Genomic DNA, 56213 nt, shown 5'->3' with positions numbered 1-56213 from the left:
CCTGCCGCCTTGTACAGCGAGTACAGCAGGGGAGAGGCGTGCCCCTTGGACAGGATCACGTGGTCGTTGGCCGGGTTGTCCGGCTGGTCGAAGTCGTAGCGGAGGTGTCTCGCGAACAGCACGGCCATCAGGTCGGCCGCGGACATGGATGACGTGGGATGTCCCGAGCCGGCCGCGGCGGCGGCGCGGACGGAGTCGACGCGCAGCTGTGCCGCCAGCTCCGCCAGGAACTGCAGATCGTGTTCGACCATCATGACCTCCTGGAGAGTTTCGGCCCGCCCTACCCCCGCCGCCTCGCTCGACGCGGGCGGCCCCCGTCGTCTGTGGTGCTGTCGTGGACGGTCAGCGCCGCAGGCGCCGGCCGAGGGTGGCGAGGGCGCCGGCGGCCGTGCCCGCGGCCAGCGTGAGCAGGACCGGCCGGCGGTGCCGGGAGAGCCAGACCTGGGGACTGCGCGCGTGGGAGCGCTGGTCGAAGATGCCGTGGGCGCCGTAGTCCGTCGTCTCGTCGGCCGGGTCCCAGAGGTTGGACACGCCGCTGGGGGGCTTCTCGTCGGTCTGCTGCGAGCTCACTCCCGTCCGTGCCAGATAGCGGTCCACCAGGGCCGGGGCCACGCGCTGGGCCAGGAGGGTGGCCGCGGTGCTCATTCCCACCCAGTACTCCTTGCGCTCCGGGTGCTCGGCGGCGTACACGATCGCCCGCGCCGCGACCTCGGGCTGGTAGATCGGGGGGACCGGCTGGGGGTGGCGGCGGAGTTTGGACAGCACCCACTCGAACTGGGGGGTGTTGACTGCGGGCAGCTGGACGAGCGTGACCTGGATGTCGCTCCCGTCCGCCAGCAGCTCCGTGCGGACCGATTCCGAGAAGCCCTTGATCGCGTGTTTGGCGCCGCAGTAGGCCGACTGCAGCGGGATGCCGCGCTGGGACAGCGCCGAGCAGGTCTGGACGACGGCGCCGGTGCCGCGCGGCCGCATCAGGTCGAGGGCCACCTTGGTGCCCCAGACGTAGCCGAGGTAGGTGACGGCCGTCGTACGGCTGAACTCCTCAGGGGAGATGTCCTGAAATTTCGCGAAGACGGAGGAGAAAGCGGTGTTGATCCACACCGAGATGGGGCCCATCTCCGCCTCGATCTTCTCAGCGGCCTTGCGTACCTCGTCATAGTCCGCCACGTCCGCCTCGTAGACCTGCCCGCTGCCTCCCTCGACCCCCACGTCCACCGCTGCCGCGCCCAGCCCGGCCGTGCCTCTGGCGATCAGGGCCACCCTGGCCCTCCGCCGCCCGAGCTCGCGGACGACCGCACGCCCGACCCCGCCACTCGCGCCCGTCACCACCACTACGCGCCCGCTCAACTGCGCCATGTCGGGATCAGCCCGCCTCTCCGTCGCTCCGCTGCTTCTGGCGGCGTACGGCCAGCGTGATGTCGATCACCGTGAGCACCGCCAGCACGGCTGCGATGCCCGTCATGACCGGGGCGCCCGCGATGAGCCCGAGCACCGCGACCGCGAACAGGAACACCAGCAGGAACGAGCCCACCCTGATGTGCATCACGTCGCGAGGGGTGGCGGGCACCATGGCGTGACCTCTGCTGGACTTCTCCTCGTGCCACTCTCCGTGTTCAGACATGCCGCTCACCTGCCCGTCCCGTTTGCGAGGTAACGTCCTGGGTAGCCGTGCCCGGTGCCCGAGCCTGACCAGAACGTGGACCCGCGACCCCGCGCCGGCGGTCCCGACCTGCGGCCCAGCGACCAGAACGAGCCGGGGATCGTACGACGGCGGTGCGGCCGGGGATTCTCCTACGTGGCCCCGGACGGCGGGCCGGTGCGCGACCGCGCCACGGTGGAGCGGATCAAGGCGCTGGCGATCCCGCCGGCCTGGAAAGACGTGTGGATCTGCGCCTCGCCCGACGGGCACCTGCAGGCGGTCGGCACGGACGCGGCAGGGCGCAGGCAGTACCGCTACCACGACGTCTGGCGGGAGCAGCAGGACCGGGAGAAGTTCGACCGGGTGCTGGAGGTGGCCGAGCGGCTGCCCGCGTTCAGGAAGGCCGTGGACGACCAGCTCCAGGGCCGCGGCCTGACCCGGCGGCGGGTGCTGGCCGCCGCCGCCCGCCTGCTCGACATCGGCTTCTTCCGCATCGGCGGCGAGAGCTACGACACCTACGGGCTGGCCACGCTGAGGATGGAGCACGTCACCTGCGCCCGCGGCGTGGTCGTCTGCTCCTACCAGGCCAAGGGCGACGTCGCCCGCGAGGTCGAGCTGGCCGATCCCGGGGCGTGCCGGGTGCTCAGGTCGCTCAAGGCGCTCGGGGAGGACGGTGAGTTGCTGCGCTACCGGCACGCGGGCGGCTGGAGCGACATCAGGAGCGAGGACATCAACGACTACCTGCGCCAGATCATCGGGTACGAGGTCACGGCCAAGGACTTCCGCACCTGGCACGCCACGGTGCTGGCCGCCGTGGGGCTGGCGGTGTCCGGGCCGGCCGGCGCGGAGGGGCGGACGAAGAAGCAGAAGGCGATCGTGCGCGTCATGCGCGAGGTCGCCGAGTACCTGGGCAACACCCCCACCGTGGCGCGCGCCTCGTACGTGGATCCGCGCGTGGTCGAGGCGTACGAGCGGGACAGGACCATCGCGGCGGTGCTGACCGAGCTCGGGGCGGACGCCGACTTCGGGCAGCTGGCCACGGCGGGCACGGTGGAACGGGCGGTCATAGACCTAATTCGTGCCGTTTGACCGGTTTATACCCGGGAATGCGGCGACAGGGAAGGAGACAGCGATGGAGGCTCCGCAGTACGTCGCGGCCCGCGTTCAGCAGGCGCTGGCCGAGGACGGGCGCACCAACGAGCTGGGCATCCGCGTGGACATCAGAGGCGACCAGCTGTTCCTGCGCGGTCAGGTGAGCGAGGCCGAGCAGCGCACGCGGCTCGGCCAGGTGGCGCACGAGACCGCGCCCGAGCTCCGCGTGCACAACGAGATCAACATCGTGGACGCCACCGAGCCAGGAGAGGATGAGCATCTTGACTGACCTGCGCATCGCCGCAGTGGGCGACATTCACCTGGGCGAGGACGGCAGGGGCCACTACCGGCGCAGGCTGGAGGGCATCGAGGAGCGCGCCGACGTGTTCATGCTCGCGGGCGACCTCACCAGGCACGGCACGCTGCAGGAGGGAAAGGTGGTGGCCGACGAGCTGCGCGACCTGCCGATTCCGGCCGTAGCCGTGCTCGGCAACCACGACTACCACTCCGACCTGCAGGACGAGATCGCAGATGAGCTCCGCGACGCCGGGGTGATCGTGCTCGACGACGACGGCGTCGTGCTCCAGTGCGGTGACACGAAGCTGGGGGTCGTCGGCGGGAAGGGCTTCGGCGGCGGGTTCGCCGGCAAGTGCGCCAGCGAGTTCGGCGAGCGCGAGATCAAGAACTTCGTCGCCCACACCCGCTCCATCGCCGAGGCGTGGAAGGTCGCGCTGAAGGAGATCGTGGCCGACGAGCGCGTGGTGCTGTCGCACTACTCGCCCGTCAAGGAGACGCTGGAGGGCGAGCCTCCGGAGATCTACCCCTTCCTCGGCAGCTATCTCCTGGCGGAGGCCGTCGACACGGCCGGCGCGGACCTGATCCTCCACGGGCACGCGCACAAGGGCAGCCCGAAGGGCATGACGCCGGGCGGCATCCGGGTGCGCAACGTGGCCCTGCCGGTGCTCGGCCGGGCGTACGGCGTTTACTGCCTCGAATGCGAGAACGGGTTCTGACCCGCAGGGTGGACAGATGCGATGGAGCCATCGCGCTCGACAGGCCGAGTCCTCCGGTGGCCGAAATCCGGTGTCGCGGCGATGCCCCCACCTGCTAGAACGCTGGAATGACAGATCGCAGCATCGTCGTGGTCGGCGCCGGCATCGTCGGGGCGTCACTGGCGTACCACCTGGCCGGGCACGGACGACCCGTCACGTTGATCGATGCGGGCCTGCCTGGTTCGGGCGCCACCCGCGCTTCGTTCGCCTGGATCGGACGACCGGCCGTCAGCGACCTGCCCTCGGCGCCGCTGCGCTATCTCGCACTGGACGAGTACCGGCGGCTGGAGACGGAGCTTCCCGGACTGTCGATCCGCTGGTCGGGCTCGATCAGCTGGGACGGCTTCGACGAGGGCCCGGGGGCGCGCACCGACGACGTCGGAGCGCTGGAACCGCATCTGCTCCATCCGCCGGCCGAGGCCGTCCATAGTCCGGAAGATGCGGCGTTCGACCCGGTCGCGGCGACCGAACTCCTGGTCGCCGCCGCACGAAACCGAGGCGCGCGGTTGCTGACGGGCGTGCTGGCGACTGCCCTCGACCACCAGGCGGGCACGGTGAGCGGCGTCCGGACGACCGCCGGAACCGTTCCCGCTGAGACCGTCGTCCTGGCCGCCGGTACCGGCACGGTGGCCCTGTGCTCGGGGATCGGCATCGACCTGCCCGTCGAGCCGTCGCCCGCTGTCCTTGTCCGGTTGCGCGCGACGCCGGGCCTGGTCCGGACGATCGTCGCGACGCCGTCACTGGAGGTCCGGCAGCTCGACGACGGCACGGTCCTCGCCCCCGTGGCGTACGGCGGGGAGACGGACCAGGCCGCGCTGCTCGGGACCGCCCGGCGTGCCCGCGACCGGTTCGCTGCTTCCTTCGCCGGCGCCGCCGACACGAAGATCGTCTCCGGCGAGATCGGCTGGCGCCCCATGCCTGCCGATGGCGAACCGGTCATCGGCCGCCCCGCCGGCACCCGGGGTCTGTACATCACCGTGATGCACTCGGCGATCACCCTGGCCGCCGCAGCCGGCCGCCTTGCCGCTTCCGAGATCCTCGCCGGCTTGCCGGCCCCCGAGCTCGCCGGTTGCCGGCCGGACCGGTTCCGCTGAGTTCCCCAGCGACGACCTGACCGTGCGATGCGTTCCTGCCCGAGGGCGCCGCGGCTTGGCGCAACGCTCTATTGACGGCCCTGTTCAACTTCTCTAGGCTGTCGGAAATCGATTTCCCCGTCCGCTCCCGAAGGGACTCCCTCCATGGAGGAAACCACCGGCGGGCCGGCCGTCGGACCGCCCGGCGGCCGGGGAGGCGACCCGACCAGGCGCGGCGTGCTCAAGGCCGCGGCAGCCGCGGCGGCGCTCCCCATACTGACCACCGCGTGCGGCGGGACCGGCGAGGGCACGCTGACCTTCGTCTACATGGGGGACGCCAACCAGCAGGCGCAGTTCCGTGCGCTGTTCACCGAGTTCAACAAGGTCAACCCGAACATTCGACTGGTCGCGCAGGCCATCCCCGCCGGCAACTGGGCCGTGTTCGCCAACACCGTGGCGACGCGGATCGCGGGCGGATACGTTCCCGACATCATCCAGGTCGCCACCGAGGGGCAGCGCATCTTCGCCTCGAAGGGACTGCTCGAACCGCTCGACCCCTACATCAAGGCGGACCAGAAGATCGTCGACGACTACTTCGCCGACATCGATCCCAACCTGATCGACTGGAACACCCGCTATGCCTCCCACGACGGCCGTACGTACTACATGCCCGGCGGGTACAACACCGTGGTCCTCTACGCCAACACCGAGGTGTTCGCCCGTGCCGGCGTCGAACTGCCCGAGGACGGCAAGTGGACCTGGGACGAGTTCCGGGCCGCCGGCGAGCGCGTCAAGGCCGCGACGGGCGCCTTCCTCGTCCCCACCGACCTGAGCTATTTCGGCGGCATCATGCCGTGGCTGGCCACGAACGGCGCCAGCACATTCGACGCCACCTGGCGGCGGCCGACGTTCGACAGCCCCGAGGCGATCGAGGCGGTGACCTTCGTCAAGGGCCTCATCGACGCGGGTCTCGCGCCCAAGCCGGGAGGTCAGTTCGACGCGGCGACCGCGCTGGCCCAGGGCAAGCTGGCGACGCTCAACGGCGGCCGGTGGCCCGTCATCGACCTGCGCCGGCTCGGCATCGTCGGCAAGACACTGGTGGTCTCGTTTCCGACCAGGCGGACCGACGGCTCCCCGGTGGGCTGGGACGGCTGGCCCATCACTCGAGATTCGAAGAACAAGCAGGAGGCGTGGACCTTCATCAAGTTCCTGATCTCCAAGCAGGCGGCCACGTTCTTCGCGTCGATCGGCGGCACCATCGTCCCCGCACGCAGGTCCGTCGCCGAGGGCCCCGCGTTCACCGGCAACGCCTCCGAGCGCAGCGAGCGTCTGGCGGAGGCGATCTCGTACGCGACGCCGATCCCCTCCCCCGACCGCGGCCCGGAGGCGCAGAAGATCATCGAGGAGGCGTGGCTGAAGGTGTTGAGCGGCAACGGAGAGCCGGCTGCGACGCTCGCCGAGGCCAACCGGCAGTTGGGCGGGCTGCTGTGACCGCGCCGACTCTCGCCTCCGGCCGGATCTCCTCCGGCGGAGCGCGGCGGGCCGCCCGGCCACGACGGTCACTCGCCGGATACGTCTTCATCAGCCCGGCCCTGCTGCTCTTCCTGATCTTCGTGGCCGGCCCGCTGGTCTTCGCGTTCGCCCTCAGCCTGTACTCCTGGGACCTGCTGACCCCCGCACGGTTCGTGGGATTCGCGAACTTCGCCAACCTGTTCGCGGACCCGCTGCTGATCAAGGCGCTCGGCACGACCTTCGCCTTCGCCTTCGCGTCCGTGGTCACGCACATTGTCGGCGGCCTGCTGCTGGCCGTGGCGGTGAACCGGATGAAGAACCGGGTGCTGTCCTACTTCGTGCGAACCGCGATCTTCTTTCCGTTCGTCATCTCCTGGGCGGCGGTTTCGCTGCTCTGGAAGTACGTCCTGGACCCGAACTTCGGGCTGGTGACCCACTATCTCGGGGTGCTCGGCATCACCGCGCCGTCGTGGTTCGCCGACCCCGCCTGGTCACTGCCGGCGATCATCGGCATCGACTTCTGGCACACCATCGGGTTCACCTTCATCATCATGCTGGCCGGACTCCAGGCCGTGCCGGAGCGGCTGGTGGAGGCGGCCCGGGTGGACGGGGCGAGCAGCTGGCACGTGTTCTGGCACATCACCGTGCCGATGATGTCGCCGACGCTGTTCTTCGCCACGGTGATCACGTTCATCGGCGCATTCCAGATCTTCGACCCGATGCAGATCATCACGCAGGGCGGACCGGACAACTCGACGATGAGCATCGTCATGTACCTCTACCAGACCGGGTTCGAGAGCTTCAGCGTCGGTTATGCCTCGACGGTCGCCGTGGTGGTCTTCATCGTGATCATGAGCGTCACGGCTTTCCAGTTCTGGATGTCGAAACGATGGGTGCACGAGCAGTGACAGCGACGACATCGACGACGGTGGGCACGCCACGGCGGAGGCGGTGGCGGACCGGCTCCGTGGTGATCGACGCGGCGCTGCTGGTCGTGGGGATCGTCATGGTGGCACCGCTGGTCTGGCTGGTCAGCAGCAGCCTGACCGCGGCCGGCCAGGCGTTCACCCTGCCGCCCAAGTGGATTCCGAGCCCTTTCACGCTCGACAACTTCGCCGAGGTGCCGGAGCTGCTGCCGTTCGGCCGGATGGCGATGAACTCGCTGGTGGTCGCCGTGACGGCCACCGCCGGGTCACTGTTCACCAGCGTGCTCGCGGCCTACGCGTTCTCCCGGCTGGAGTTCCGCGGCAGCCGCGTGATGTTCATCGCCATGCTCAGCGCGCTGATGGTCCCGCCGCAGCTCACGATCATCCCGGTGTTCCTGATGATGCGGAACCTGGGGCTGGTGGACACCCTGCCCGCGCTCTGGCTGCCCGCCCTGATCAACGTGTTCGCGATCTTCTTCCTGCGGCAGTACTTCAACACGATCCCGAGGGAACTGGACGACGCGGCGAAGATCGACGGAGCCGGTCACCTGTGGATCCTGTTCCGCATGCTGGTGCCGCTGTCGGGCCCGGCCCTGTCGGCGCTGGCCATCCTCGCGTTCGAGGCGTCGTGGAACAACTACTTCGCCCCGCTCATCCTGGTCTACAGCCCGGACAACATGACGCTCCCGCTGGGCCTGGTCACGCTGCAGAGCAGCTTCGGCACCAGCCCCACCGTGGTGGTCTTCGCGGCCATCACCATGGTGGTGCTGCCGGTGCTGATCCTCTTCCTGGCGTTCCAGCGCAGCTTCGCGGCCAGCATCGCGATCTCCGGGATCCGCGGATGAGCGGTGCGTCCCTGCCCCGGCTGTTCCGGGCCGCCTGGCCGTCCTTACCGGCGCTGCTCGCGGGCAGCGTCGCGGTCTGCGCCGGAGCGGCGGCCACCGCGCTGACCGGCCCCGGCCTGACACCGATCTCCGTGGCCGCCGCCGCCGTACTCATCGGCGCGCCCCTGGCCGCCCTCGTCCACCTCGCCGTGCGGATGTGGCACGGCGAGGAGCCCACCGTACGCGACTGGCTCGGCTGCCTGCGCTCCGCGCCCGCGCGCGGCGTCGCGGTGACGGCCGTTCCGGCGGGGATCGCCGCGCTGACGCTGGTCAGCCTGGAGGTCTGGGCGCAGTCCCGGCAGGCGTGGGTGCTGGTGCCGCTCGCGCTCGGCGGCGCCCTGACCGTGGTGACCGGGCTGGGCGCCTGCGTCGCACTCCCGCTGGCGCTGCACCGGCCGGAGCTGCGCGGCGCGCCTCTGTGGGCGGGTGCACTGCACCTGGTGGCCCGCAACCCGGTGAGGGTGCTGGCCGTACCGGCGGTGGCGGTGCTGGCGGCGCAGGCGGCCACCGGCCTGACCGCCTCGCTGCTGCTGCTCTTCCCTGCCCCCCTCGCCCTGGTGATGGTCGCGGCCGCCTTCACCTCGACCACGTCCGCACAACCGACCATGGGGAGGACCACCCGATGACCCCGTGCAACGCCGCCCGGCCGGATGCCGCCGCACCGCGACGCATCGAGCACGCCGACGGTCGCCACATCGCCATGCCGCTGGGCGGCATCGGGACGGGCAACGTCGCGCTCTGCGCCGACGGGGCGCTGCGCCAGTGGCAGCTCCACAACATCGGCAACCACAAAGGCGACCTGCCAGGGTCGTTCTTCGCGCTGCGCGCCACGCGGATCGAGCCGCCGCTGGACGAGGTGCGCGTACTCGCCGCTCCGCCAGTGGACGGGCCGGGCACGCCATTGGTCACGGACGACCACGTGCCCGGCTGGCAGCGAGACCTGCTGGCCCGCGAGCGCGGCGTGGAGGGGACGACCTTTGAGTCGACCTACCCGTTCGCGCGGATCGACTACCGCGACGCCTCGCTGCCGGTGCGGGTCTCCCTGGAGGCGTTCACCCCGCTGGTGCCGCTGGATGTGGCGCGTAGCTCGCTCCCCGCGGCCCTGTTCACCTTCACCCTGACCAACATCGACGACCTGCCGATCCACGGCCAGCTCGGCGCGACCCTGCAGAACGCCGTCGGCCACGACGGGGTCAGCCCCATCACCGGCACGGCCGGCCCCGGCTACGGCGGCAACACCAACCGGGTGCGCCGACACGGCGGGTGGACCGCCGTGGTGATGGAGAACGCCGGGCTGCCCGCCGCCCACCCGGGGGCCGGGCAGATGGTGCTCTGCGCCGACTCCGCCGCCGCGGGCGCGCTGCCGCAGTGGAGCGAGCCGGAGGAGTTCTTCGCGTACCTGCGGGGACGCGCGCCCGCGGTGGACGCCGCCCGGAGCCGGCACGTGCCATACCTGGCGGACACCATGGTCAGCGGACCCAACCCGGCGGAGGGTCCGAGCCCGGCCGGGCGCACCTGGAACGCGGGCCTGGCGGTGCCGTTCCGGCTGGCTCCGGGCGAGCGCGTCCAGATCCGGTACGTCATGACCTGGTGGTTCCCCAACCGCTACGTCAACTTCACCCAGTTCGGGCCGCAGCACACCGAATGGGGACCGACCCGGTTCTGGCTGGGCAACGCCTACGCCACCGCGTTCCCCGACGCGGTGGCGGTGGCGGAGCACCTCGGCGCGAACTGGGCGGACCTGGAGGCCGACTCGCGGGCCTGGACCGACACGCTGACCAGCGGCTCGCTGACCGCGGACACCGCCGAGCGGATGGCCGCGCAGGCCGCGATCATCCGCAGCCCGAGCTGCTTCCAGACCGCCGACGGCGCGTTCTTCGGGTTCGAGGGCGTGCAGGGGGCGTCGACCGTGATGTGGGCGGGCGACGTCGGCGGATCGTGCCCGCTCAACTGCACCCACGTGTGGAACTACGAGCAGGCGCTGGCCCGGCTGTTCCCCTCTCTGGAGCGGAGCATGCGGGAGACCGAGTTCGACGTGATGCAGGCCCCGGAAGGCTACATCCCGCACCGGGTGATCTCCCCGACGTACCTGCCCCAGCTCTGGGACGTCCTCATCGGCGGCCCGGAGGAGCCCGCGCTGGACGGCATGCTCGGCACGGTCCTGAAGACCTACCGCGAGGTACGGCAGGGCGCGGGCGAGGACTGGCTCCAGCGGTACTGGCCGAACGTGCGCAGGCTGCTCGACCACATCCGCGCGAAGTGGGACCCGGACGGCACCGGTGTGCTGCGCGGCATCCAGCCGAGCACCCACGACATCGACCTGTGCGGCGTGAACAGCTTCATGGGCACCCTGTGGCTGGCGGCGCTGCGGGCGGCCGAGGAGATGGCGCGGCTGACCGGCGAGCCGGACTTCGCGGCCGAGCTGCGAGGGTTGTTCGAGCGGGGCAGCGCCGCGTACGACGAGTTGCTGTGGAACGGCGAGTACTACACGCAGGTCCTGGAGCCGGGCGAGTCGCGGGAGTTCCAGTGGGAGTCGGGCTGCCTGGCCGACCAGGTGATCGGCCAGTGGTGGGCGCACCAGCTCGACCTGGGCTACCTGCTGCCGCGCGAGCACGTGCTCTCCGCGCTGCGCGCGGTGGTCCGGCACAACCTCCGCACCGGGTTCAAGGACTTCGACCACGTCTTCCGGGTGTTCGCCGACGAGGACGACACCGGCCTGCTGATGTGCACCTGGCCGGAGGGGGGACGGCCCGCGGTGCCGACCCGCTACGCCGACGAGGTGTGGACCGGGATCGAGTACCAGGTCGCCGCGCACTGCCTGTACGAAGGGCTGCAGGAGGAGGGCGACGCGATCCTCTCCGGCCTGTGGGCGCGCTACGACGGCAGCCGCCGCAACCCGTACAACAAGATCGAGTGCGGCGACCACTACGTGCGCGCGCTGGCCGGCTGGAGCGTCCTCGACGTGATCACCGGGCAGAGCTGGGACGCCACCACCGGCACGCTGCGCGTGGCGCTGCCGCCGGACGGGGGGTCGTGGCCGGTGGTGACCGGCACGGGCTGGGGCACGCTCCGCCGCAGCGGCGTGGCGGTGACGTTGGAGTGCGCGTCGGGCCGGTTCGACCTGAACCGCCTCGCCCTGGTCGGCCCGGACGGTGAAAGCGCCGGCGAGCACGCGCAGCCCGTCGTCGTGGCGCGTGGTGAGGAGCTGACCGTAGAAGTCTGAAAGCGGGACTGCTGCGGTTCCTGGCGATCGCGTACGGCGATGCCCAGCTGGCCCACATCCCCGAGCAGACCATCGGGGACGGCGTCATCCCCGACCCGCGACGGCACCCCGAGCACCGCCTGACCTGGTCCATCTGGCGGCGACGACACCAACACCGCGCTTCTCCGCAGAACGCACAGGGAAACGTATGCGTACTCCGGTTATTTGTTGCGTTATTCCGGCAAGAAGGAGAACCGCTGGACCGTTCTCGGGGAATCGGCCCAGCGGTCGGGTCGGGCGGGGAGCCATTCGGGTGGCGCCCCTAGACATTGAAGATGCTGACCCCGCCGGGCCCGACCAGGAAACCGAGCACGATGAGCACGATCCCCCAGAGGAGGTCGCGGCGGGCGAGGATCACGTAGATCCCGGAGATGACGAGAATTACCGCGATGATCCAGAGCAAAGTAGCCATGACTCCGCCTCTGCCCTGAGGGGGTGGCCGCTTAACATGTTTTTCCGCTCGGAGGCGAGAACGAGAAACATCGGGCCGCGCCTTTATCGCCGCGTCATTCATGAGGCCGACTTCATCAATTTCGCGTAGGCGAGCTGCAGCCAGTCGGAGATCGCCACCGCGGTCATCGTCGCCCCCACGAGCCGGGTGACCTTGGGCGCCAGCACCAGCCCGGCGGCGTACGCGGTGGCCACCCACTGCGACAGGCAGAACGGGCAGGTGAGCTGAGCAGCTCGCCCACCGGGCCGCGGGGCTTCTCCTGCACCTCGGCGGGCCCGCCGCCGCCCTTGTAGCGGGTGAACGGCGCCCGGAGCGGGCTGGTGACGGGGTCCTTCGCCAGCCGCCGAGCGGCCGGTCGTGGTCGCCGCCATAGGCCTGTTCGGCCTTTTCCAGGATTTCGGTCATAGCTCCTCGCTCTGCCCCCAGGCCCAGGGCGTACTCGCGCGAGAGCCCTTATAACACAACGCCTAGTGGGGGATCGTGTGGGTAGCCCGAAACCATGAGCAGCCACGGTCACGCGGTCACGGACGCGATCCTCGACACCCTCAAGCGCGCCAGCTCCGGGTTGAAGGACGCCGGAGTGAAATTCGCGCTGGCCGGCGGCTGCGCCGCCTACGCCAGAGGGGCCGCGCCGTCGCTGCACGACGTGGACTTCGTGGTCACCGAGCACGACGTTCCCGCCGCCCTGGAGGCGCTGCGCGGACTGGGCTTCCAGACGGCCAAGCCGCCGGAGGACTGGCTGGTCAAGGCGTACGACGAGGGCCGCCTGGTGGATCTGATCTTCCGGGTGTCGGACCTGGCGATCACCGACGAGCTGCTCGACAGGGCCGAGCCGCTGAAGGCGTCGGCCGTGATCGTTCCCGTGCTGGAGGCCACCGACTTGGTGATCTCGTGGCTGCTGCCGCTGTCGGAGCACGCCTGCGACTACGGTGCGCTGCTGTCGCAGGTGCGCGCGCTGCGCGAGCAGGTCGACTGGCCGCGGGTCGCGGCCGTGATAGAGGACTCGCCGTACGCGATGACGTTCCTCACCCTGCTGGAGCGGCTGGGCGTGCTGGAAGGGCCGGTCGTGCCGTCGGGCGACCCCAAGTGGCCCTGACGGTCTCCTGCGACGCGCTCAGCCGCGCCGGGTGGCGGCGGTGACGCGCTTGAGGATGCGGTCCCACTCCGTGCCGAAGGGGTTGTCCTGCACGAGGTAGGTCCACGTCGCCGTGGGCCGCCGCAGATCCGGCTCGGGCGCCTCGAACGACTCCAGCGAGCGCCGCTCCACCTCGGCCAGCAGCGATTTGTACTCGGCCACGGCCTCCCTGTGGAACTCGTCGACCGGGCTCATCCGGCCGAGCGCCCGCAGGTGGATGCCCTCGCGCAGGTCGGTCAGGAACGCCAGGTGCTCGGTCCAGCAGCGGTCGATCGCGTGCAGGACGATCTGGCGGGCCGTCTCGTCACGGGCGTCCTCGGGCAGCGACTCCCAGCGCTCGGAGTCGGCCTTCGCCAGCGCCTCGGAGGCGGCGTCGCCGTGCAGGACCTTGTCGCGCCACTCCAGGATGAGCTCGCGCTGGTGCTCGAGCAGGCGGGTGTAGCGCCACGTATTGCGGTGGATCTCCAGGTTGACGCCCTCGGCGACGCGCTGGGCGTGGCCGACGAGGTAGGCCCCGCGCCGGTGGCGGACGATGCCGTCGGGGTCGGCCGCGGGCGGCCGCTCGTCGGGGACGAACTGGGTGATCAGATCGTCCTGCATGCTGACGAAGAAGACCGAGCCGCCCGGGTCGCCCTGGCGGCCCGCCCGGCCGCGCAGCTGGTCGTCGAGCCGGCTGCTGGCGTGGCGGCCTGACCCGATCACGTAGAGGCCGCCCAGCTCGGCCACACCGTCGCCGAGGCGGATGTCGGTGCCGCGGCCGGCCATCTGGGTGGAGACCGTGATGGCGTCGCGCTCGCCGGCCTTGGCGATGATCGCGGCCTCTTCCGCGTCGTTCTTGGCGTTGAGCACCACAGGCTCCAGGCCGCGCCGCTGGAGGAGCTTGGCCAGGTTTTCCGACTCGGCCACGTCGAGCGTGCCGATGAGGATGGGCCGGCCGGTGGCGTGCACCTCCTGGATCTCCTCGACCAGGGCGGCGTCCTTGTCGGGCACGGTCGGGTAGATGCGGTCGGGCTCGTCGGTCCTGACACACGGCCGGTTGGGCGGGATCACCGCGACCTTGAGGCCGTAGAACTCGCCGAGCTGCTCGCTGACGGCCACGGCCGTGCCCGTCATGCCGCAGATCTGTGGATAGCGGCGGATGAGGCCCTGCACGGTGATCGAGTCGAGGATCTCGCCCTTCTCGCTCGGCGGCAGCGCCTCCTTGGCCTCCACGGCCGCCTGCAGGCCGTCGGGCCAGCGCTGGAGCAACGCCACCCGGCCGCGCGAGGGGTTGATGAGCTGCACCTTGCCGTCGCGCACGATGTAGTCGACGTCGCGCGCGAGCAGGGCGTGGGCGTGCAGGGCCAGGTTGAGCTCGATGAGGGTGCCGGGCTCGTGCTCGTCGTAGAGCTCGACGCCCAGCAGGTTTTCCACGCTGTCGGCGCCCTTGGGCGTCAGGTAGACGTTGCGCGCCTGCTCGTCGATCTCGTAGTGGTAGCCGCGGACGAGCTGCCTGACCAGCGCCGCCATCTCCGGCACCGCGTTGCCGGGGTCGGCCGCGCCGGCCATGACCAGCGGCACGCGGGCCTCGTCGACGAGCACGGAGTCGGCCTCGTCGACCAGCGCCACCTCGGGCGCGGGCACGATCAGCTCGGCGGCGTCGGTGCGCAGCCGGTCGCGCAGGACGTCGAACCCGATCTCGCTGACCGGGCCATAGGTGACGTCCTTCGCGTACGCCTCGCGCCGCTCCTCAGGCGTGGAGTTCTGGCCGATCCAGCCCACGCTGACGCCGAGCGCGGCGTAGAACGGCCCCATCCACTCGGCGTCGCGCCGGGCGAGATAGTCGTTGACGGAGATCACGTGGACGCGCTTGCCCTGCAACGCGTAGCCGGCCGCGGCCATGGCGCCGGAAAGCGTCTTGCCCTCACCGGTCGCCATCTCCGCGACCTTGCCGTCGAGCAGGGCCAGCGTGCCCAGCAGTTGCACGTCGTAAGGGCGCAGCCCCAGCTCGCGGTCCGCGGCCTCGCGCACGATGGCACAGAACCCGGCCAGATCGTCCATCTCCGGCTTGGGCAGCTCGTCGAGCTCACCAATCTTGGCGGCTCGCGCTCCGGCGGCCTTGACGGTCTTCTGGTAGGGGGCCAGAGGCACTCCGCCCGGGCGATCCAGCAGGTTCCTCAGCATTCCCGAGATTGACGCCACAGTTCCTCCAACGCACGCTTCGCCGAGACCGTTCCCTCGGCCAAGGGGTGGGAGCGGAGCGACGATACGGCAAGCGCCGCCGTACCGGACCTTAACTCATCCGGCGGCCTGTACCGTCACAACGCACCCGCCCGAGTCACCCCTCTTCGGCCCGGAGCGCGAGCACTGTCACCGCGGCCAGCAGCAGAGCGCAGCCGGTCCAGGCGAGTGGCGTGAGCCGCTCCCCGAACAGCGCCACGCCGAGCAGCGCCGCGCCCACGGCCTCGCCGAGCGAGATGACGGCGACCGTGGTGGCCCGCAGCGCGGTCAGCGCCACGAAGTACAGCCCGTACGCGAGCGCCGTCGGCACCGCGCCGAGATAGATCAGCAGTGCCATGGACGGCCAGCTGATGTCCGGCACCACGCCTTCCGCCAGGGCGAACGGAGCCAGGCACACCGCGGCCACGGCGAACCCGCCGATGGCCGTGGTCCGCGGGTCGCGGTCGTTGTGCCGCCGTGACAACAACGTCACCCCGGCGTACCCGGTGGCCGAGGCCAGCGCGAAGGCGACCCCGGCGACGGGGGAGCCCGCCGAGGGAGTCGCGGCGTGGTACGCGGGCTCCACCGTGAGCAGGACGAGGCCGGCCAGCGCGGCGGCCAGCGCGAGGAGCGCTCCGCGGCCGAGCCGCTCGCGCAGGAAGATCCGGCTGCCCACGGCCGTGAGGACGGGCGTCGCGCCCATCGTCACCACGGTCGCGACGGCCACGCCGGAGTGGGCGATCGCGGCGAAGTAGGCGGTCTGGTAGACGGCCATGCCGGCCCCGACCGGCAGGACCCGCCAGTCGAGGTGGTCGGCCAGGACGAAGCGGCGGACGATCACGAGGAGGAAGAAGGCGCCGAGAAGGTGACGCCACAGGGACACGCCGACGGGGCCGAGCTGGCCGGCCTGGAAGAGCAGGGAGCCGGCGGCGCCGCCGGTGCCCCAGGCGGTCGCGGCCATGGTCACGTAGAAGGCGCCCCGCCGCGCGGAGACATGGGTCATGACAGATTGCTCCGGATGGAGTGGTTGGGATGGGCCCGGCGTGCGGGCAGCAACCACTCACGGATCTGTCAGACCCGTGAAATGCCAGGAAAGCCGCCCGCTAGCGGGCGGGCGGGGGAGAGCAGATGAGCATGCGTCGCGGCATGGGGTTCACCTTACCGTCAGCGACGGTCACCCGGATCGCGGGGACTCACGGCTTGCGGGCGACGCCGCCCAGGAGCAGTTCCTCCCACGGCGCGAGCGGGCCGGGGACGCGCTCGTCGGGGTGCCACTCGGGGAAGTGCACGACTCCCGGCTCCACCAGCACGAGGCCGTCGAAGAACGCGGTGATGGCGGCGCGGTCGCGGAAGAAGCCGGCGCCCATGGTGGCCTGCAACATCACCTCGAGCGCCTTGGCCTTGGGGCTGGGGGAGGCGAGCATGTTGGCGGCGGCGAGGTAGCTGCCCGGCGGCAGCGCCGACATGTATCTCCTGACCAGGGCGTGGGGGTCCTCCTGGTCGGGGAAGAGGTGCAGCAGCCCGATCGCCATGATCGCCGTCGGCTGGGACAGGTCGATGAGGCCGCGCAGCACCGGGTGGCCGAGCACGGCGTCGAGGTCGCGGGCGTCCGCGGTGATGGCGCCCGCGTGGGGGTTGGCGCCCAGCAGGGCCCGCGCGTGCGGCTCCACCGTGGGGTCGACGTCGACGTAGACGACCTTGCACGCGCGGTCGGCGAACTGGGCGACCTCGTGGGTGTTCTCGATCGTGGGCAGCCCGGCGCCCAGGTCGACGATCTGCCTGATGCCGGCCTCGCGGACCAGGAAGTCGACCACCCTGCCGACGAAGGCGCGGTGGCACCAGAGGAGGTCGACCACCTCGGGCACCGTGCCCTTCAGCTTGCGTGCCACCGAGCGGTCGGCGGCGAAGTTCTCCGTGCCGCCGAGCAGCGCGTCGTGCACGCGCGCCACGTTCGGCCGCTGGGGATCCACACCGGGCGGAGCCCACGCCGGCTCGTCCGTCTCACTCATCCGGCCCCCTTCACTCTCCGTGACGCGGATCGTATCCGCACCTGGAGCCCGGATGCCCGGCGTGCCGGCCGGTTGTCAGAAGAGTCAGCCCACCCTGTCCGACGTCGGGCGGGGCGTCTCGCGCTGGGCGTGCCTGGGGACGTGGGCGGACGCGCCACCTGCCAACATGGCCTTCAGCCTGGGCGCGAGCGGCCGCTCGACGAACCTGTACACCAGGTACGCGGCGCCGAGCATGACCACGATCAGCCCGCACAGCAGCACGTACTTGTTGACCGAGTCGCCCAGCCTGGTGAAGAGCACGAAGCCGACGTGCGCGTGCAGCAGGTAGAGCGGGTACGTCAGCGCGCCGGCCGTCACCAGCCACGGCCTGCCCAGCCCTCGGGTGGCGCGCAGCGCGATGAGCGTCATGACGAGGAAGAGCAGCACGACCACGGTGATGATCACGGCGTGCGAGTACGTCACGGAGTACCGTTCACCGACGGCGTCGGCGTACCCGATGGCCCGGTAGACGGCGTTGCCCAGGCAGATCGGCAGCAGCAGGGCGATCTGCACGTTCAGCCCGAACTTGTAGAGCATGAACAGCGCCATGCCGGCGATGAAGTAGTGGGAGAACTCCGACTGCACGACCAGGTCGGCGATCCCCGGCAGCAGCCCCGCCTGCACGAGGAACGTCAGCCCCAGCCAGGCCCAGAGCCCCACCATGACGCGGGTCCGCGTCATGCCGATGAAGGTGAAGGCCAGGATGAGGAAGTAGAACCGCATCTCGGCCCAGAGCGTCCAGTAGACGACGTCCACGTTCGCGATGTTCGGCACCGACTGGAACATCGTCAGGTTCGCCAGAACCTGAGGCAGGCTCACCTCGAACACGCCCTGTCCCAGCGTCACGGTCACCACGCTGGTGACGGCGATGCCCACCCAGTACGCGGGATAGAGCCGCACGAAGCGCGAGACCACGAACGCGCGCGGGCTCCTGCCCCATGCGCTCATCAACACGACGAAGCCGCTGACCAGGAAGAACAGGTCCACGCCCAGGTAGCCGTACTTGGACCAGGCGCTCTCCGCGGCGAAGACGACCGGGCTGTGGTCGCCGGCCCAGCCGGAGAACGTGTAGTGGAACAGCACGACGCAGAGCGCCGCCAGTAGCCGGAGGCCGTCGATCTCGTAAAGACGGTCTGAGCTAGTTGGCATTCTTATCACCCTTCTTGTCCAAGAAGAGGGTGGCGTAGACCGCTTGCTGACCGATGAATGATCGCTTGCTGTTAACCGCTTTGTTACCGGTTTACGGAGCTCTGTTCGGGTAGCGGATGGGGGCCCGAGAAGGACGGAAGAGGAGAGGACGAGTTCCCATGGAGCTCTGGGACTACCGACCTGACGTCTACGACCGTGGCAGGAGCCTGGATCTGGCGGGCTTCCGCGTCCAGGCGACCGACGGGAAGATCGGGACCGTCGACGAGGCGACGTACGAGGTCGGCGAGAGCTACATCATCGTCGACACCGGCCCCTGGATCTTCGGCAAGAAGGTCATGCTCCCGGCGCAGGTCGTCACGAGCATCGACCCGCAGGAGCGCGACGTGCACGTGGCGCGCACCAAGGCCGAGATCAAGGACGCGCCCGAGTTCGACGAGGCCACGTTCAAGGAGCCCGAATACCGGACCCGGCTGGGTGACTACTACGGCCGCTTCCCCCGGTGACTCCGTGTCGTGACGGGAGGGCTGCGTCCGAACCCGGGGCGCGGCCCTTCGCCGTACCTGACACAAGATGGCAGGTACGGCTGGAACGCTCGACCCCATGACGACGAAAGCGAAGCTCCTGGCGGTCACCATCGACTGCGCGGAGCCCAGGAAGCTGGCCGCGTTCTACCACGAGGTCACGGGGCTGGACATCCAGTACTCCGAGGACGAGTACGCGGCCGTGGGCGACGGCACCACGAACATCTACTTCGGCAGGAACCCCGATCGCGAGCCGGCCGCGTGGCCTGGCCCGGCCAAGCAGTTCCACCTGGACTTCCGGGTGCCGGACGTGGAGAAGGCGGTCGGCGAGTACATCGCGCTGGGCGCGACCAGGCCAGAGTTCCAGCCCGGTGTCACCGAGGAGGGCACGGGCTGGGTCGTCCTGCAGGACCCGGAGGGCCACCTTTTCTGCGTCTGCCCCGAGCGCTCCTAGCGCGGGCCGGTAGGGCCTGACCGGCCCCAAGAATGAGCCACAAGTTCGTGCTGTTCAGGATGGGTCCAGGTGGATTTATCAGCCTAAAGGTGGATTCTAGAAGCTCGCCGGGCTCATAAGCTGGAGCAATGCCTCTGAAAGGACGCCTGCCCCTGCGCGGGCCGCGATGACCTGGGTCGGCCTGCTGATCGCTCTGGCCGGCGCGCTGGGCTACGCGCTCGGCGCCGCGCTGCAGCAGTACGAAGCCGTCGCCGAGGGCGCCTCGCTCCGGCTGGTGCGGCGCCCTCGCTGGTGGATCGGCGGCATCATCGGCTTCACCGGCGCGTGCCTGCACGCGGTGGCGCTCAGCTTCGCCCCGCTGGTCGCCGTCCAGCCGATCAGCGTCGCGACCCTGGTGTTCGCGGTGCCGCTGGCGGCGTTCCTGTACGGCCGCCGTCCGTACCGCGCGGAGATCTTCGGATCGATCGCCGTGGCCGTGGGCCTGCTCTGGCTCATGATGCTGGTGCCCGAGCACAACGTGCCGCCGCACCTGGGCGACGGCGCGGCCATCGGGTTCATCGCCGTGATCGGGGTGGTCACCCTGGTCACGCAGCTGATGGCGCGCCGGGTGCACGGCGCGGCCAGGGCCGCGCTGCTCTCGGTGGGCGCGGGGGCCGTCACCGCGAGCGTGTCCACGTTCGTCCGCGTGGTCGGCGGCGGCCTCCAGGGCGACCTGGGGCGGCTGGTCCACTGGTTCACCCTCGCAGTGCCCCTGCTGCTGGTCTGCGCGGTCGTGCTGCTCCAGCGCTCGTACGCGGTCGGCTACTTCGGCATCGCCTACGCGGGCGTGCAGGTCGTCGACCCCATCACCTCCGTGCTCGCGGGCGCCATCCTGCTCGGCGAGCCGCTGCCCACGTCCCCCGCCACGGCGATCCCCGCCCTGCTGGCCGGCGCGCTGACCATCGGCGGCACGATCACGCTCGGACGCCTGGCCCCCGACCACCGCCCGGCACCGGCGGGCACCTCGGCGGGCAGCGCTGAGGACGGCGCTGAGGACGGCGCAGGGGCCTCCCTCCCCGTGTCGGCGACGTCGGACGTGAACTGAGGCGCGGCCCTCTCGCGGCCGTCCCTGCGGGCGGCCACCCGCATTGGTCAAACGGTTGAATTGACATGGCCTGCAGGGTTACGGTGCATCGGCGATGACCTTTGTGGTCTGTCACATTGCATTGCCCCGGAACGAGCGGAGTGCACGAGCATGCCGAGAAGAGCGATGGGTGTCCTGATCGCGTCCGTCCTGGTGGTCACGGCGGCCGGAGCGCCGGCGTCGGCGGAGCCCGGCTTACCCGCCGGCAAGACCGTTGTCTACGTGGCCAAGGACGGCGATGAAGGCGCCACCGGTACGAAATCCGATCCGTTCGCGACGGTCGAGCAGGCCCGCGACGCGCTGGCGGGACGGACGAGCGCGCGGCGGCCCGGCGTCGTCTACATCAGGGAGGGCGTCTACCAGACGTCCAAGACCGTCCAGCTCAGCGGCGCTGAGCACTCCTACGTCACCTATGCCGCATATCCGGGCGAGCAGGTCGAGTTCGCCGGAGTCACCACCCTCGCCCCCGGCGACTTCCGCAAGCTGAGCGACGTGCCGGACGAGGCCAGGTGGTCGTCGAAGGCGCGCGTCCCCGACGCGGCGGCCGGCCACGTCTACGTCTACGACCTGGGCGCGAAGGGCATCCCCGCTGGGGTGATCATGAAGAACGGGTTCAACTGGAAACCCCAGCCGTTCGCCCCCGAGCTGATCACCGACGACGCGACCCAGACCCTGGCCCAATATCCGAACGGCGACGAGAAGCTCGACAGCGCCGCCATCACCGTCAAGGAGGCGCCGAAGGGCGCCAGGGACTACTTCTCGGACAAGACCGAGGACGGCACCACCATGCCGTACGAGGACATGCTCAAGCTTCCGGGGCCCGTCTACACCCCCGTCGACGCCACGCTCAAGGAGCGCTCCGCCACGTGGGCGCCGCCGCAGGGCCAGGAGGCCGACAACACCGTTCACGAGACCGATGGCTGGCTCTCCGGCTATTTCGGCAACAACTACGCCAACGACCGCGTCCGCATCGCCTCCGTGGACCCCGGTGCGGCGGAACTGCGCACGACATATCCCACGATGTACGCCGCCACCGACAAGTGGACGTCGTTCGTCGCCCAGAACGTGCTCAGCGAGCTCGACACCGAGGGTGAGTACTACATCGACCGCTGGAACGACGCCGGCACCCTCTACTACTACCCGCCGGGCGGGACCGTCGAGGGCAAGGAGATCAGCCTGACCTCCTTCGACGCGCCCTTCTTCCAGCTGGAGAACGTGCGCGGGGTGACGCTCAAGGGCCTGAAGCTGAACGGCACCACCGGCACCGCCGTACGGCTGCTCGACGCGGAGTCGTGCACCGTCGACGGCCTGGAGATCCTCAACGCCAGCATGGACGCGGTCGCGATCGGCGAGGCCAACGACGCCATCACGGCCGTCGCCGAATACCGCACCAGCCGAGGCGGCCACCGCAACAAGGTGATCAACAGCCGGCTGCACGACCTCGGCGGCGGCGGGGTGTTCACGGCCGGCGGCGACCGCGACTCGCTGGAGCGCGGCGACCACGTCGTGGAGCACAACGAGATCTACGACTTCTCCAAGCTCGCCACCTACACCCCCGCCGGCTACATGTACGGCGTCGGCAACACCTTCCGCTACAACCACGTCCACGACGCGCCCCACATGGCGATCCAGATCATGGGCAACGACATGGAGATCAGCCACAACAGGTTCGAGCGGCTGGTGACGCACGCCTCGGACCAGGGCGTGATCTACGCGGGCCGCGACTACACGTACCTGAACAACCTGGTGGCGTACAACCTGTTCAAGGACATCGGCGCGGACGGCAACCAGGCCGTCTACATGGACGACGGAATGTCGGGAATGGTCGTGCGCCACAACGTCTTCGACAACGTCCAGCACGGCCTGTTCTTCCAGGCCGGCCACAGCAACGTCGCCTCGGACAACGTGTTCAAGGACGTGACCTACCTCGGGCACGACAAGCTCTACCACGAGGACGACCTGCCGGTGCCGAACTCGAAGGTCGTGGTCGAGCGCTTCAACGACATGCTGAAGCCCGGCGACGGCACCGGCTTCACCAACACCAGGGAGAACATCGAGAAGTGGTACCGCCACTACGGCAAGCAGTATCCGAACATCCGTGACTGGTACGTCCCGTCGAAGGCGAACGGCGAGCTCTGCACCTCGATCGACGCCACCGAGTGCACCGAGGCGTACGTGTGGACCGACCCCGACTCCCTGTACGTGCCCGCGCACAACGTGCTGACCCGGTCGGTCAGCATCGCGACGGGCGACTTCGCCTACACCGACGACGCCGGCGGGCTGAGCGTCAAGACCTTCAACCCGGACTTCGACTCGTACAACGTCAAGAAGGACAGCGCCGCCGCGTTCGCCTTCGATCCCGCCACGGGGAAGTTCGACGCCAGGTCCACGCCGCTCAACTCGGCCGAGGGCTTCGGCCCGAAGTGGGTGCGCGAGTGGAACAGGAATTTCACCCTGGACGGCATCGGGCCCCGGTGAGGAGCCCGGCAGCCGGCTCGTGACGGGCTCATGACGGGCCTGGCGGCGGCGCCCGCCTCAGCCGTCAGACGGGACGCTCGGTGCTTTCCTTCGGCCGGTCGCCGCGGGGCGGGCGCCAGCCGAGCACGTCGTGCATGGAGCGCAACATCAAGTCAGGGCTGAGCCGGGCGGCCGTGGACATCCCGAGGTCGCGCAGCCGTACGGCCAGCGGATGGCGGAGCCTGGTCATCCGGTTGATGGTCATGGACTGGCGGACGACCCGCCACGTGCGGTCGAGGCGGGCGGCGGTGTAGGCGGGGAGCACCTCCTCGACCGCGGGGGAGCCGCCTGCCAGGCGGGCCAGGACGACGGCGTCCTCGATCGCCTGGCAGGCCCCCTGGCCGAGGTTGGGCGCCATGGGGTGGGCGGCGTCGCCGACGAACGCCACCCTGCCGATGTGCAGGGCCGGCAGCGGCGTGCCGAACGAGAAGATGTCGTTACGGATGATGTTCGCGGGGTCGGCCGCGCGCAGCAGCGAGGGGATCGGCTCATGCCAGTCGCCGAACCTGCGCAGCAGTTCCTCCCGCTCGTTCGCGTGGACGGCTCCGGCGGGGGACACGTCGGTCGCGTACACGTACACGGTGTCCTCGGCGTGCCCGGCCTTCCCGATGTCCCCGGCCTCTCCCGCCAGCAGGTGGACCCCTATCACGAGCCCTTTGCCCCAGGTCTCCGTGCTCTGGATGGGCAGGTCGGACCTGGGTATGAGGGCGCGCCAGGCCGTCACGCCGGAGTAGGCCGGGCCTGGATGGCCGGGGAAGAGTGCCCCGCGGGTCGCCGAGTGGATGCCGTCGGCGGCGACGACCAGGTCGGCCTCCAGGTCGCCCTCTCCGGTCCGGACGACCCCGCGGGCGGCGTCCACGTCCGAGACGGTGACGCCGAGCCGCAGGCGGGCCCCGCCCAGGGCGTCGGCGAGCACGTCCATCAGCGCGGCCCGCAACAGGACCACCATCGAGTCCCCGTAACGCGCGAGCGCGTCGTCCTCCGTGGTGTGCACGAGCCACCGCCCATCGGGGCGGCGGATGCCCACCTGCCCCTCGACCCTGCCGAGTTCGCGGATGCGATCGCCCAGGTCGAGCGTGTCGAGCGCCTTCAACGCGTTGGGCGCCATCGCCAGCCCCGACCCCACGGGGGCGAGGTGGGCGGCCCGTTCGAGCACGGTCACGTCCCACCCCTCGCGGCGGAGCGCCACACCGGCGGTCAGCCCGCCGACACCTCCGCCGATCACCACGGCCTTCGGCATGTCCCTGCCTCCTTCGCACTACGTCTGTAGTTTCTCATACTACGCGTGTAGTCGGGTGGTTGTAGGATCGGGTCCCGTGAAACGCTCAGAGCTGGTCGCGGACACGGCCATCACGCTGCTGGCGGAGCGCGGCATGCGCGGCCTCACCCATCGGGCCGTCGACGAGGCGGCCGGGCTGCCGCCGGGGTCGACGTCCAACCTCGCCCGCACGCGCGCCGCCCTGCTGGAGCTGACCCTGTCCCGGCTCACCGAGCTGGAGATACACGCGCTGGGCCCGGCTTACACGACCGCCAGGAACGGCACCCTGGGCGCCCAGGCAGGCATGGCGGACACCGTGGCCGAAGGGCTGCACATCCAGATCAGAGACCGCAGGCGCGCGCTGGCCCGCTACGAGCTGGCCCTGGAGGCGACGCGGCGGCCGGAGTTGCGCGAGATCTACGACGCGGCGGGCAGCCGCTTCCGCGACCCGGCGGTGGCGCTGCTGGCCGCCCAGGGCTCCCGCGATCCGGTCCGGCACGCCCGCCAGCTCGTGGCCTTCAGCGAAGGGCTCATGTTCGACGCGATCGTGGGGGCGGGGGGCACGCCCACCTTCGAAGAGCTCCGGCAGGCCGTCGAGGACTTCCTGGCCGGCATGCTCGGCCGGCCGTCCAGGGGCCCGTGAGAGTCAACCGGGCCCTGGACGGTCTAGGGGCCCGTGAGGGTCACCAGGCCCTGGACGGCCTAGGGGCCCGTGAGGGTCACGAGGCCGTAGCCGCCGGACAGGACGGCCGTCAGGACGGGATGGGCCTGCTCGTCGACGTCGAGCCGGGCGCCGACGGCCGCCAGCGCCGCGCGTACGGCCTCGGCGTCCGGATGGCCGCCCGCCAGCGACACCAGCTCGACCGCGGGCAGCCCCTGCCCGGCCGGATGCGGGGTGTCGCCCCACTCGATGAGGAACGGCACCAGCCCGTCGTGCCCGGCCCGCTCCGGCGGCGTGAGCCGCCAGCTGAGCAGGTCGCCGGAAGGGGTGCGCCGCGACATGTCCCGCGGGTCTCCGGGGTCGTGGCCGCGGGCCCGCGCCCTGGCCGTGACCGCGTCGATGTCCTCGACCGCCACCGCCCAGCCGACCAGCGCCGCCGCTTCCAGCTCGTCGATGCCGAACGGCCGTGGCGCGGCCGGGGCCTCCTGCTCGGGATCGGGTCCGATGATCTCCAGGTAGCTCGTGCCGCCCAGGCCGAGCAGCCGGTTGTGCGTTCCGAACCCCGGGTGCCGCCCGCCGGCCGCGGGGCGTACGCCGAGCAGCCGTTCCAGCTCGGCGGCGGTGGACTCCAGGTCTGGGGTGGCGTAGACGAGGTGATCGAGGCTCATGGGTGCAATTGTGCGTGACGGCGGGTCACCGGCAGGTCAGGCGCCGCCGTCCCGCGGCGTGCCCAGGCGGGCCCGGTGGTGCGGCCACTCGTCGTCGAGGATGCCGAAACAGACCGTGTCGCGCCAGGTGCCGTCGGGCCTCCTGCGGTGGCGGCGCAGCGTGCCCTCGTGCACGCCGCCGATGCGCCTGATGGCGTTCTGCGACCGGATGTTGAGCACGTCGGTCTTGAGCAGGACCCGGTTGTGGCCGAGCGCGAAGGCGTGGTCGATGAGCAGGAGCTTGCACGCGGTGTTCACCGCCGTACGCCAGACCGCGCGGCCGTACCACGTCCAGCCGATCTCGACGCTCTCGTCGAAGCCGGGCACGTCGCAGTAGGTGGTCCAGCCCACCGCGCGTCCGCTCTCCTTGTGCACGACCGCCAGCGGGACGTGCCGGTCGTCGTCGACGAGGTGGCGGGCCACCTTCGCGAGCTCGGCCTCGGTGCGTGGCGTGCCGGCGGGCAGCCAGCGCCAGACCTCCTCGTCCCCTCCGCCGGCGGCGAACAGGTCGGGCACGTGCCCCATGGCCAGCGGCTCCAGCCGGACGACGGCGTTCTCGAGCACCACGGGCTCGGGCAGCTTGGAGGTCATGGCGGCAACCCTACGGAGGGCCGGGCGGTCGCGGTGATGGCCACCTGTGCCTTTTTACGGGGAACCACTGTCGACACTCATACCGGCCGGTCGGTAGGCTCACGGCATGGACTTCGCTTACGACACCGTCACCGAGGACCTGCGCGAGCGACTGCTGCGCTTCATGGACGAATGCGTCTATCCCGCCGAGCCCGCTTTCGAGGAGCAGGCGGCGACCAGCGGCTGGAGCGCGCCGCCGCTGATGGCCGACCTCAAGGACGAGGCCAGGAAGCGCGGCCTGTGGAATCTGTTCCTGCCCGGCGAGCACGGCGCCGGGCTGACGAACCTCCAGTACGCGCCCCTGGCGGAGATCATGGGCCGGAGTCCCACGCTCGCCCCGACGGCCACCAACTGCGCCGCGCCCGACACCGGCAACATGGAAGTGTTGTCCATGTTCGGCAGCGAATGGCAGCGCAAGGAGTGGCTGCGGCCGCTGCTCGACGGCGAGATCCGCTCGGCGTTCGCCATGACGGAGCCCGACGTGGCCTCCTCCGACGCCACGAACATCGCCACCTCGATCGTCCGCGACGGCGACGAGTACGTCATCAACGGCCGCAAGTGGTTCATCTCGGGGGCGATGAACCCCGACTGCAAGATCTTCATCGTCATGGGCAAGACGAACCCCGACGCGCCCAAACACCGCCGGCAGAGCATGATCCTCGTGCCCCGCGACACCCCCGGAGTGCACATCAAGCGGGGCATGCACGTGTTCGGCTACACCGACGCCGACCACGGCGGCCACGCCGAGATCGTGTTCGAGGACGTCCGCGTCCCGGCGGAGCACCTGATCGGCGAGGAGGGCGGCGGCTTCGCCATCGCCCAGGCCCGGCTCGGCCCCGGGCGCATCCACCACTGCATGCGCCTGATCGGCATGGCCGAGCGCGCCGTCGAGCTGATGTGCGGGCGGGCGCTGGCCAGGAGCACGTTCGGCAAGCCCGTCGCCCAGCAGGGCGTCGTCCAGGACTGGATCGCCGAGTCGCGCATCAGGATCGAGCAGCTGCGCCTGCTCGTGCTCAAGACGGCCTGGCTCATGGACACAGTGGGCAACCAGGGGGCCCACACCGAGATCCAGGCCATCAAGATCTCCACCCCGATCACCGTGGAGTGGATCCTGGACAAGGCCGTCCAGGTGCACGGCGCGGGCGGCGTCTCCCAGGACTTCCCGCTGGCCGCGCTCTGGGCGCACGCGCGCTCGCTGCGCCTGGCGGACGGCCCCGACGAGGTGCACAAGAGGTCACTGGCCTACCGCGAGCTGAAGAGGTGGATGTGAACGAGGCGGAGATCAGGGAGCGCGTGGCCGCGTTCCTCGGCGAGCATGACCCGAGCGGCGACCGGCTGGAGTTCCTGCGGGCCAGGTACGACGCCGGGCTGGCCTGGGTGTGGTTCCCCGAAGGGCACGGCGGGCTGGGGGCGCCTCGGGAGTTGCAGCAGGTCGTGGAGCGGGAGCTGGCGCACACCCCGCAGATCGACGGCGGCATCCAGGGCATCGGCCTCGGGATGGCGGCGCCGACGATCCTGGCGTTCGGCACCGACGAGCAGAAGCGGCGTTTCCTGCGGCCGCTGTGGACGGGGGAGGAGATCTGGTGCCAGCTCTTCAGCGAGCCCGGCGCCGGGTCCGACCTGGCCACGCTGGCGACCCGGGCGGTCAGGGACGGCGGCGAGTGGGTGATCGACGGCCAGAAGGTGTGGACGTCCGGCGCCCACCACTCCCGGTGGGCCATCCTCGTCACCCGTACCGACCCTGACGTGCCGAAGCACCGCGGCATGACGTACTTCATCTGCGACATGCACGCGCCGGGCGTCGAGGTGCGGCCGCTGCGGCAGATCACCGGCGAGGCCGAGTTCAACGAGGTGTTCCTGACCGGCGTCCGGCTCCCCGACGAGCTGCGGCTCGGCGCGGTCGGCGACGGCTGGCGGGTCGCGCAGACCACGCTGATGAACGAGCGCGTCGCCATCGGCGGCGGGCCCGCGCGGCGCGGCGGCGGCATGATGGCCCCGGTGCTCGACGCCTGGCGCGAGCACCCCGAGCTGCGCAGCCACGACCTGCACCAGCGGTTGTTGTCGCTCTGGGTGGAGGCCGAGGTGACCCGGCTGTCGGGAGCGCGGTTGCGCGAGCAGCTCGCCGCCGGGCAGCCAGGGCCCGAGGGCTCGGGCATGAAGTTGTCGTTCGCCCGGCTCAACCAGGCACTGACCGGGTTCGACGTCGAGTTCCGGCGCGATCTCGGCTACGACGACTGGACGTTCCGGCGTTCCGAGAACGTCGACTTCTACGGCCGCGGCCCCGGCTACCGCTATCTGCGGGCCAAGGGCAACTCGATCGAGGGCGGCACCTCCGAGATCCTGCGCAACATCATCTCGGAACGGGTGCTCGGCCTGCCCTCCGAACCCCGCATCGACAAGGACGTTCCCTGGAAGGACCTGCCGCGATGAGCCGCGACCGGATGACGTTGCTGTACACGGACGTCGAGGAGGAGCTGCGGGCCGCCGTGCGGGGGGTGCTCGCCGACCGGTGCCCGCCCGCCGCGGTGCTCAAGCGCGCCGAGTCCGAGCCCTACGACCTGGACCTGTGGAAGACACTGGCGGGGGAGATCGGGGTGGCCGGGCTGCTCATCCCCGAGGAGCTGGGGGGCGCGGGCGCGTCGGCCAGCGAGGCGGCCGTCGTGCTGGAGGAGCTGGGCAGGGGAGTGGCGCCGGTGCCGTTCCTCACCAGTGCGGTGCTGGCCACGCGGGCGCTGCTCCCGACCCGTGACGCCCTGCTCGGCGAGCTGGCCGAGGGCAGGCGGACGGCCGCGCTGGCGGTGTCGTTCGCCGCGTCCCCCTACCAGCCGGAGCGGGGTGCGTCGCTGAGCGTGGACGGCGCGGGGCGGTTGTCCGGCAGCGTCACCGGCGTGGCGGGGGCGGACGTGGCGGACGTGCTGCTGGCACCCGTGGACGGCGGCCTGTACGCGGTGGAGACGGGCGCGGCGGAGGGAGGTCCGGTCACGGGAGGCGCGGTCGAGGTCGTGCCCTCGCTCGACCTGACGAGGCCGGTCGACACGGTGACGTTCGACCGGGCGAGCGCCCGCCGGGTGGGGGCGTGCGACCTGACCGGGGTGCTGCGGTTCGGGGCGGGGCTACTGGCGTCGGAGCAGCTCGGCGTGGCCGAGTGGTGCCTGGACACGACGCTCGCCTACGTCAAGGAGCGCCACCAGTTCGCCCGGCCGGTCGGCTCGTTCCAGGCGATCAAGCACCGGCTCGCGGACCTGTGGCTGGACGTGGTCAGGGCCAGAGCCGCCGCGAGGAGCGCCGCCGCCGACACCTCGGCCGTCACCGTGGCCGTGGCCCAGTCGTGGAACTCCGGCGTGGCGGTGCACGCGGCGGAGGAGGCCGTGCAGCTGCACGGCGGGATCGGCATGACCTGGGAACACCCCCTCCACCTGTTCCTCAAGCGTGCCAAGGCGAGCGAGATCGCGCTCGGGACGCCGGGCGACCACCGGGAGGCGCTGGCCTCACTGGTCGACGTTCCCGGCCCGGAGTGAGGTGAGCAGCAGGTCGGCGAAGTGCCTGCCCACCTGGGCGCCGGTCAGCGGGCCGTCCGCGTGGAACCAGGTGCCCAGGTGGTGCACGGAGCCGAAGAAGTAGTCGACGACCAGCTCGGCGGGGACGCGGTCGCTGAAGACGCCCGTGCGCTGCCCCTCCGCGACGAGGTCGCGGAACCGCTCGTGGTAGCGGCGGCGCTCGGCGCGTACGGTCTTGCGCGTCTCGGGGGCGAGCAGGTGCATCGACCGGAAAAAGATCTTGGAGTCGTCGAGGTTGGCGGTCGTGGTCTCGACGACGTCGGCCGCGGCCCGGCGCAGGCGCTGCTCCAGCGTGCCGGGGCCGTCGGCGATCTGCGCCAGCCGGTCCGTCTGCATGCGGAGCACCCGGCCGTAGATCTCGTGCAGCAGGTCGTCCTTGGAATCGAAGTAGTGGTACATCGCACCTTTGGTGACGCCGGCCGCCACCACGATCTCCTGCACGGAGGTGCCCTCGAAGCCTCGATCGGCGAACAGCCTGGTCGCCTCGGCGAGGATCCGCTGCCTGACCGGTTCTTCTCTCACGTGGTCCCCCTTGGTCACCCGCCCTAGCATACCGACTGGTCGGTTGAGCTCATTGGGTGGTCTTGCAGGTACTAATTCCGTCACCTTAGGCTCGCCTTGGTTGGGAGCGGGTATCTCTTGACCGGCGAGGGATCTTCGGCGTGGCAGATCCTGCAAGACACCTACTCATTCGGGGAGTTTGCCGTGCCAGGTGGCTCTATCTACGTGAAGCAGGACGAAAAGTACACAGGCTCATCCCCGCAATGGTGGTACGAGAAGTTCTGGCGCGAGGACGCCCAGAACCGGCGCAGGTCCCGGTACATCAAGGCCGGGGTGGGGCTCGTGATCGGCGTCGCGCTGGCGCTCAGGTTCGACCTCACCGCCCTGTCACCGCTGTTCGGCCTGCTCTTCGCCGGCCTCGTGGCCGGGGGAGACTGGTTTCTCCACTGGCGCTCCTTCCACGCCACGGCGGTCTGGCGCGGAGCGCGGCGCGGAGAGGCGATCACCGGCAGGCACCTGCGCAGAGCGCTCCGCCGCCAGGGCTACAACGTCCTCGACGGTCGTGCCATCCGCGGGAAGGCCTCCATCGACCACCTGGTGATCGGCCCGGGAGGCGTCTGGGTCGTCGACAACGAGTCGTGGAGTCCCGACACCGAGATCGCCTGCTACGCGGGGCGGCTCTTCTTCGGCGAGAAATACGGCTCCAAGACGGCCAAGCCGCTGGTGGAGGCCGCAGAGGCGTTCGCCGAGCTGCTCAACCGCGAGACGGGCATCGCGGTGACCATCACGCCCCTGCTCGCCGTCCACTGCGGGCTGCTGCCCAAGGGCGGCTTGGTGCACGCGGAAGGGCTCACGCTGCTCAAACCCCGCCTGGCCGGCAAGCTGATCAGGGCGGCCGAGGGCGGCGTGCTTACCGCCGAGCAGATCGAGGTGCTCACCCGCACGGCGGCCAGGGAGCTCCAGCGCGTCTGAAGGTCAGGCCAGCGTCTCGACGAACGCGGCGAGCTGGGCGACGTTGCGGCACTCGTGCATCGGCACGACCTGCCCGTAGTCGCTCGCGAGCGAGTCGCCCGTGTCCCACTGCCGGCGCGGCTCCGGGTTGAGCCAGTAGGCGTGGCGCGCGCGGGACACGAGGGACGCCAGCACGTCCAGGGCCGGCGGCTGGTAGTTGGAGCGGGCGTCGCCGAGGATCAGCAGCGAGGTCTTCGGGCCGATCGCGTCGCCGTACCGCTCGGCGAAGCGCTCCAGCGCGTGCCCGTAGTTGGTGCGGCCGAAACGCACCATGTCGGCCTCGTCCGCCAGCCTGGCCATGGCCTCGACGGCGTCGGCGCCGGGGGCGAAGAAGCGGGTGATCTCGTCCACCGTGTCCACGAAGCCGAACGCCCGCACCCTGGCGAACTGCTCCCTGAGCGCGTACGTGAGCAGCAGCGTGAAGTGCGCGAACGACGAGACCGAGTCGCTGGTGTCGCAGAGGATGACCAGCTCGGGCCGGTGCGGGCGCGGGGGTTTGAGGTGGACGGCCAGCGGCACGCCGCCGCTCTGCAGCGAGGCCCGCATCGTCCTACGGAAGTCGAGCCGGCCGCGCCTGCCCTTCCTGTGCTTGATCGTCAGGCGCGCGGCCAGGCGCCGGGCCAGCGGATGCACCTCCCGGCGCAGCCTGGCCAGGTCGGCCCTCGTGATGCGCAGGAAGTCGATCTGGTCGAGCGGCGGGCGTACGGCGGAGCGGGCGATGCGCTCGATGCCGGAGTCCTCGGCGATCCGGCGGCGCACGTCGGTGGCCACCGCCTCCTCGAAGCGCCGCAGGCCGGCGCCGACCCGCTGGCGCAGGGTCTTCTCGGCCAGGCCGCCGCGCTCGCCGTCCCGCAGCCCGGCGCGGAGGATGCCGGCCATCAGCGTCTCGGGCGACAGGGCGCGCATGACGCTGTAGGAGAACCAGTTCTGGCGCCCAGGACCGGACTCCTGGCGGCCGAACCGGCCGACCATGGCCTGGGCGAACGCGCGCACCTCCGGGTCGGAGCCGCCGGTCAGCAGCCCGGCCAGGTGCTCGCGCAGCTCGGCGACCGTGGCCGTGTCCGGGTCCGCCGCGCCTGCGGGCCGCGCGGTTCCCAGCCCGGTCGTCGACGCCGGGAACCACAGGTCGAACAGCACGTCGAACCCCGGCCGGTAGGCGGGCTTCTTGACCAGCGTGGCCGCGTACGCGGCGCGCAGCGACTCGCGGTCGCCCAGCTCGATCGCCCGCAGGGCGTTGGCGGCGTCCAGCCCTTCCGCCACCGAGACCGGCACCCCTGCCTCGCGCAGCGCGTGCACGAAACCCACGTGCCGGTCGACCAGCGACTCGCGGTCAGGCATCCGGCAGCCCCAGCTCCTTGATCGCCCTGGTCTGGTCGGAGGCGTGCTTGAGCACCACGCCCAGCGTGCCGGCGACGGTCGCCTCGTCCAGCTCCGCCCGCCCGAGGGCCAGCAGCGTGTTGGCCCAGTCGACGGTCTCGGCCACCGACGGCGCCTTCTTCAGCTCCAGCGCCCTGAGCGTGGCGACCGTCCTGGCCAGCTGCTCCGCGAGTCCGGCCCGCAGGCCGGGGACCTGGGCGAGCACGATGTCCCGCTCCCGCTCGGGGGTGGGGTATTCGATGTGCAGGTAGAGGCAGCGCCGCTTGAGCGCCTCCGACAGCTCGCGGGTCGCGTTGGAGGTCAGCACCACGTACGGCCGCCGTGTCGCGGCGATGGTGCCCAGCTCGGGGATCGTCACCTGGAAGTCGGACAGCAGCTCCAGCAGCAGCCCCTCGACCTCGACGTCCGCCTTGTCGGTCTCGTCGATGAGCAGCACGGTGGGCTCCGCGGACCTGATCGCCTTGAGCAGGGGCCGCTCCAGCAGGAACTCCTCGGTGAAGATGTCGTCGTCGGCGCTGGTCGCCTGGATCCTGAGCAGTTGCTTCTTGTAGTTCCACTCGTAGAGCGCCCTGGCCTCGTCGAGGCCTTCGTAGCACTGGAGCCTGATCAGCCGGGCGCCGGTGGCCTGCGCCACCGCCTTGGCCAGCTGCGTCTTGCCCACCCCTGCAGGCCCTTCGACCAGCAGCGGCTTGCCCAGCGCCGCAGCCAGGAACACCGACGTGGAGATGGCGTCGTCGGAGAGGTAGTCCACGGCGGCGAGCCGCTCCGTCACGTCGGCGGGCGAGTCGAACATCGATGCTCCTGTCTCGAGGCCGAACTTTATTCTAGCGGCTCGGGTCCGGCTGATACCGATTCGACCAGGATGCGGATCACCGGTATATTCCTCTCTGCCAGCGCCGCTAGCTCAGTTGGTCAGAGCAGCTGACTCTTAATCAGCGGGTCCGGGGTTCGAGTCCCTGGCGGCGCACCGCATCGAAACCCCAGTTCAGGGCGCTGAGCTGGGGTTTCTCGGTTTTCGAGTGACTCCGGCCGCGTTGAGGTGCTCCTGTGGTTGCTCGCCGGATGCTCTTCGGCACGTTTCCGGCACGTGGCCGGGCGTTCCGTGAACCCGTTCGTCAGGTCAGACCCGTAAGACGATCAAGAGAACGCCAAACCGGAAGGTGCAGCGGGCATGCCGGGCTGGGAGGCGGTTTCCTTCCGACAAAGAGTTGATCAAGCTGTCTGAAGCGCATGTTCCGCCGCTTCGGGCGGAGCTGTTCTGACCTCCTCTGCGGAACAGATCTGCTTCTTCCTCTGCGAAGCGTCGTCTTCGTCCTGCTCGGGCCCCGGCTGTTGCTGCCCCGTTCCTTGGGTGGACTAGGCGAGCTCGAGGGGAGTTGCTGGGTCTCGGCTGATCGCACGCGTGTCACGGCATGCGACCGGAGCAACCGAGGCCGCGACAGGAGGGGAGAACCCATGCGGCGCCACACCGTCCGCTCGGCCAACCCCAAAGCCGCCGCTGTCGCGGCGACTTCAGCGCTCAGTGGTGCGCCCTGTCCGGCCAGCCGTCCCAAGCCGATGCAGCGCAGCCGCCCGCTGCTCCCGCGTTGGCTGGCTCACGAGCGCCATCAACCCCTGCCGGGCCGGGGACGGGCGGGACACGGGCGAAGTCAGCCCTGCTGTGGCCAGTCGGTACTGGTAATGGGGGTAAGGCGAGGGCGGGCGGTGCCGGTAGTCGCCGGGCAGGCCGTCGCCGACGGTGGTTTAGAACGGCTAGAAGTCGCGGAATGTGGCCGCCGAAGGAGTGCCAGGACATGCCCGGGTGCTCGGCGCGCAGCTGGGCCAGGGCGGGATCACCTGGTGTGGTGTCCACCCCGGCTCACTGGAAGTGGCACAAACCCCGACGCATGCGGCGATTGAGTGATGTACCGTGGATAGCGTCGCGCCCTTGGCAGGGGCGATGCATCACCCCGGAGATCGCTCCGGGGGCTCCCAGAAGGAGCCATCGGGTACACGTTCGGCCGGTGACATGAGCCGCGCCGCGCGATGTGACCAGGTGTGGGGTACTTTCGGATCTGCCAAGCGACGCAGCGCGGACCTTCATGATCCCCGCGTCCCCCAGACGGCGTATGCACGCGCTAGCACGAGGGGCAGGGCCCCGGTGAGTGCCGGATGGTGCCCAGGATCACTGAGAGGACAGACGCACATGTCTGTTGACGCCCAGTTCCAGGCACCGCAGTTCGACACGGTCCACCACCCGGAACGGCCGGGTACTCACGGCGACGAGCGGTGGGACCCCATCACGCTGAAGGTCGGCGACGACACGCTGACCGTCACCAACTTCAGCCATGAACTGCCCGCTCCGTCAGAAGTTCGCGATCGCACCCGGCTGGTGCGTGTCGGTCAGAACAACCCCTACTGCGCACTGCCGGAAGACGGCTGGCACGCGCTGTCGCGGGCGGTGGTTCACCCGCCCGCACTGACGGCGCAGCTTCTGTACCAGTCCGGCACTGGTGGCTCCTCGCTCATCGAAGAGCACGTCGGCGGAGCGACGCTGCGCTCCGGCAACGGCCGCGTCTGGCTGACCGAGGTCTTCCCGCTGGTGCAGCCGCGCATCGGGCAAGACCCGCACGCGGAGTCCGACCCTGAGATCGAGGGCGAGCTGACCGGCGACACCGCACATGCGATGTTGGTGTACCGGTTTCGGGACCATGATCATCTGCGTGGTTACCTGCGCCAGACGATCATCGCGACCCGGAACTCCAACAAGCAGTACGACGAGTCCATCCTCAGCCGGCGCATCACCCGGGCGATCGTCGCGCATGTGGCCCGCATAGAGTTCTCCGACGGATCTGAGCCTATCTATGTTCTGGTCGTCCGCGACGGAATCACGCGCGTCGTCAGCGCCTGGGGCGCGCTGTGCGGGGACCAGGCGACTCCCGAAGAGATCGCCGAGCGGGCTATCGAGGTCCTGCTTGCTGAAAAGCCCGCGCGTCGTGGCGCGGACAAGCCACTGACCCAGCGCATGGCGCTCGGCCGGCAGGGCGAACTCGACAAGCTGCGGGCCTCCTTCATCGCCGGCCTGAGCGGTGCCACCCCCGCCGAGGAATCGATCAGGATCGGGCAGAGCATCGTTGTGCCGGCTCAGATCGCCGTGGGGCTTCAGGTGCACCCCGGCTCCGGGCTGCCGCCCGGCGAAGTCTTCGATGATGCCGTCCGCAGCATCCTGTCGTCGATCCACGTCGAGTTCGGCATGTGGGACTCGGCCGCGCAGAACGCCGAGATCGGCTCCCGGGCGCTCAAGCGGACCATGCTCGACGGCGTCACTGACACCACCGGAATCAGCGTCGCCGACGTCTACCGGTTGGCCATCGGTCAGTATCACCCCCAGCACACGCCCCAGGTCTTTGGCGACCAAACCATCCCCGGCACGCCCCTCTGGCGTACGGTGTTCCTGGTCCACTACCTGACCCGCCCGCCTGTATTCGAGGTCATGAAGAAGCACGTGAAGGCGATTGCGGGCAAGCAACGGCTGCGTACCAACACCTACGCGGAGATCCTCGGACCCATCACTGACCTGCCGTGGCGGCTGGCCAAGAAACAGACCCTGCGGCAGGCGCGCAACGCCTGGGGCAACGGAGGCGTGCTCACCAAGGAGGTCACCGACGCGGACTGGCAGCCGGTGCCCTGCTCCGACTTCACCACGCTGGTCGAACCGGCCGCCTCCGGCGACCTCGACGCCAGGCTCACCCTGGCCGTCGCCGGCGGTATCGCACTGATCACCGACAAGCTGCTGACCCGCAACGTCGGCTCGGCGGTCGGCATCACCGTCCCGTTCCGCGCCGACGTCGACGACGTCATCGCCGGGCTGGCGCGGGCGGACAACCCTGCCGGGCTGCTCCTGCTTGCCCACGCCGCCAACAGGTTCGACGCCGATCGGGTGGCGGTGAACTCCTTCACCGACAAGCAGCTGATCAAGGAGGGGGCCGAGGACGACCGCTACATCCTGGTCGACGTCGATCTGGAGGCCCACGACGGCATCGCCCGCGACGGCGCGGGCGTACCCCGCCGCCTCGACGAGTACACCGTCGTCAAGTTGTCTGACCCCCAGCGCGCAGCCCAGGAAGAGGAGGGGCGTGCCGCCGCCGACGACACCGCGCCCAAACCAGTCCTCGATCAGATGGCCGACCATCGGCGCAAGCTGCTCGGCACCCTCACCGATGCACAAGAGGCCCTTACCCAGCTCATCCGGCTGAGCCAGACACCGGAGGCCGCAGGCGCCCATCCGCTCGGATCCCGCCGCGAATGGGCCAAGCTCTCCAAGCTCGCCGTCAAGGTCCAATCGACGATCTACTCCAACGAGCCGGACCTCGACTCCGGTGAGGAAGACGACGATGCCGCTTAACCTTGACCCCACCAAGTAGGGCATGCAGGGCCCACCGAAGATCATTAGTGGTGGGCCCTGCTGCTGCCTCCAGCGGTTGTAGATACCGGTGCCGGGAAGCCATCCAATCTCCCACCTCTACAAGTGGCTGGCCGCATCCACACTGGGTACAGAGAAGCCACCGACGTGACCAGGTGCGTGGCTTCCTCGCCCGTTCACCAGGAGTCGGGGGCGCTGACAGCAGGTGTGAATCCGCACCGAGGACGGCGTCCTCTACCTGGCCCCCGAACAGTCCGGGCGCGGCCTAAGCTGGGCCTACGGCGGATCGGGGTCCACTGCCCTGGCCTACTGATCCGCCTTCTCCTAGGGCGCGTATCGAGTCGTGATCAACTGGTGGTCCGGGTGAGGTCCTTGACCCAGATCATTGAGGCGCGCAGATGGAGGCCGGCCAGGTAGCTGTCCGGGGTCTTGTCGTATCGGGTGGCGACGCCTCGTCAGGCCTTGAGCTTGTTGATCAGGCGCTCGACGGTGTTCCTCTCCTTGTAGAGGTCGGCGTCGTGGCTGACAGGCCGACCGCCCATGGAGCCCTTCTTCTTCCGATTGGCGGCCTGGTCTCTCTTCTCCGGGATCACTGCCTTGATACCGCGTCTGCGCAAGTGGGCCCGGTTGCCCCGAGAGGAGTAGGCCTTGTCGGCGGCGACCGCGTCCGGCCGGGTGCGGGGGCGGCCGACAGGGCCGCGGACCCGTATCTTGCCCAGCACCGGGATGAACTGTGGGCTGTCCGCGGTCTGGCCTGCGGTTAGCACGAACGCCAGTGGACGGCTCTTGCGGTCGGCGGCCAGGTGAACCTTGCTGGTCTGCCCGCCCCTGGAGCGTCCCAGGAGGGCGGCCTTCAGCCGGAGTTTTCGGCGGCGCCGGATGCGTCGCCGCTCCTCCCGCTCGGGATCAATCTCGGTGTCCCGTCCGTCTTGTCCGTCTTGTTCTTCGAGGCTGCCCCTTTTGACCTGGCCTTCTCCGCCTCGGTAGCTGCCTTCTCCAGTGCGCCGAGGACGTCCTCGCCCAGGTGCATCCCGGCCGCGTCGTGGTGAGCACGCGCGGTGGTGGAGTCGATGCTGACCAGGGACAGGTCCACATCACCCCGCTTGGCCGCTACCGCGATCAGGCCCTCCAGCAAGGCCTCGAAGACACCGGCGTCACGCCATTGCCGGAAGCGGTTGTGGACGGTCGACCAGGCACCGAACTCCTCCGGCATCTCCCGCCACTGTCCGCCGGTCCTGAACCGCCAGATCACACCCTCGAACTGCTGCCGTAACCGCTCGGGATACGGGCCGTACTCGCCGATCGGCAGGTACGGTCCGATGAACTCCCACTCCGCGTCCGTCAGTTGCGCTCGCGTCACGGAACAAGATCTACCGGTCCAGGCCCTACCACGAGGGCGAATCGACAGATTGATCACGACCCAATACGCGGCCTAGACGGCATCACCGGCGTCGCTCCACACGGCGGCCTCACCAACGACACCTTGCTGCCCAACGGACTGTTGGAACTCATCAAGAACCATGCCCCAGGCCAAAGGCGCCACCTACACGCGCCCAGCTCCTCTCCGCCCGCGACACCTGATGTGTGCCTCGGCCAACCAGATCGCTACCGGCTACGCCCGCTAGAGCGCCACCGCTGCCACCGGCTCACCGGTGGCGTTTCTGGACGGTCTGTGACCTCCTCCATGACTGCGCTCGAAACCACGGTGCGAAGGTCGGCACCGAGTACCGCGGTACGGATTGCGGCCCAGTCCTCCGCGCGCCACCAGTGAAACAGCTGCATAGTGCTCACGACCGGCACAGGCAGCGCGGCAACGAACTCGGGTCGGGAGTAGACGTGTGCCGCCCTCTGGGACGGGTGCAACTTGTGTTGGTGATTGACGACCAGGACGCCGCCGCTGACTGGCTCGTTGGGGCGCAGCTGGGGCCAAGTCTCGAGGTGCCGCTGCAGGTGGCCGACCAGGTGTTCCTGGGCCCCGCCGCTGGCGGCCTTGACTTCAACGAGGCGTCCGGGCAGGGAGTCGGCGCTTACGAGCAGGTCTGCCGACTTGGTGGCGCCGAGCTCCTCGTCCAGATCGACGGTTTGCAGGCCCGCTTCGGTCAGCACGACCGCAACCGCACGGACCAGTTCGGCGCCAGTGCCATAGAGCAGCCCGTACCGTACCGGCTCGGCACGCGCTTCGGCCTCCCGCAAGTCCTGTTCAAGACGCAGCTTCTCCATGATGTAGCGCGCCTCCAGCTCCTCTAGGGCCTGCCGAGTTGCCAACTCGGTGGTGGTCTGTAGGTCAGGCTCGATGAAGTGGGGGGAGCGCGCCCGGCGTAGGGCATCGGGCACAAACTCGGGCAGGGCGCGATGTATCAGCCAGCTCAGAACGTTGTCCCAACCGGTGGCGTCCGGGATGATGTACCAGCGCTGATCGCACGAAGGTGAGGTCCAAGCCGCGACCACCGGGTCCCCCAGCGGGTCAATGAGAACAGGGTGCAATTGCCCCTCTGCTTCGTGGTTCACAGACCCGGAGCCGGCACCGCCTTCCAGCTGTATGCCACCGAGGTGCAAGCTCCACCACGGGGCGTCCGGCGGGCGAGTGAGCAGCCGGATCGCCAGGTCGCGGTCAGCAGAGCTTAGGTCTGGGGCGATCTCGGGCCGAGTCCCGACGGGGAGGCGCCGACCGTTTACGCTGGTTAGCGTGGTGTTGAGGTAGACGGACGAGTCGAATTGTGACAGGACGCTGCGAGCGCTGTCGTCGTCAACGTCACCGATCACGGCGACTACCAGGGCAAGTTCGTTGCGCCGTCGAGCGCCAGCGAAGAAACGGTTCCGTTCGTCAGCGCCACGGTTGTGGAAGAATCCCGGCTCCAATGCAACGACACAGTCGCTGGTCTCCATGCCGAGCCACCGCGGCTGCAGGCCGTGCTTCTGCCAATCCAGCTCGCCCGGTACTCGCGGAGGTCGCTGCTGGCCATACCGGGCGCGCATGCGCTCCTGCTCCTCCAACAGGATCTGCTCTTCCTCGGAACCCGGCTCCGGTTGACCCACGTGCACCGGGACCAGGCCGGGCGCTGAGAGACTCATTCTGGTCAGGCTAATGCCCAGCGGGTCCTACACAACTGCAATATCGTGGCGGAACCCCCCATCAACCCGCGAGCGCGGGCGTGGGCACATCGCCGCTCTTGGTCGTCGCCCGTGAGTTCGGCGGCTAGCTCCGCCACACAGCGCGTTGCTCGCTATGGACGTGGACCGCGCTCACGCGCTGGTGCCCGGGCCAGGTGTCCGATTGGCAACGTGACGGCTGCGGGGTGGCCGACTCATCGACGGCTGACGTAGGTTCGCTCGACTCGGAGGTAGGTCAGCAGCGGTTCGCGCGGGCTGGCCTACCTTCCGCTCTGGTTTCCGGGATGGCTGATCAGTTGGTGGGCAGATGGATCACCGCTCCGTCTGCCTCTGTGGTGGCGGTCTGGCGGCCTGCGCTGGGACGCGCTGCGCCGTGTCGAGGCGGGACCGGTGACGGTTCTGGGTGTGGGTGCGAGGTGAGTAGGGCGGCGGTGGCTTCGGCTGCTGCGGCGGCTGCTTCGGGGTAGATGCTGGTGTAGGTGTCACGCGTGAAGGCCGAGGATGTATGCCCGAGGGTCTCCTGCACGATCTTGATATCGACCCCGGCCGCGAGCATGGCGGTGGCCGCTCCGTGGCGCAGGTCATGAAGCCTGATCGGCGGGAGCCCTGCCTGGTAGCACAGCCAGTAGAAGCGGTCGGTCACATGCTGTGGATGCAGCGGCCGGCCCAGCTCATCGGTGAAAACGAAGTCGCTATCGACCCAGTCTTCGCCTGCGGCCAGCCGTTCCCGGGCCTGACGCTTACGGTGCTGCTTGAGGAGGGCCATCGTCTCGGCGTCCACCGCGATCTCGCGGTCGCTGGCATCGGTTTTCGGGCTGCCTTGGATTGGGGTCCAGCCGAGTTGGGTGATCTGCCAGTGGATGCCGATCCTTGATGTCGCGAAGATGATGTCCGGCCAGCGGAGGCCGGCTCCTTCGCCGCGTCGCAGGCCGCGTACGGCGATGAGTCGGTACAGGGCGAATAGCCGATCTCGGCGGGCGTAGGTGAGGAAGGCCGATGTCTGTTCGGTGGTCCACACCATGACGGGCGAGGGCCGGGGAGTGCTGACGTAGGCGGCGATTGGGTCGACGCGCTTGCCGTCGCGTGCGTGCTTGAGGCGGTCCCGGTGTTCGGCCTGGTCTTTACGCCATTGCGTCACCTTCTCTTCGGTCCAGACGACTGGCTTGGGCCGGTCGATCGGTGTCATCTCGACGACGGCGGCGGGGTTGAAGTCCAGGAGTCTGTCCTGGCGGATCGCGATGTTCAGGGCGTGCCGCAGGGTGGCCCGGATGCGGTGCATGCTCGTAGGGCCGACCGGACGCCGATATTTGACTGCTGCTACGCGAGTGGGGTCGCCGCTGGCGCGTTCGGTGGCGATGATGTCGTTGAACTCCTCGATTGCATCGAACATGCTGGCGATGTCGGAGACGCGTAGCCGGTCCAGCCGGATGTCGCCGAGGTAGGGGTTGAGGTAGAGGCGGACGTGGGATTCGTAGGAGCGTTTCGTTGTCGCCTCGATGGCGCGCTTGCGCTTGAGAAATTCCTCCAGCCACTCGGCTACGGTGATGTGCCGGTTGAGGTCTTGGCGGGTGCGGACCTTGCGCCTCACTTCCTCGGTGTCGGGCAGGGTCTTGGTGTCTTTGAGGACCGACAGCATCAGCTTGGTGATCTGCCGCCGGACGGCGGGGTCGGTGTCGAGGGTGAGCAGGCCGCGGGCGTGGTCCAGTTCGGCCCCGGCATCCTCTAGCGTGGCGAATCCGCTGCGCCGCAACGGGTTACGCCGCTTGCCGTCGGTATGGGCGGGCAGTTCCAGCTGGTAGCCCCAGGAGCCGTGCGTGGTGCTCCACCGGGCTCCTCCGTCGTCGTGCGGGCGGCGCAGCTTCGGGCAGTTCTTCCCGAGCCGCTTGCCGGTGGCCGGGTCCTTGCAGGAACACGTTTTGAAGGTGGTGCCCTTAGCTACGGTCGGCTCTTTGACTGCCGTCGTTCCCGGAGCTTTCGCCATCGAGGTCATCCTTCCTTGCTTGCCAGACGGGCTTGTCTGCCGTCCGGATGGGTGTGGTCGAGTAGCGCCCACAGCCCGCGTACCGGTACTGCGTACTGGCCACCGATGCGCAACACGCGGCACGGAAACTGCCCCGCGCGGGCGAGGCGGTAGGCCTTGGTGCGGCCCATGCCGAGCAGCCGTCCGGCTGCGAGCAGGCTGATCACCTCTGGCATTGCCTGCTGCGTGGGGTGGCTGGTTGGGGTTGTGCTGGTCATGCATCACCTCCGTGACGTGGATGGACAGGCCTGCGGCCGTATGGGCCGTGTGTTCCTGGCGGGCTGTGGTGGGCGCTACGCCCCCGACCCGCCCCCGCGTGGCCCCCGGGGCGGGATGTGGCTGCCGGTCATCGACGGGCGGCCACAGCCCTGGGTTCGGGGTGCGGTAGCGGGGCGGCGGGTGCGTGGGCGGGTGGTATCGACGCCCACCTCCATAGCCCGCGTCAAGCGAAATCCACAGGTTCAGCCCGCGCTCCAGCGCCCGGCCCGAATCCGGGCCCGAACGCCGGAACAATCCGCGCTACTCCAGCTCAGGCTCAGCTCTACGAGCGGATGTGCCCATGTGTGGCAGCCCCGTACGGGTGAGGTGAGCACCAGCGCCGCCCGCCCGGCCAGATCCGGCGGCAGTCGGGCGATGCGCCGGGATCCCCGGCCACCGCTCGTCCGAAGCCGGACGCCCCCTGCTTGCGGGCGTGGCCGAGGTTCGCCACGGCCAGCCGCGCCCATCTCTCCTCGTACTCCACGCCCACGGCGTATCTGTCGAGGTGAGCGGCCTCGACCAGGGTGGTGCCGATCCCGCACATCGGGTCGATACCCAGCTCTCCGGGTGCGGTGTAGGTGGCGATCGTCCTGGCGGCGATGTCGGGCAGCATCGTGCCCGGATGCCGCATCGACTCCGGCACGTACCGGCCCCACCGTTGCACCCGCGACGTTCTGCTGGCCGGTCGCCCACACCGACGTTGTCATCTCGATCATGAACGCTCACTTCCGTCCGCGCTGCCGTCGCCGACGCGTTTCGCCCGCTGAGTGGCTCCGCAGGCCCCCGTTTCCGTTCGGATGAACTCGGAGGTCTTCGGCCGGGTGAACAGCAGCACGTCACTGCGCACGTGCGCTCGCAGGCAATCCGGCGCACTCCGGCAGCTCGTGCGAAGCGGCCAGGCCACGATCGGAGACGTCAGGGTGGATGTGCTCGCCCTGTGCGGGCCGGCGTAGGGCGATGAGGTACTGCAGATACACCAGGCCCGCGGCGCGTGTTTGGGCGAGGTCACGCCCGCCCAGTTGGCGTCGGTGAAGACGGCTACCGGCAGGCGGCCTGCCGTCAGCGCGGCCGAGATGACCTGATGATCGGTGGCGCCCAGGTGAGTGATCGTCTCGCCCATGCGAGTGCAAGTGGCGATGCGATGGCGGGCTGGCCGCCCGCTGACCGGATGACAACAACCGCTCTCGCAGGTGCTGGCTGATTCGGTGTCGGCTGCGGCCAGCCAGACGGTCAGTGGCAGATGTCCCCCCGTGGGGTCGTGAACCTCGCGACGTACGGTGAGTGCGCCGCAAGAGTGGCTGGTCGAGGCAGTGGTGGCCGAGGTGATGGGTTCGGTCATGTGGGTGTGGCCCGAGTACCGGGTCAGCGATCCCTGTCACTTATCCAAATACCTGTCTCGAGGCCCGAGTTAGGACAAGCCGCCAAGCAAAGATCTCGTAATGCCTGTCCGTGCCGCGCTTGTTCTGGGCTCCGCCGCGCAGTCGTTCGCCTGGCTACAACCAGGCTGGGGTGGCAGGCGGGTGCGTCGCGGCCCGGCCGTCTTCCGTCCCGGGCCAGCACCCAGAACCATCGTGGTTCAGCCGCCAACACCACTCCGCCTTGGGCCTTGTTTTCGCAGGTCACAGCGTTTTCGGGCAGTCTCCGGACAAGATCCGTCACCAATCACACGACGGAGTATCCTGATCTTTTGCAGCGAAGGTTGAGCATTATCACCGAAGGCTGATGACCGCCCGGTTTCTCACCGATGGTTAAGCACGCAGGCCAGGTCAGAGCGCGCGGCGGCGAACCTCGGGATAAGAGAACCGGGCGGCCCCAGGCGCATACGCGACCGTGCCGCCACGTCCCGAAGGCGCTGCACAGTCCTCTCACCTGCGGCGTTCCCCCTCACTCAAACTTCGCTGACTCGCGCTGCCTGGACATGATGAAGGTGTGGAACGACTAGGGGAAGCTTCAGCCCCACGACATCCATCTCGTGCACCGGGGCTCGCCTTGAGCATTGATCTTGGCAGGAAGGCAGCGCTGCAATGGGCAGCAGGGCGGTGCGAGGGCCAGTGACCGATGTAGCTCGCGCCGCTTGAGCCCGCTCATTGTCGGTTACTGTCGGATGCTCCCTCGGCTACTGTCTTCACGCCGTCCCGGTCGAGGGCCTCCACAAGATCCGCAAGTGTGATGAACACGTTGGGAGTTACGCCTTTGCTTTTCATGATCTGCCGGAGCTGCGTTCCCGTGTGACGCTCTGCAGCCACGTAGTCGCAGTAACCTGCTGCGCACGAGAGGTACATCATGTCGATCAGGTCGTTTCCCTTCCATCGGTTCTGGCGATCGAGGTAGCGCAGCCGGAATAGCGCCGACAAGTTCGACACGAATGGCATCGTCTCGGTCTGATGGAGCAACTCTTTGGAATCCTGGGCAAACGATGTTGGGGCGACGCCGACCCGTGCTGCGGCTTTGGCGAGCACCTGGATATTGTCGGTCCAGAAGAATCCTGCGGCCTGCTTTCGCCGATCTGTATCGGGGAGTCGCTGTCCGGCGAAGTAGTCAGTAATCTCCTGATTGCGCTGAACCCATGCGGACACGTCGCCCTTCGCCTCAGCGGTGGTGTCGATCAGGCACGACAACGTGGTGGAAGGTTCGGAGAGGACGAGCTGGAACAGATCCCAGTCGTTGTCGATCTCGTATGCTCGCACGCCGTTGGCGAGGAAGGCCTGTGGCTCGGTGGTGACGACAGGCAGCTGCGAGAATGCCGGCAACGGAGCGTCTTCGTGCGTTGCCAGCATCATGGCCACTTCGTTGTCCCAGACCGTCATGGGGGAGCGAAGCTCCCAGCCTCCGGCCAGCTTGGCCATCGCGAGTCCCAAGTTGTAGCGACGATCACCATGGAGCGGGTACGTCTCGGTAAGGTGCGCCGACGAGAGCGGCAGGACGATACCGGCGTCGGTGGCAAGTTCGATGATCCGCATCGCGGCGGTGAGTTCATCCTTGTTCGCAACCTTACGGGGGTCAACCATCGCCCATGCGAGCTTGCTCCAGTGATTCTGGTCGAGGTAGACGGCCGGTCGCCCCTTGTCTGTGCTGATAGGGCTGTACGCCTCCGACACGAGCGTGTCGCCCCTGCGTGTCGTGCTGATCACCCACCAGTGCTCCCAGTCGAAGACCGACTGTGCGACCTGGTTATCTGGCCAGGCTGTCGTCGGTAGCGTCCCGGCGAGACGTTGTCCGTCCGTCGTGACCACCACATATTCATTGCGCACGAAGTCGACCGCCCAGTGCTGGAATCGGTCGGCAGAAAGGACAGGTACGTCGGCCATGAGTCGATAGTGCCGCGCTGGTGCGACAAGACAACCGCGCAACCCCCGGGATCCTTTAGTCGCACTGCTGCGAGGCATGAGTCGTGCCAGCCTGTAGATCTTCTCGGGGCGGTCGCGGGTCGTCGACGCGCCTGACGGTCAGCAGGGGCCGACGGAAGAAGGAGCCGAGGAGATCCCGCAGTACATGACGGGCATTCGCCTGGGTAAGGGGGCTGCGCAAACAGCGCCCTCCCGATGGCCGGGCGATGGTAGGACGCCGAGCTGGTTCATCGACCCCCTGTGCGAGTCGCCGAGTCGTTTCGCCGTTTCGACAGCTACGAACCGCGAAGCCGCTCCACCTCCGCCTCCAACTCGCGAACCTTCGCCTCCAACTCAGCTCTCGTGGGCTTCCGGGTCGCAGTGGGACGGCGAGGCGACTTGGCAGGCACCCGCTTCGCTACGCCGGGTGGCTCCTCCACGAGGCCGATGGCCTCACCGTCCACGATGGTCGCCGGATCGAGGCCGCACTCAGGGCACGATGTGGAACCTGTGAACGCCGAGTGAAGCGTCTTGTGTGTGTAATGCGATCGCTTCTCCACGACGTGGCCGCAGTACAACCGGAGGCGCCATCGCATCAGTTCATGGGGCTGCTTTGGAGCGCCGAGGATACGGCCGAGATTCTCGATTTGCCGTGGCGAGAGTGGCGGTGACGGGCAACACTTGCCGCAGTGCATGGTCAGCGATCCCGAGACCGAGTGGCGCATCGCGTGACAGTCGCCGTGCACCTTTCTGAACCGGGCCTCCTCAGCGTCGTAGCGGATGCGCTCTTCTTCTGTGAAGTACATGGTGCCCTTGAATTCCCATGGCTTCTCGTCTCGATACGGAAGACCGCAACCGGGACATGGCTCGCCCGCAATGTAGGCCTCCCACGTCAACGGACCGATATCGCACCGCACCGCCTCGCGGATACGCTCGGACTCCTTCTGGACACGCTCGTGCTTTCTGGTCAGTTCGAATGGTGCGTCGAAGTCGCCGCGCCGCTCGTACTCAGTAAGGTCAACCATGACTTCGACCATAGGGGCACCTGCGTCCGAGTTCGAGGGGTTATACCTGAAGGCTCTTCCGATCCATGGAGGTGCACCAGCCAAGCGGCCTGCGCCTTAGCCTGGATCCACGGCTTGACATTTGCTGTATGTGTTGCGAAATGAGGCGATTTGTCCTCTGACCTGGGAAGATTGGAGTTCTCTACGCTTCAATCAGCCAGCTTAGGAAGGCACCTTGTAAATGCGATTTTCCCACGCCGGAGCAACACCCACGCGATCTTCGATGAAGAGCAGTTGATCTCCTACGGCGGCCTGGCCACAGCGCTGCGGCTGGTCGAGCGGGCGGGCCTGGAGCACCTGGTCGGCGAGCAGATGGTTCCAGCAGCGGCAGACGGGGTGAACGCTTCCGCGAAGCTCGCCTTGATCGTGGCCGGGATGGCCTGCGGCGCCGACAGCATCAACGACCTGGACACGCTGCGGCACGGCGGGATGGGCGAGCTGTTCGACGGCATCAGCGCGCCGTCCACACTGGGATCGTTCCTGCGCGCCTTCACCTGGAGCAACGTACGACAACTGGACAAGGTCGCCCGGCAGATGCTCGCGGCGCTGGCCCAGCACACGCCGCTGCTGCCGGGCAAGGAAGTCCTGGCGTACTTGGACATCGACTCCATGCAGCGATGCACCTACGGCCATGCCAAGCAGGGCTCTAGGTTCGGCCATACGAAAGAATCCAAGGCAAAAGTGTCCTGGTCCGCGGGCTGAACGTGCCTGCTGAACGCGTCTGACCGGCCGCCGCACAGCCCGGCACGGGCACGTGGGCGAACCCACCGCCCCGGCTGTGGCCACGGCGGATCGCGCGGATGACGGTCCTCTATGGCCGCAACGGGCACCTTCATCGTGTTGTCCGGCACGGCGAGTGTGGCTATCCGCCGGGTGAGCTGCTCGTTTCTTCCTCGGAACACATGGTTGCGCAGAGCGATGTGTCCGATACTGTTCGGGAATATCTCGTGGTGGCATCAGGTGAAGGAGACGCCCGCGTGTGTGCGATGCGGTTCGCCCCGTCCCAGCTCATCGTCGGCCTCTCCTACGATCTGAACAACCCGATGAAGATCCGCGCCAAGCACAAGGTCGCCGGCATGCTTCTCCTCGACCGTGACCACGTCCGCCGCCTGGAGAAGGGCTGGAACGTGCCCGGCGTCTATCTCCTGCTCGACCGCCTGGACAGCGAGGGCCGGTGGGGCGCCTACGTTGGCAAGGCCAGCATCCCGGGCTCCGTCACCGGATGCTGCAGCAGCTTAAGGATCGCGCTCACTGGTACCGGGCGCTGCTCATCCGCTACGAATCCAACAAGGACGAGAGGCTTAACAGCAGCGAAGCCGGATGGTGGACAAGCCTGATCCGGTGGTGCAGGAGGTGTGCCCCGTCCAGCACAATTCGTCTGTGCTGGACGGGGCATGCCACCTACGCCACCGGATCAGGCGCTACCAGCCACATCCTTCTCGTCGTCTTCGTTGAGATCCTCGATGTCCTCTTCGGCCGGTTCTTCGCCACCGCAGATCCGGCAGGCGCGTTCCTCCTCGGCGGTGAGCACCACCGCGGACAACTCCTCGACGCCGATGGTCACGGCCTTGCACAGGCGGTGCCAGCCGTCGATGATCAGCATCCCGCCAGTCGGGACCGTGGCTACGATCAACGGTCGCGACAGATCCACCCGCGCCGCGTGCTCGGCGTCGATGACGATCAGGTTGAGCATGCCCGCCCACCATTCGGTCACGATCCGCCCCTCAGGGACCCGGCCCTGGGTGATCTGCTTGGCGGCGGTGATGTCCCACCGCCAGCCGAGCATCTGGAAGATCTCCATCCGCGAACTGTCCGCCCGCCTCGGCACGAGCTCGGCGACGGTGGCGCTCTCCGGCGCGGTGGGTGCGGGGTCGCCGGTAGCGGTGTCGTGGCGGGTCATGCCGTGGCCTCCTGCCCGGCCGAGGCGCTCGGAGACTGCTGCGGGGAGCAGGCCGGCACGAGTGTCTCGGCTTGGGTGAGGAAGGCGCGGGCGGCGTCTTGCCGGATGAGGGCGAGGCTGTGGTCGAGGTGGGCCAGCGCGAACGCGCGCTCACCGTCCTGCCCGCGCGTGCGCCCGTCCTGGCTGGGGTCGAGTGAGGTGGGGTCGGGCGGTGTGGGGTTGGGCGGAGTGGGGTCGGTGGCGTACGGGCGGATCCAGGAGACGAACCGGGCCACGGCCTGCGCCGGGTGCAGGCCGCCGCCGTCGGCGTGTTCGAGGTGCCGGGCCACCAGCCGCCACCACGTGCACAGGGTCTGCGCGCGCAGGGTGTCGTGCACCTGCACGGCGCCCAGCCGCTCGCCCCGGCCCAGCCGCCGGAACAGGTCATCGAGGTGATCCTGACGGTCGCGTTCGGCCTGCCGGATGATCGCCTCCAGGCAAGCCATACTCTTCTCCGGCGGGGCGCCGGTGTGGGGGTGCTGCTGGGGGTTGTTCATGACAGGGTGTCCCTTCGTTCGGGGGTGTCGCCAGTGCCGGGATGCGCTGGCGTACTCGGCTGGCTGGTCATGGCCCCGCCACGGTCGAGGCAGGCGGGATGAGGCTGTCTGGCCGGTGGTGGTCGTGGTCGGGGGGTGTGGCCGCGAGCGGGTGGGCTGTCTGGTCGATGAGGTGCTGGGTGAGCAGGTGGCCGCTGTCGCGCAGGAAGTCACGGGCGGCCATCCGTGCGGCGTGCGCGAGGGCGTGGTCGAACAGCGTTCCCGGCCGGGTGAGCGGGGGTTCCCCGGTCAGGTAGTGGCGGGCCCACGAGCGCACCCGCCGGAGCGCGTGATCGGAGCTCAGCCTCTTGCCGGTGATCTCCTCGGCCACCCGGTCCCACCAGGCGCGGGACGCCTGAGCGTGAGCGGTGACGAACAGCTGCTCGCCGGTGAGCCGTTGCCCGTTCTGCAAGGCGAAGATCGCCTTCGCCGCTGCCGTGTAGAAGGCGTGGCGGACGGTGGTCATCTTCTCGGCGGTCAACTGATCGCACGAGGCCCGCGTCATCTCGTGCAGCCCGCCGGGCGGGGGTAGCGGGCCGGGCTGACAGGGGTCGTTCATCGTGGGTCTTCCCTTTCTCTGGATGGCAGGAGCTAGTGAGGGGTGAGGGGCACGGGATGGCCGCCCGGCTGGCGGCTCGATACCGGCCCCGCGCCGATCGGGGGAGGGGCGGGCGAGGCAGGCAGGGAGACGGGTGATCGCCGTCTCCGGATAAAGGCATGTGTGCTCGCGCACGCCCTCACCGGCGGTTGCCCATCCCAGCCCTGCTCAGTCGTGATGGCCGGGGTGCCGTGGTCGGCGGAAGGAGCATCGAGATCGGAGGGCAGCGCCAGCGCTTGGGCGAGTTTGTCGGTCGCGTCCAGGAAGGCCCGTGCGCCGCCTCGGCGGGACTCCTCCATCGCTTGGGCGAACAGGCCGCCGTTGGTCACCGGGCGGGCGTGGAGCAACAGGGCGTGGGCGTGTTGCCGTACGGTCAGCAGCGCGGTCGCGCCGTCGACGGTGTCCGCGCGGCCGTGGGTGAGGTCGGTGACCTGCTGCCACCACGACAACCGCTGGTAGGCATAAGCGATCCGACCCAAGTCCTTGTCATGCAGCGTGCCCTCCTCATCGAGACAGACAATGCGGGTCAGGGCCTGCCTGAGGTCCCAGCGGGCGGCGTTGGCGTACTGGACGGTGAGGTCTTCGAGTCGACCCATGATGATCTCCTTCGGTAGCGGTTGATGACGTACGCGGGGCGGCGGTATCAGCCTGAACCGGGTAGTCCTAGGCCCGGTGCTCGCCGCCTGCCGGGCAACCCCGGTGTGAGGGGCGGCGGCGGCCCGTGGGCCCGGTCCGGGGTGGATCGGGTTGGTCGGTTGCGGGTGCGGTACGGCCCCTGTGCCGGGGCCGTACCGGACGCCCGGAGATAGATGGCGGGTCAGGCGGTGGCCAGGAGCCGGAACGCGCGGGCCTTGACCTTGGCGTTGTCGTGGTCATCGAGCAGCGCCCGCTCCGCCCGCACCATCGCCACATCACGGCCGCCGAAGACCGGGCTGCGGTGATCCAGCCGCTCGGTCACCGCGTTGTAGGCCGCCCAGCGCGTGTTGCGGATCGGCTCCTGAGTCGGTGCCTGCGCGAACAGGTGCTCCAACTGGCGCAGGGTCAGCTCGCGGTTCTTACGCGCCAGGTCCTTGGCCCCCGGCGGCAGCGGGTACAGCACGCTGGCGAACTGACGGAACTCGGCGAAATCCATCGGCGTCGCCAGCAGCTTCTCCGCCTCGGCCGCGAACGCCTCCCCGTGCTTCCAGGTCAGCTTCAGCGCCTCACGCGCCTCGGCGATCCGCCCGGCCACGTTGCCGGTATGCCGGACGGTGAACTTCGAGGCGTGATGGGCCAGCGCGGCCCGCTCGGTGTTCGCACAGACGACCCGGACCGGGGTGGCGACGGTGACGAACGACCCCCACCCGTCATGCCGGGAAAACGCCGCCAGATACAGGTCGATCTGATCGAACCCGCCGACCATGAGCGGCTCGGGAAGCCGCATGGTGACGAACACCCGGCGTCCCTCGTTCAGCGACCCGCCGGTGTCGAAGACCGCCCCGGACTCATCGACCAGGGTTTGCAGGAAGCCGGTGACGTCTTCGTTCTGCAGCACCTGGTAGTCCCGGCCGACCCGGCCCAGCCGTTCCGGCGCCCCGGTGACCGGATTGGTGCGCACCACCAGGAAGTCCTCATCCGTGACCACCGGCAGACCGGTGACCGGATCGCTCACCTGGCCGACCGGCACCTTGCGCACGTTCCACCCGGCGAGCTGAGCGTGGGACAACAACTCCTCGGCGGACATCGGACCCGGCGCGGTATAGCCGAGCCCATGCCAGCCCGGCTTACCAGCGGCGGCGAACCCAGCCGAACCGTTAGCGAAGATCTCGATCTCGTGAGCCATGACAGTTCCCTTTCTGATGGGCGGTTCTGATCGGTTGTGGTGAGGGGCGGTGAGGTGCGGGCAGGCGAAACAGACGCGACGCCGCGATGGGGTGTGGTGGGGTTCCGGTCCTGCCGTGTCAGAGGCCGGTACGCCGGTGATCAGCGGGTGGCAGGGGCGTGTCGCAGCCCGGCGCGGAGGGTGGGGCGGCCCGTCCCACCCGGCTCAGCCGTCGTAGGTGTCGGTGGCCGTGTGGCCCGGCTCAGCCGGGCTTCCGGCGGAGGCGTCATCGGGCATGTCGTCGGTGGGGGCGAGGGCGAACCGGCGGGGCCGCTCACACGTCAGCACCGCGTCCTCGAGACTGACGAGCCGGTCCAACGCGTTGGCCACCGCGCCGGAGGAGGCCTCCAGGACCTTGCCGATCTCGTACGGGGTGAAGTCCTTGCCCGGGAACGCGAGCAGATGCGCGTGCACCCGATCCCGCAACGCCCCCGGCCGCACCCCACCCTCCACACCGCTGGCGCTGGCGGTGCCCGGCCGGGTACCGGAGGCAGGGCGGGCCGGGGCGGCGGCGGTACCGGTCAGCACCGCCCGCGCCTCACGGTGCACGGAGGCGACCCGCGCCATCGCCATCTCCAGGCACCCCAGCGCCATCACATCGTTCCCCTCGGCCTTGGCCAGGGCGACCCCGCCGAACAGATCGGAAAGCTCCGCCAGCTCAGCCCGCACCCGCACCCAGGCCGGATCATCCGCCGTCGGCTCGGACACCGGCCCAGACGCATCAGGCTCGGACACGTCAGGCTCAGACAGCGGCCTAGTCACCGGCTCGGATGTGTCAGCGTCGGCAACCGGGACCGGTGCGTCGTCGGCCCGGTCCGTACCCTCGCCGGGCGCGTCATCGCCGGTCACATCCTCCGGCAGGTCCGGCATCTCCTCGATCAGGTCCTCCTCGCCGGTCGGCTCGGCCGCCGGGGCGGGGTCGGCCGAATCGGCGGCGTCTGGGAGCGTCTCCTCCGGCGCGGGCACGGCGTCAGCGTCCGGGATGGCGCTGGCGGTGCCGGTGGCGTCAGCATCCGGGACGGCGGGCGCCGTCTCCGGCATATCGACATCCGAGGTGCCTCGGGCGGTACCGTCCGAGGCGATGGTGTCCGAGGAGGCGGCGTTACCGCTGTTGACGGTGATCGGGTACCACCGGTCGGCGGCGCGGCCCCGTGTCTGACCGTCATTCACCCCCGGCTCACGGCGAGCCCGCTCCTCGGCCTTGAACTGGTTGAGGATCTTGCCCGCCACCATCCGGCTCAGCCCGGCCGCCGCCCCGATCACCGTAGCCGACCCACCCGGCTCGGCGTTCAGCGCCGCCCACACCGCCGTCACACGCCCGTCCGCGTCCGGGGCAGGGTCGGTGTCCGGGGCAGCGGCGTCGGGGCCGTCAGGGGCCACCACAGGCCCGGCGTCGGCGGGAATCGCGACGGCGGTTTCCGTATCAGCGGGGATGATTTCAGTAGCGGCAATTTCCGCGATGTGAATAGCCATGGTGTGAGGCCCTTTCTGGTCGCATCACCGGCCCCCGTCCGGGCCGGTGCTTTTTCGTTTGCATCACGACCATCCCTCGCACGAAACGCGGACGGCAAGTCGACCGGGCCATTTTTTGTATCACCCCAACGGCTGGAGAGGCTAACCTAACAAAACAACCGCTGATCTGTGGAAACATCTCGCGGGAAACTCATGGGATCAGCCTTGACGTCACACGCGCGTCCGGCTCTTCGCCTTTCGTCGGACCACGGCGAACGATGCCCGAATGCCGCGCGAAAGAATCTGCGAGAATAATATGCATCCCGGTTGACAAGCGGTGTTTATCGAGCCTTCATTGAATGAGGTGGTAACACCGTCGACACGGCACCGGAATAACATGCCGAGACATCGACAGGCACACCACATGGCACACGCCAACATGACCGCCGCCCGTCCCATCGTCAGCCCCCGGCAGCCCGCGCTCACCGACCATGGCCCCGGATAGGCGATCATGAGGGGCCCCCGCCACGTTCAACCCGTCATCGTCCGCCTCGAACGCGGCGACGACGGCAGCCTCCTCGAAATCTGCACCTACGAGGAGATGTTCACCTTGGGCGGCGAATGCGACCCCATCGAATACAACCCCGGCGAAGACGCCCCCACCTGCCGGGCATGCACGCCGAGCGCACAACCCGACTCGACATGATCGCCGCCCACATGACCGACATCCTGGGCGACTACCACCACGACCGACACGGCAGGGTGAGGGACATGTACGCGGCGATGTCGGCGACGACGCGGGGCCAGGGGAACCGTCGGGTGTTGGGGGTTGGCGGCACGAAGGCGTCACCCGTCACACGCGCCGGTCACACGCGTGCGACGCACCCATGACCACCTCAGACGAAGACGCTGCTCGCCGCTCAGACCGAGGTCAACACCGAGACCGGCCCGCGGCTTAGCCGCGAGCCGGCCAGACTGCTGGCAGTCCAAGAAGAACCAAGGGATGCAGGCAAGCCGCCGCCGAACAGGACACGAGCAGCACGACCAGCCCCTTCACACACGTGCACACATATTCAAAGGACTCGTCCTTAGACGAGTCGGGCCGCCCATCGCACCGTCCGAAACCGGGAAGGCCTGCGAAAACAACACCTGAGAGGGGTAGCGGCCTTAACCGCAGCAGGGAACGCCACCCCTATTTCCAGTACGGAAATCTCCCCCCATCCGACACACCTTCGCTGCCGCACACGCCCCGATAGCGAACGCGGGAACCGAGGTCGGTGCGGCCGCTCCCCGGCCCCAACGAGTGGGGAGGGCGGCGAAGAGAACCTGCTCACCCACCACCTTCTCGGCAAGGGCCTCACCAGGGCCGGCCGGCAGGCAACCACATGGTGGGCCACGGTAGGAGCATCAGCGAGAGGGGACGGGAAAGTAGCAGATGATGGGAACCACTACGGCAGAGGAGGAGGCAGTGCCGACGTGCCCGCACATATATTCAAGGAGTCGCCTTAAAGCGATTCGGGGCGGCCATCGCAACAGCCGAAACCCGCCTAACCTGAGCAGAGGGCACACCGATGGGTGTGGCGCTCTTAGCGGCGACACTGAGCGCGAGAGCAATGATCGAAACCTGTGGATCTGCCGGGAAGGGGTGTACCTTCCCGGATCATCCGATGATGGTTTCGAGATAAGGCCGACGTTGCAGCGTCGGTCGGGAAGGCACACCCGTGCCGCTTACCGTAGTGCCCGAGCCGCCCGCTGACGACAGCCCGCTGCCCACGTCGGCTTCGCTGATCGATCAGATCGTCCGCGAGGGTGCCCGCCAGATGCTCGCCGTCGCGTTGCAGGCCGAGGTGGACGCCTACGTTGCCGCCTTCGCCGGTGAGCGTGATGAGAACGGTCGCCGCCTGGTCGTGCGGAACGGATACCACGCCGCCCGTGAGATCCTCACCGCGGCTGGTGCGGTCGAGGTCAAGGCCCCGCGGGTCAACGACAAGCGCATCGACGAGGACAGCGGTGAGCGCCGACGGTTCTCCTCGGCCATCCTGCCGGCTTGGGCGCGCAAGAGTCCGCAGATCACCGAGGTGCTGCCGCTGCTGTATCTGCATGGGCTGTCGTCAGGCGATTTCGTCCCCGCGTTGGGGCAGTTTCTCGGCTCGGCCAGCGGCCTGTCCGCCTCGGTCATCACTAGGCTCACCGAACAGTGGAAGGCCGAGCAGCGCGCGTTCGCCGCCCGTGATCTGTCCGGCGTGGACTACGTCTACCTGTGGGTGGACGGCATCCACGTCAACATCCGGCTGGAGGAGCACAAGCTGTGCCTTCTGGTGATGATCGGCGTGCGCGCCGACGGCCGCAAAGAGCTCGTCGCGCTCACCGATGGCTACCGCGAGTCTGCCGAGTCGTGGGCCGACCTGCTGCGCGATTGCGCCCGGCGTGGGATGCGCGCTCCGGTGCTGGCGATCGGTGATGGCGCGCTCGGTTTCTGGTCGGCGCTGCGGGAGGTGTTTCCGCAGGCCAGGGAGCAGAGGTGCTGGTTTCACAAAATCGCAAACGTCCTGGGAGCGCTGCCGAAGTCGGCCCATCCATCAGCCAAGAAGCACCTGGCCGAGATCTGGAACGCCGAGGGCAAAGAACACGCTCAGGCCGCGGTGACCGACTTCCAGGCCGCCTACGGCGCCAAGTACCCCAAAGCGGTCGCCAAGGTCGTCGACGATCTGGAGGAGCTGCTCGCCTTCTACGACTATCCGGCCGAGCATTGGGTGCATCTGCGCACCACTAACCCGATCGTTATCTTGAGCGCTCCTCAATGTGTCTGTCATGTCCAGCATGGTCGAGTGAGAGCCGGTTCCGGGTGTCGTGGATGTGGTTATCTACCGCCGTCCACAACACAGAGGGGCTGGAGGAGCGGTGCTG

Annotated in this window: 52 protein-coding genes, 1 tRNA gene and 2 pseudogenes (1 of these 55 running past the window's edge); 25 read left to right on the top strand and 30 right to left on the bottom strand. The window is 69.1% G+C overall.

Features of this window, described 5'->3' with window-relative positions:
* The 3 genes from ACTWPV_RS40895 to ACTWPV_RS40885 form a co-directional block, all read right to left on the bottom strand.
* A protein-coding gene (locus ACTWPV_RS40895; RefSeq protein ID WP_443155907.1) for a transketolase crosses the window boundary here: on the bottom strand, positions 1-254 show its 5' end (the start). The gene continues 1576 nt to the left of window position 1, outside the view; the window shows 254 of its 1830 coding nt (coding positions 1-254); its start codon is at positions 252-254; its stop codon lies beyond the left edge, outside the window.
* Positions 255-342: 88 nt separating this feature from the next.
* Positions 343-1356, bottom strand: coding sequence for an SDR family oxidoreductase (locus ACTWPV_RS40890; protein WP_443155906.1), 1014 nt, complete (start codon positions 1354-1356; stop codon positions 343-345).
* Between the two features lie 7 nt (positions 1357-1363).
* A complete protein-coding gene (locus tag ACTWPV_RS40885; RefSeq protein WP_443155905.1) occupies positions 1364-1621 on the bottom strand; it encodes a hypothetical protein in 258 nt (85 codons plus the stop codon).
* Positions 1622-1675: 54 nt separating this feature from the next.
* Here ACTWPV_RS40885 and ACTWPV_RS40880 point away from each other — a divergent pair, with 54 nt between their 5' ends.
* From ACTWPV_RS40880 to ACTWPV_RS40840, 9 genes are all read left to right on the top strand, one after another.
* Complete coding sequence (locus tag ACTWPV_RS40880; RefSeq protein ID WP_443155904.1) at positions 1676-2728, top strand: DNA topoisomerase IB; 1053 nt, start codon at positions 1676-1678, stop codon at positions 2726-2728.
* A gap of 43 nt (positions 2729-2771) precedes the next feature.
* Positions 2772-3020, top strand: coding sequence for a BON domain-containing protein (locus tag ACTWPV_RS40875; RefSeq protein WP_347647055.1), 249 nt, complete (start codon positions 2772-2774; stop codon positions 3018-3020).
* On the top strand, positions 3004-3744 hold the full coding sequence (locus tag ACTWPV_RS40870; protein ID WP_443155903.1) for a metallophosphoesterase family protein: 741 nt from the start codon (positions 3004-3006) through the stop codon (positions 3742-3744). Before ACTWPV_RS40875 ends, ACTWPV_RS40870 begins: the two co-directional genes overlap by 17 nt.
* 107 nt (positions 3745-3851) lie before the next feature.
* Positions 3852-4877 (top strand): NAD(P)/FAD-dependent oxidoreductase, encoded by a 1026-nt coding sequence (locus ACTWPV_RS40865; RefSeq protein WP_443155902.1) that lies wholly within the window; start codon positions 3852-3854, stop codon positions 4875-4877.
* 144 nt (positions 4878-5021) lie between these two features.
* The gene (locus tag ACTWPV_RS40860) at positions 5022-6347 is read left to right on the top strand and encodes an ABC transporter substrate-binding protein (protein ID WP_347647058.1); all 1326 of its coding nucleotides are present in this window, start codon (positions 5022-5024) and stop codon (positions 6345-6347) included.
* The gene (locus tag ACTWPV_RS40855; RefSeq protein WP_347647059.1) at positions 6344-7276 is read left to right on the top strand and encodes a carbohydrate ABC transporter permease; all 933 of its coding nucleotides are present in this window, start codon (positions 6344-6346) and stop codon (positions 7274-7276) included. The genes ACTWPV_RS40860 and ACTWPV_RS40855 overlap by 4 nt, the downstream gene beginning before the upstream one ends.
* Entirely contained in the window at positions 7273-8139 is an 867-nt protein-coding gene (locus tag ACTWPV_RS40850; protein WP_347647060.1) for a carbohydrate ABC transporter permease, read from the top strand. Before ACTWPV_RS40855 ends, ACTWPV_RS40850 begins: the two co-directional genes overlap by 4 nt.
* Positions 8136-8804 (top strand): hypothetical protein, encoded by a 669-nt coding sequence (locus ACTWPV_RS40845; protein WP_347647061.1) that lies wholly within the window; start codon positions 8136-8138, stop codon positions 8802-8804. The genes ACTWPV_RS40850 and ACTWPV_RS40845 overlap by 4 nt, the downstream gene beginning before the upstream one ends.
* Positions 8801-11401, top strand: coding sequence for a GH116 family glycosyl hydrolase (locus ACTWPV_RS40840; RefSeq protein WP_443155901.1), 2601 nt, complete (start codon positions 8801-8803; stop codon positions 11399-11401). Before ACTWPV_RS40845 ends, ACTWPV_RS40840 begins: the two co-directional genes overlap by 4 nt.
* A 301-nt stretch (positions 11402-11702) precedes the next feature.
* Here the strand turns inward: ACTWPV_RS40840 and ACTWPV_RS40835 are convergent, their stop codons facing one another.
* The 3 genes and pseudogenes from ACTWPV_RS40835 to ACTWPV_RS40825 form a co-directional block, all read right to left on the bottom strand.
* Positions 11703-11852 carry a GPGG-motif small membrane protein gene (locus ACTWPV_RS40835; protein ID WP_165959640.1) on the bottom strand — a complete coding sequence of 50 codons (150 nt, stop codon included), beginning with the start codon at positions 11850-11852 and terminating at the stop codon, positions 11703-11705.
* Positions 11853-11950: 98 nt separating this feature from the next.
* Positions 11951-12085, bottom strand: a complete 135-nt coding sequence (locus ACTWPV_RS40830; protein WP_443155900.1) for a DUF1360 domain-containing protein — start codon at positions 12083-12085, stop codon at positions 11951-11953.
* A 92-nt stretch (positions 12086-12177) separates the two neighbouring features.
* Positions 12178-12402: pseudogene (locus ACTWPV_RS40825) on the bottom strand (hypothetical protein); the annotation flags it as partial.
* On the opposite strand from ACTWPV_RS40825, the gene ACTWPV_RS40820 reads away from it, so the two are divergent.
* Positions 12391-12987 carry a nucleotidyltransferase gene (locus tag ACTWPV_RS40820; protein WP_347647063.1) on the top strand — a complete coding sequence of 199 codons (597 nt, stop codon included), beginning with the start codon at positions 12391-12393 and terminating at the stop codon, positions 12985-12987. The pseudogene ACTWPV_RS40825 and the gene ACTWPV_RS40820 overlap by 12 nt on opposite strands.
* A gap of 18 nt (positions 12988-13005) precedes the next feature.
* On the opposite strand, the gene secA2 is transcribed toward ACTWPV_RS40820, so the two are convergent.
* The 4 genes from secA2 to ACTWPV_RS40800 all read right to left on the bottom strand — a co-directional run bounded on the left by secA2 (position 13006) and on the right by ACTWPV_RS40800 (position 18422).
* A complete protein-coding gene (secA2, locus tag ACTWPV_RS40815) occupies positions 13006-15189 on the bottom strand; it encodes an accessory Sec system translocase SecA2 (protein WP_443155899.1) in 2184 nt (727 codons plus the stop codon).
* A 154-nt stretch (positions 15190-15343) separates the two neighbouring features.
* Positions 15344-16228, bottom strand: a complete 885-nt coding sequence (locus tag ACTWPV_RS40810) for a DMT family transporter (RefSeq protein WP_443155898.1) — start codon at positions 16226-16228, stop codon at positions 15344-15346.
* Between the two features lie 190 nt (positions 16229-16418).
* Positions 16419-17234, bottom strand: coding sequence for an SAM-dependent methyltransferase (locus tag ACTWPV_RS40805; protein WP_443155897.1), 816 nt, complete (start codon positions 17232-17234; stop codon positions 16419-16421).
* 84 nt (positions 17235-17318) lie between these two features.
* Positions 17319-18422: an acyltransferase family protein gene (locus ACTWPV_RS40800; RefSeq protein ID WP_443155896.1), complete on the bottom strand. Its 1104-nt coding sequence runs from the start codon at positions 18420-18422 to the stop codon at positions 17319-17321.
* A gap of 158 nt (positions 18423-18580) precedes the next feature.
* Between ACTWPV_RS40800 and ACTWPV_RS40795 the strand changes: the two genes are divergently transcribed.
* The 4 genes from ACTWPV_RS40795 (at position 18581) to ACTWPV_RS40780 (ending at position 22998) form a co-directional block, all read left to right on the top strand.
* Complete coding sequence (locus tag ACTWPV_RS40795) at positions 18581-18925, top strand: PRC-barrel domain containing protein (RefSeq protein ID WP_347647068.1); 345 nt, start codon at positions 18581-18583, stop codon at positions 18923-18925.
* A gap of 97 nt (positions 18926-19022) precedes the next feature.
* A complete protein-coding gene (locus ACTWPV_RS40790; protein ID WP_347647069.1) occupies positions 19023-19397 on the top strand; it encodes a VOC family protein in 375 nt (124 codons plus the stop codon).
* Between the two features lie 166 nt (positions 19398-19563).
* Positions 19564-20481 carry a DMT family transporter gene (locus ACTWPV_RS40785; protein ID WP_443155895.1) on the top strand — a complete coding sequence of 306 codons (918 nt, stop codon included), beginning with the start codon at positions 19564-19566 and terminating at the stop codon, positions 20479-20481.
* 150 nt (positions 20482-20631) lie between these two features.
* Positions 20632-22998: a right-handed parallel beta-helix repeat-containing protein gene (locus ACTWPV_RS40780; protein WP_443155894.1), complete on the top strand. Its 2367-nt coding sequence runs from the start codon at positions 20632-20634 to the stop codon at positions 22996-22998.
* A 64-nt stretch (positions 22999-23062) separates the two neighbouring features.
* On the opposite strand, the gene ACTWPV_RS40775 is transcribed toward ACTWPV_RS40780, so the two are convergent.
* Entirely contained in the window at positions 23063-24277 is a 1215-nt protein-coding gene (locus ACTWPV_RS40775; RefSeq protein ID WP_443155893.1) for an FAD-dependent monooxygenase, read from the bottom strand.
* A 76-nt stretch (positions 24278-24353) separates the two neighbouring features.
* On the opposite strand from ACTWPV_RS40775, the gene ACTWPV_RS40770 reads away from it, so the two are divergent.
* Positions 24354-24938, top strand: coding sequence for a TetR/AcrR family transcriptional regulator (locus ACTWPV_RS40770; RefSeq protein WP_443155892.1), 585 nt, complete (start codon positions 24354-24356; stop codon positions 24936-24938).
* 59 nt (positions 24939-24997) lie between these two features.
* On the opposite strand, the gene ACTWPV_RS40765 is transcribed toward ACTWPV_RS40770, so the two are convergent.
* Positions 24998-25624, bottom strand: a complete 627-nt coding sequence (locus tag ACTWPV_RS40765) for a VOC family protein (protein WP_443155891.1) — start codon at positions 25622-25624, stop codon at positions 24998-25000.
* Positions 25625-25660: 36 nt separating this feature from the next.
* A complete protein-coding gene (locus ACTWPV_RS40760; protein ID WP_443155890.1) occupies positions 25661-26254 on the bottom strand; it encodes a GNAT family N-acetyltransferase in 594 nt (197 codons plus the stop codon).
* A gap of 106 nt (positions 26255-26360) precedes the next feature.
* On the opposite strand from ACTWPV_RS40760, the gene ACTWPV_RS40755 reads away from it, so the two are divergent.
* From ACTWPV_RS40755 to ACTWPV_RS40745, 3 genes are read left to right on the top strand one after another with little or no spacing between them, the layout of a single operon-like run.
* On the top strand, positions 26361-27563 hold the full coding sequence (locus tag ACTWPV_RS40755) for an acyl-CoA dehydrogenase family protein (RefSeq protein WP_347647076.1): 1203 nt from the start codon (positions 26361-26363) through the stop codon (positions 27561-27563).
* Positions 27560-28723 carry an acyl-CoA dehydrogenase family protein gene (locus ACTWPV_RS40750; RefSeq protein WP_443155889.1) on the top strand — a complete coding sequence of 388 codons (1164 nt, stop codon included), beginning with the start codon at positions 27560-27562 and terminating at the stop codon, positions 28721-28723. The genes ACTWPV_RS40755 and ACTWPV_RS40750 overlap by 4 nt, the downstream gene beginning before the upstream one ends.
* A complete protein-coding gene (locus ACTWPV_RS40745; RefSeq protein WP_443155888.1) occupies positions 28720-29811 on the top strand; it encodes an acyl-CoA dehydrogenase family protein in 1092 nt (363 codons plus the stop codon). Before ACTWPV_RS40750 ends, ACTWPV_RS40745 begins: the two co-directional genes overlap by 4 nt.
* Here ACTWPV_RS40745 and ACTWPV_RS40740 read toward each other — a convergent pair.
* A complete protein-coding gene (locus ACTWPV_RS40740) occupies positions 29782-30402 on the bottom strand; it encodes a TetR/AcrR family transcriptional regulator (protein WP_443155887.1) in 621 nt (206 codons plus the stop codon). The genes ACTWPV_RS40745 and ACTWPV_RS40740 overlap by 30 nt on opposite strands.
* 174 nt (positions 30403-30576) lie before the next feature.
* On the opposite strand from ACTWPV_RS40740, the gene ACTWPV_RS40735 reads away from it, so the two are divergent.
* A complete protein-coding gene (locus ACTWPV_RS40735; protein ID WP_443155886.1) occupies positions 30577-31323 on the top strand; it encodes a nuclease-related domain-containing protein in 747 nt (248 codons plus the stop codon).
* 3 nt (positions 31324-31326) lie between these two features.
* Here the strand turns inward: ACTWPV_RS40735 and ACTWPV_RS40730 are convergent, their stop codons facing one another.
* A complete protein-coding gene (locus ACTWPV_RS40730; protein ID WP_443155885.1) occupies positions 31327-32700 on the bottom strand; it encodes a vWA domain-containing protein in 1374 nt (457 codons plus the stop codon).
* A complete protein-coding gene (locus tag ACTWPV_RS40725; RefSeq protein WP_347647082.1) occupies positions 32693-33532 on the bottom strand; it encodes an AAA family ATPase in 840 nt (279 codons plus the stop codon). Before ACTWPV_RS40725 ends, ACTWPV_RS40730 begins: the two co-directional genes overlap by 8 nt.
* Positions 33533-33632: 100 nt before the next feature.
* Here ACTWPV_RS40725 and ACTWPV_RS40720 point away from each other — a divergent pair.
* Positions 33633-33706: transfer RNA gene (locus ACTWPV_RS40720), tRNA-Lys, on the top strand.
* Positions 33707-34924: 1218 nt separating this feature from the next.
* A complete protein-coding gene (locus tag ACTWPV_RS40715; RefSeq protein ID WP_443155884.1) occupies positions 34925-37123 on the top strand; it encodes a hypothetical protein in 2199 nt (732 codons plus the stop codon).
* Between the two features lie 365 nt (positions 37124-37488).
* Here the strand turns inward: ACTWPV_RS40715 and ACTWPV_RS40710 are convergent.
* From ACTWPV_RS40710 to ACTWPV_RS40675, 8 genes and pseudogenes are all read right to left on the bottom strand, one after another.
* Positions 37489-38501: pseudogene (locus ACTWPV_RS40710) on the bottom strand (IS5 family transposase).
* Between the two features lie 245 nt (positions 38502-38746).
* Complete coding sequence (locus ACTWPV_RS40705) at positions 38747-40213, bottom strand: hypothetical protein (protein WP_443155883.1); 1467 nt, start codon at positions 40211-40213, stop codon at positions 38747-38749.
* Between the two features lie 331 nt (positions 40214-40544).
* Positions 40545-42242: a tyrosine-type recombinase/integrase gene (locus ACTWPV_RS40700; RefSeq protein ID WP_443155882.1), complete on the bottom strand. Its 1698-nt coding sequence runs from the start codon at positions 42240-42242 to the stop codon at positions 40545-40547.
* Positions 42239-42490 (bottom strand): DNA-binding protein, encoded by a 252-nt coding sequence (locus ACTWPV_RS40695; RefSeq protein ID WP_443155881.1) that lies wholly within the window; start codon positions 42488-42490, stop codon positions 42239-42241. Before ACTWPV_RS40695 ends, ACTWPV_RS40700 begins: the two co-directional genes overlap by 4 nt.
* Before the next feature lie 323 nt (positions 42491-42813).
* A complete protein-coding gene (locus ACTWPV_RS40690) occupies positions 42814-43194 on the bottom strand; it encodes a TRM11 family SAM-dependent methyltransferase (RefSeq protein WP_443155880.1) in 381 nt (126 codons plus the stop codon).
* 48 nt (positions 43195-43242) lie between these two features.
* Positions 43243-43869 (bottom strand): hypothetical protein, encoded by a 627-nt coding sequence (locus tag ACTWPV_RS40685; protein ID WP_443155879.1) that lies wholly within the window; start codon positions 43867-43869, stop codon positions 43243-43245.
* A gap of 745 nt (positions 43870-44614) precedes the next feature.
* On the bottom strand, positions 44615-45838 hold the full coding sequence (locus ACTWPV_RS40680; RefSeq protein ID WP_443155878.1) for a hypothetical protein: 1224 nt from the start codon (positions 45836-45838) through the stop codon (positions 44615-44617).
* Between the two features lie 314 nt (positions 45839-46152).
* Entirely contained in the window at positions 46153-46893 is a 741-nt protein-coding gene (locus ACTWPV_RS40675) for a hypothetical protein (RefSeq protein WP_443155877.1), read from the bottom strand.
* Positions 46894-47031: 138 nt separating this feature from the next.
* On the opposite strand from ACTWPV_RS40675, the gene ACTWPV_RS40670 reads away from it, so the two are divergent.
* Both ACTWPV_RS40670 and ACTWPV_RS40665 read left to right on the top strand, forming a co-directional pair.
* Positions 47032-47622 (top strand): hypothetical protein, encoded by a 591-nt coding sequence (locus tag ACTWPV_RS40670; RefSeq protein ID WP_443155876.1) that lies wholly within the window; start codon positions 47032-47034, stop codon positions 47620-47622.
* Positions 47623-47720: 98 nt separating this feature from the next.
* Positions 47721-48257 carry a hypothetical protein gene (locus ACTWPV_RS40665; protein ID WP_443155875.1) on the top strand — a complete coding sequence of 179 codons (537 nt, stop codon included), beginning with the start codon at positions 47721-47723 and terminating at the stop codon, positions 48255-48257.
* Between the two features lie 77 nt (positions 48258-48334).
* On the opposite strand, the gene ACTWPV_RS40660 is transcribed toward ACTWPV_RS40665, so the two are convergent.
* The 6 genes from ACTWPV_RS40660 to ACTWPV_RS40635 form a co-directional block, all read right to left on the bottom strand.
* Positions 48335-48721 (bottom strand): hypothetical protein, encoded by a 387-nt coding sequence (locus ACTWPV_RS40660; protein ID WP_443155874.1) that lies wholly within the window; start codon positions 48719-48721, stop codon positions 48335-48337.
* 95 nt (positions 48722-48816) lie between these two features.
* A complete protein-coding gene (locus ACTWPV_RS40655; protein ID WP_443155873.1) occupies positions 48817-49356 on the bottom strand; it encodes a hypothetical protein in 540 nt (179 codons plus the stop codon).
* Positions 49357-49423: 67 nt separating this feature from the next.
* Complete coding sequence (locus ACTWPV_RS40650; protein ID WP_443155872.1) at positions 49424-49954, bottom strand: hypothetical protein; 531 nt, start codon at positions 49952-49954, stop codon at positions 49424-49426.
* Positions 49955-49986: 32 nt separating this feature from the next.
* Positions 49987-50589 carry a hypothetical protein gene (locus ACTWPV_RS40645; protein ID WP_443155871.1) on the bottom strand — a complete coding sequence of 201 codons (603 nt, stop codon included), beginning with the start codon at positions 50587-50589 and terminating at the stop codon, positions 49987-49989.
* Between the two features lie 221 nt (positions 50590-50810).
* Positions 50811-51815, bottom strand: coding sequence for a DUF932 domain-containing protein (locus tag ACTWPV_RS40640; RefSeq protein ID WP_443155870.1), 1005 nt, complete (start codon positions 51813-51815; stop codon positions 50811-50813).
* Positions 51816-52019: 204 nt separating this feature from the next.
* Entirely contained in the window at positions 52020-53327 is a 1308-nt protein-coding gene (locus tag ACTWPV_RS40635) for a hypothetical protein (RefSeq protein ID WP_443155869.1), read from the bottom strand.
* Positions 53328-53817: 490 nt separating this feature from the next.
* Here ACTWPV_RS40635 and ACTWPV_RS40630 point away from each other — a divergent pair, with 490 nt between their 5' ends.
* Complete coding sequence (locus ACTWPV_RS40630; RefSeq protein WP_443155868.1) at positions 53818-54012, top strand: hypothetical protein; 195 nt, start codon at positions 53818-53820, stop codon at positions 54010-54012.
* 1015 nt (positions 54013-55027) lie between these two features.
* Positions 55028-56213, top strand: a 1186-nt coding sequence (locus ACTWPV_RS40625; protein ID WP_443155867.1) for an IS256 family transposase, incomplete at its 3' end; no start/stop codon positions are given.

The organism is Nonomuraea sp. KM88 (assembly GCF_052245635.1).
Taxonomy (GTDB): domain Bacteria; phylum Actinomycetota; class Actinomycetes; order Streptosporangiales; family Streptosporangiaceae; genus Nonomuraea.
This window is presented reverse-complemented; position numbering and strand designations above follow the sequence as displayed.

Bases quoted from the DNA above. Each gene is read 5' to 3' on its own strand.
- ACTWPV_RS40890 (WP_443155906.1), bottom strand. From the start codon at position 1,356: ATGGCGCAGTTGAGCGGGCGCGTAGTGGTGGTGACGGGCGCGAGTGGC.
- ACTWPV_RS40885 (WP_443155905.1), bottom strand. From the start codon at position 1,621: ATGTCTGAACACGGAGAGTGGCACGAGGAGAAGTCCAGCAGAGGTCAC.
- ACTWPV_RS40875 (WP_347647055.1), top strand. From the start codon at position 2,772: ATGGAGGCTCCGCAGTACGTCGCGGCCCGCGTTCAGCAGGCGCTGGCC.
- ACTWPV_RS40870 (WP_443155903.1), top strand. From the start codon at position 3,004: ATGAGCATCTTGACTGACCTGCGCATCGCCGCAGTGGGCGACATTCAC.
- ACTWPV_RS40865 (WP_443155902.1), top strand. From the start codon at position 3,852: ATGACAGATCGCAGCATCGTCGTGGTCGGCGCCGGCATCGTCGGGGCG.
- ACTWPV_RS40860 (WP_347647058.1), top strand. From the start codon at position 5,022: ATGGAGGAAACCACCGGCGGGCCGGCCGTCGGACCGCCCGGCGGCCGG.
- ACTWPV_RS40845 (WP_347647061.1), top strand. From the start codon at position 8,136: ATGAGCGGTGCGTCCCTGCCCCGGCTGTTCCGGGCCGCCTGGCCGTCC.
- ACTWPV_RS40840 (WP_443155901.1), top strand. From the start codon at position 8,801: ATGACCCCGTGCAACGCCGCCCGGCCGGATGCCGCCGCACCGCGACGC.
- ACTWPV_RS40835 (WP_165959640.1), bottom strand. From the start codon at position 11,852: ATGGCTACTTTGCTCTGGATCATCGCGGTAATTCTCGTCATCTCCGGG.
- ACTWPV_RS40820 (WP_347647063.1), top strand. From the start codon at position 12,391: ATGAGCAGCCACGGTCACGCGGTCACGGACGCGATCCTCGACACCCTC.
- secA2 (WP_443155899.1), bottom strand. From the start codon at position 15,189: ATGCTGAGGAACCTGCTGGATCGCCCGGGCGGAGTGCCTCTGGCCCCC.
- ACTWPV_RS40810 (WP_443155898.1), bottom strand. From the start codon at position 16,228: ATGACCCATGTCTCCGCGCGGCGGGGCGCCTTCTACGTGACCATGGCC.
- ACTWPV_RS40805 (WP_443155897.1), bottom strand. From the start codon at position 17,234: ATGAGTGAGACGGACGAGCCGGCGTGGGCTCCGCCCGGTGTGGATCCC.
- ACTWPV_RS40800 (WP_443155896.1), bottom strand. From the start codon at position 18,422: ATGCCAACTAGCTCAGACCGTCTTTACGAGATCGACGGCCTCCGGCTA.
- ACTWPV_RS40795 (WP_347647068.1), top strand. From the start codon at position 18,581: ATGGAGCTCTGGGACTACCGACCTGACGTCTACGACCGTGGCAGGAGC.
- ACTWPV_RS40790 (WP_347647069.1), top strand. From the start codon at position 19,023: ATGACGACGAAAGCGAAGCTCCTGGCGGTCACCATCGACTGCGCGGAG.
- ACTWPV_RS40785 (WP_443155895.1), top strand. From the start codon at position 19,564: ATGACCTGGGTCGGCCTGCTGATCGCTCTGGCCGGCGCGCTGGGCTAC.
- ACTWPV_RS40780 (WP_443155894.1), top strand. From the start codon at position 20,632: ATGCCGAGAAGAGCGATGGGTGTCCTGATCGCGTCCGTCCTGGTGGTC.
- ACTWPV_RS40775 (WP_443155893.1), bottom strand. From the start codon at position 24,277: ATGCCGAAGGCCGTGGTGATCGGCGGAGGTGTCGGCGGGCTGACCGCC.
- ACTWPV_RS40765 (WP_443155891.1), bottom strand. From the start codon at position 25,624: ATGAGCCTCGATCACCTCGTCTACGCCACCCCAGACCTGGAGTCCACC.
- ACTWPV_RS40760 (WP_443155890.1), bottom strand. From the start codon at position 26,254: ATGACCTCCAAGCTGCCCGAGCCCGTGGTGCTCGAGAACGCCGTCGTC.
- ACTWPV_RS40755 (WP_347647076.1), top strand. From the start codon at position 26,361: ATGGACTTCGCTTACGACACCGTCACCGAGGACCTGCGCGAGCGACTG.
- ACTWPV_RS40745 (WP_443155888.1), top strand. From the start codon at position 28,720: ATGAGCCGCGACCGGATGACGTTGCTGTACACGGACGTCGAGGAGGAG.
- ACTWPV_RS40740 (WP_443155887.1), bottom strand. From the start codon at position 30,402: ATGCTAGGGCGGGTGACCAAGGGGGACCACGTGAGAGAAGAACCGGTC.
- ACTWPV_RS40730 (WP_443155885.1), bottom strand. From the start codon at position 32,700: ATGCCTGACCGCGAGTCGCTGGTCGACCGGCACGTGGGTTTCGTGCAC.
- ACTWPV_RS40725 (WP_347647082.1), bottom strand. From the start codon at position 33,532: ATGTTCGACTCGCCCGCCGACGTGACGGAGCGGCTCGCCGCCGTGGAC.
- ACTWPV_RS40715 (WP_443155884.1), top strand. From the start codon at position 34,925: ATGTCTGTTGACGCCCAGTTCCAGGCACCGCAGTTCGACACGGTCCAC.
- ACTWPV_RS40705 (WP_443155883.1), bottom strand. From the start codon at position 40,213: ATGAGTCTCTCAGCGCCCGGCCTGGTCCCGGTGCACGTGGGTCAACCG.
- ACTWPV_RS40700 (WP_443155882.1), bottom strand. From the start codon at position 42,242: ATGACCTCGATGGCGAAAGCTCCGGGAACGACGGCAGTCAAAGAGCCG.
- ACTWPV_RS40695 (WP_443155881.1), bottom strand. From the start codon at position 42,490: ATGACCAGCACAACCCCAACCAGCCACCCCACGCAGCAGGCAATGCCA.
- ACTWPV_RS40685 (WP_443155879.1), bottom strand. From the start codon at position 43,869: ATGACCGAACCCATCACCTCGGCCACCACTGCCTCGACCAGCCACTCT.
- ACTWPV_RS40680 (WP_443155878.1), bottom strand. From the start codon at position 45,838: ATGGCCGACGTACCTGTCCTTTCTGCCGACCGATTCCAGCACTGGGCG.
- ACTWPV_RS40675 (WP_443155877.1), bottom strand. From the start codon at position 46,893: ATGGTCGAAGTCATGGTTGACCTTACTGAGTACGAGCGGCGCGGCGAC.
- ACTWPV_RS40665 (WP_443155875.1), top strand. From the start codon at position 47,721: ATGACGGTCCTCTATGGCCGCAACGGGCACCTTCATCGTGTTGTCCGG.
- ACTWPV_RS40660 (WP_443155874.1), bottom strand. From the start codon at position 48,721: ATGGAGATCTTCCAGATGCTCGGCTGGCGGTGGGACATCACCGCCGCC.
- ACTWPV_RS40655 (WP_443155873.1), bottom strand. From the start codon at position 49,356: ATGAACAACCCCCAGCAGCACCCCCACACCGGCGCCCCGCCGGAGAAG.
- ACTWPV_RS40650 (WP_443155872.1), bottom strand. From the start codon at position 49,954: ATGAACGACCCCTGTCAGCCCGGCCCGCTACCCCCGCCCGGCGGGCTG.
- ACTWPV_RS40645 (WP_443155871.1), bottom strand. From the start codon at position 50,589: ATGGGTCGACTCGAAGACCTCACCGTCCAGTACGCCAACGCCGCCCGC.
- ACTWPV_RS40640 (WP_443155870.1), bottom strand. From the start codon at position 51,815: ATGGCTCACGAGATCGAGATCTTCGCTAACGGTTCGGCTGGGTTCGCC.
- ACTWPV_RS40635 (WP_443155869.1), bottom strand. From the start codon at position 53,327: ATGGCTATTCACATCGCGGAAATTGCCGCTACTGAAATCATCCCCGCT.
- ACTWPV_RS40630 (WP_443155868.1), top strand. From the start codon at position 53,818: ATGAGGGGCCCCCGCCACGTTCAACCCGTCATCGTCCGCCTCGAACGC.